Annotated in this window: 40 protein-coding genes and 2 pseudogenes (1 of these 42 running past the window's edge); 16 read left to right on the top strand and 26 right to left on the bottom strand. The window is 70.7% G+C overall.

Features of this window, described 5'->3' with window-relative positions:
* The 6 genes from IEY95_RS46440 to IEY95_RS46415 form a co-directional block, all read left to right on the top strand.
* On the top strand, positions 1 to 540 hold the end of the coding sequence (locus IEY95_RS46440; protein WP_189192375.1) for a ferredoxin reductase family protein. 798 nt of this gene lie to the left of the window's left edge; 540 of the gene's 1338 nt are visible here — the last part of the coding sequence; its start codon lies beyond the left edge, outside the window; it ends in the stop codon at positions 538 to 540.
* 10 nt (positions 541 to 550) lie between these two features.
* Entirely contained in the window at positions 551 to 982 is a 432-nt protein-coding gene (locus IEY95_RS46435) for an FMN-binding protein (protein ID WP_189192374.1), read from the top strand.
* A gap of 1 nt (position 983) precedes the next feature.
* Complete coding sequence (locus IEY95_RS46430) at positions 984 to 1706, top strand: FAD:protein FMN transferase (RefSeq protein ID WP_189192373.1); 723 nt, start codon at positions 984 to 986, stop codon at positions 1704 to 1706.
* Positions 1707 to 1868: 162 nt separating this feature from the next.
* Positions 1869 to 3350, top strand: a complete 1482-nt coding sequence (locus tag IEY95_RS46425; RefSeq protein ID WP_189192372.1) for a family 43 glycosylhydrolase — start codon at positions 1869 to 1871, stop codon at positions 3348 to 3350.
* Positions 3351 to 3369: 19 nt separating this feature from the next.
* A complete protein-coding gene (locus tag IEY95_RS46420) occupies positions 3370 to 4815 on the top strand; it encodes a family 43 glycosylhydrolase (protein WP_189192371.1) in 1446 nt (481 codons plus the stop codon).
* A gap of 57 nt (positions 4816 to 4872) precedes the next feature.
* Entirely contained in the window at positions 4873 to 7677 is a 2805-nt protein-coding gene (locus tag IEY95_RS46415; protein ID WP_189192370.1) for a beta-L-arabinofuranosidase domain-containing protein, read from the top strand.
* 14 nt (positions 7678 to 7691) lie between these two features.
* On the opposite strand, the gene IEY95_RS46410 is transcribed toward IEY95_RS46415, so the two are convergent.
* The 11 genes from IEY95_RS46410 to IEY95_RS46360 form a co-directional block, all read right to left on the bottom strand.
* A complete protein-coding gene (locus IEY95_RS46410) occupies positions 7692 to 8666 on the bottom strand; it encodes a TauD/TfdA dioxygenase family protein (RefSeq protein WP_189192369.1) in 975 nt (324 codons plus the stop codon).
* A 33-nt stretch (positions 8667 to 8699) separates the two neighbouring features.
* Positions 8700 to 9659, bottom strand: a complete 960-nt coding sequence (locus tag IEY95_RS46405; protein ID WP_189192368.1) for an AEC family transporter — start codon at positions 9657 to 9659, stop codon at positions 8700 to 8702.
* The gene (locus tag IEY95_RS46400) at positions 9647 to 10552 is read right to left on the bottom strand and encodes an aminotransferase class IV (protein WP_189192367.1); all 906 of its coding nucleotides are present in this window, start codon (positions 10550 to 10552) and stop codon (positions 9647 to 9649) included. Before IEY95_RS46400 ends, IEY95_RS46405 begins: the two co-directional genes overlap by 13 nt.
* A 10-nt stretch (positions 10553 to 10562) precedes the next feature.
* Positions 10563 to 11393: a hypothetical protein gene (locus IEY95_RS46395; RefSeq protein ID WP_189192366.1), complete on the bottom strand. Its 831-nt coding sequence runs from the start codon at positions 11391 to 11393 to the stop codon at positions 10563 to 10565.
* 38 nt (positions 11394 to 11431) lie between these two features.
* Positions 11432 to 13213 (bottom strand): asparagine synthase (glutamine-hydrolyzing), encoded by a 1782-nt coding sequence (asnB, locus tag IEY95_RS46390; RefSeq protein ID WP_189192365.1) that lies wholly within the window; start codon positions 13211 to 13213, stop codon positions 11432 to 11434.
* 15 nt (positions 13214 to 13228) lie between these two features.
* Positions 13229 to 14329: a peptidase gene (locus IEY95_RS46385; protein ID WP_229703826.1), complete on the bottom strand. Its 1101-nt coding sequence runs from the start codon at positions 14327 to 14329 to the stop codon at positions 13229 to 13231.
* 23 nt (positions 14330 to 14352) lie between these two features.
* A complete protein-coding gene (locus IEY95_RS46380) occupies positions 14353 to 15651 on the bottom strand; it encodes an ATP-grasp domain-containing protein (RefSeq protein ID WP_189192364.1) in 1299 nt (432 codons plus the stop codon).
* Complete coding sequence (locus tag IEY95_RS46375) at positions 15648 to 19523, bottom strand: non-ribosomal peptide synthetase (protein WP_189192411.1); 3876 nt, start codon at positions 19521 to 19523, stop codon at positions 15648 to 15650. The genes IEY95_RS46380 and IEY95_RS46375 overlap by 4 nt, the downstream gene beginning before the upstream one ends.
* A 249-nt stretch (positions 19524 to 19772) precedes the next feature.
* Positions 19773 to 20993, bottom strand: a complete 1221-nt coding sequence (locus IEY95_RS46370; protein WP_189192363.1) for an MFS transporter — start codon at positions 20991 to 20993, stop codon at positions 19773 to 19775.
* Positions 20994 to 21238: 245 nt separating this feature from the next.
* On the bottom strand, positions 21239 to 22915 hold the full coding sequence (locus IEY95_RS46365; RefSeq protein ID WP_189192362.1) for an NAD(P)/FAD-dependent oxidoreductase: 1677 nt from the start codon (positions 22913 to 22915) through the stop codon (positions 21239 to 21241).
* A 171-nt stretch (positions 22916 to 23086) separates the two neighbouring features.
* On the bottom strand, positions 23087 to 24763 hold the full coding sequence (locus IEY95_RS46360) for an NAD(P)/FAD-dependent oxidoreductase (RefSeq protein WP_229703825.1): 1677 nt from the start codon (positions 24761 to 24763) through the stop codon (positions 23087 to 23089).
* 271 nt (positions 24764 to 25034) lie between these two features.
* Here IEY95_RS46360 and IEY95_RS46355 point away from each other — a divergent pair.
* Positions 25035 to 25802 (top strand): annotated as a pseudogene (locus IEY95_RS46355) (polysaccharide deacetylase family protein).
* A 34-nt stretch (positions 25803 to 25836) separates the two neighbouring features.
* Here IEY95_RS46355 and IEY95_RS46350 read toward each other — a convergent pair.
* The 3 genes and pseudogenes from IEY95_RS46350 to IEY95_RS46340 all read right to left on the bottom strand — a co-directional run bounded on the left by IEY95_RS46350 (position 25837) and on the right by IEY95_RS46340 (position 29451).
* A pseudogene (locus IEY95_RS46350) lies at positions 25837 to 27093 on the bottom strand (cytochrome P450 family protein).
* A 23-nt stretch (positions 27094 to 27116) separates the two neighbouring features.
* Positions 27117 to 28334 (bottom strand): cytochrome P450, encoded by a 1218-nt coding sequence (locus IEY95_RS46345; protein ID WP_189192361.1) that lies wholly within the window; start codon positions 28332 to 28334, stop codon positions 27117 to 27119.
* Positions 28335 to 28443: 109 nt separating this feature from the next.
* Positions 28444 to 29451: a DUF2278 family protein gene (locus IEY95_RS46340; protein WP_189192360.1), complete on the bottom strand. Its 1008-nt coding sequence runs from the start codon at positions 29449 to 29451 to the stop codon at positions 28444 to 28446.
* A 126-nt stretch (positions 29452 to 29577) separates the two neighbouring features.
* On the opposite strand from IEY95_RS46340, the gene IEY95_RS46335 reads away from it, so the two are divergent.
* Positions 29578 to 30015: an SRPBCC family protein gene (locus IEY95_RS46335; protein WP_189192359.1), complete on the top strand. Its 438-nt coding sequence runs from the start codon at positions 29578 to 29580 to the stop codon at positions 30013 to 30015.
* 18 nt (positions 30016 to 30033) lie between these two features.
* Here the strand turns inward: IEY95_RS46335 and IEY95_RS46330 are convergent, their stop codons facing one another.
* From IEY95_RS46330 to IEY95_RS46305, 6 genes are all read right to left on the bottom strand, one after another.
* Positions 30034 to 31206 carry a glycoside hydrolase family 6 protein gene (locus IEY95_RS46330; protein WP_189192358.1) on the bottom strand — a complete coding sequence of 391 codons (1173 nt, stop codon included), beginning with the start codon at positions 31204 to 31206 and terminating at the stop codon, positions 30034 to 30036.
* 147 nt (positions 31207 to 31353) lie between these two features.
* Positions 31354 to 32505 carry an XdhC family protein gene (locus IEY95_RS46325; RefSeq protein ID WP_189192357.1) on the bottom strand — a complete coding sequence of 384 codons (1152 nt, stop codon included), beginning with the start codon at positions 32503 to 32505 and terminating at the stop codon, positions 31354 to 31356.
* 95 nt (positions 32506 to 32600) lie between these two features.
* Entirely contained in the window at positions 32601 to 34058 is a 1458-nt protein-coding gene (locus IEY95_RS46320; protein WP_189192356.1) for an NCS2 family permease, read from the bottom strand.
* Between the two features lie 256 nt (positions 34059 to 34314).
* Positions 34315 to 36702 carry a xanthine dehydrogenase family protein molybdopterin-binding subunit gene (locus IEY95_RS46315; protein WP_189192355.1) on the bottom strand — a complete coding sequence of 796 codons (2388 nt, stop codon included), beginning with the start codon at positions 36700 to 36702 and terminating at the stop codon, positions 34315 to 34317.
* Between the two features lie 2 nt (positions 36703 to 36704).
* A complete protein-coding gene (locus IEY95_RS46310; RefSeq protein WP_189192354.1) occupies positions 36705 to 37307 on the bottom strand; it encodes a (2Fe-2S)-binding protein in 603 nt (200 codons plus the stop codon).
* Positions 37307 to 38197, bottom strand: coding sequence for an FAD binding domain-containing protein (locus IEY95_RS46305; protein WP_189192353.1), 891 nt, complete (start codon positions 38195 to 38197; stop codon positions 37307 to 37309). The genes IEY95_RS46310 and IEY95_RS46305 overlap by 1 nt, the downstream gene beginning before the upstream one ends.
* 435 nt (positions 38198 to 38632) lie before the next feature.
* Between IEY95_RS46305 and IEY95_RS46300 the strand changes: the two genes are divergently transcribed.
* Together IEY95_RS46300 and IEY95_RS46295 are read left to right on the top strand one after the other, a co-directional pair.
* On the top strand, positions 38633 to 40306 hold the full coding sequence (locus IEY95_RS46300; protein ID WP_189192352.1) for a PucR family transcriptional regulator: 1674 nt from the start codon (positions 38633 to 38635) through the stop codon (positions 40304 to 40306).
* 150 nt (positions 40307 to 40456) lie between these two features.
* Complete coding sequence (locus tag IEY95_RS46295) at positions 40457 to 41230, top strand: hypothetical protein (protein ID WP_189192351.1); 774 nt, start codon at positions 40457 to 40459, stop codon at positions 41228 to 41230.
* Between the two features lie 215 nt (positions 41231 to 41445).
* On the opposite strand, the gene IEY95_RS46290 is transcribed toward IEY95_RS46295, so the two are convergent.
* Both IEY95_RS46290 and IEY95_RS46285 read right to left on the bottom strand, forming a co-directional pair.
* Positions 41446 to 41754, bottom strand: coding sequence for a hypothetical protein (locus tag IEY95_RS46290; protein WP_189192350.1), 309 nt, complete (start codon positions 41752 to 41754; stop codon positions 41446 to 41448).
* A gap of 146 nt (positions 41755 to 41900) precedes the next feature.
* Positions 41901 to 42740 carry a GntR family transcriptional regulator gene (locus tag IEY95_RS46285; protein WP_189192349.1) on the bottom strand — a complete coding sequence of 280 codons (840 nt, stop codon included), beginning with the start codon at positions 42738 to 42740 and terminating at the stop codon, positions 41901 to 41903.
* A gap of 157 nt (positions 42741 to 42897) precedes the next feature.
* On the opposite strand from IEY95_RS46285, the gene IEY95_RS46280 reads away from it, so the two are divergent.
* Together IEY95_RS46280 and IEY95_RS46275 are read left to right on the top strand one after the other, a co-directional pair.
* The gene (locus IEY95_RS46280; RefSeq protein WP_189192348.1) at positions 42898 to 43776 is read left to right on the top strand and encodes a (2Fe-2S)-binding protein; all 879 of its coding nucleotides are present in this window, start codon (positions 42898 to 42900) and stop codon (positions 43774 to 43776) included.
* A gap of 325 nt (positions 43777 to 44101) precedes the next feature.
* On the top strand, positions 44102 to 45139 hold the full coding sequence (locus IEY95_RS46275) for a DUF2637 domain-containing protein (RefSeq protein ID WP_189192347.1): 1038 nt from the start codon (positions 44102 to 44104) through the stop codon (positions 45137 to 45139).
* Positions 45140 to 45228: 89 nt separating this feature from the next.
* Here IEY95_RS46275 and IEY95_RS46270 read toward each other — a convergent pair whose 3' ends face one another.
* Positions 45229 to 45681, bottom strand: a complete 453-nt coding sequence (locus IEY95_RS46270; protein ID WP_229703824.1) for an ATP-binding protein — start codon at positions 45679 to 45681, stop codon at positions 45229 to 45231.
* A 215-nt stretch (positions 45682 to 45896) separates the two neighbouring features.
* Here IEY95_RS46270 and IEY95_RS46265 point away from each other — a divergent pair, with 215 nt between their 5' ends.
* A complete protein-coding gene (locus IEY95_RS46265; protein WP_189192346.1) occupies positions 45897 to 48905 on the top strand; it encodes an alpha-mannosidase in 3009 nt (1002 codons plus the stop codon).
* A 206-nt stretch (positions 48906 to 49111) separates the two neighbouring features.
* Here the strand turns inward: IEY95_RS46265 and IEY95_RS46260 are convergent, their stop codons facing one another.
* From IEY95_RS46260 to IEY95_RS46250, 3 genes are all read right to left on the bottom strand, one after another.
* A complete protein-coding gene (locus IEY95_RS46260; RefSeq protein ID WP_189192345.1) occupies positions 49112 to 50854 on the bottom strand; it encodes a pyruvate dehydrogenase in 1743 nt (580 codons plus the stop codon).
* 110 nt (positions 50855 to 50964) lie between these two features.
* Positions 50965 to 52830, bottom strand: coding sequence for a PP2C family serine/threonine-protein phosphatase (locus IEY95_RS46255; RefSeq protein WP_189192344.1), 1866 nt, complete (start codon positions 52828 to 52830; stop codon positions 50965 to 50967).
* Positions 52827 to 53201, bottom strand: coding sequence for a hypothetical protein (locus IEY95_RS46250; protein WP_189192343.1), 375 nt, complete (start codon positions 53199 to 53201; stop codon positions 52827 to 52829). The genes IEY95_RS46255 and IEY95_RS46250 overlap by 4 nt, the downstream gene beginning before the upstream one ends.
* Positions 53202 to 53393: 192 nt before the next feature.
* On the opposite strand from IEY95_RS46250, the gene IEY95_RS46245 reads away from it, so the two are divergent.
* From IEY95_RS46245 to IEY95_RS46235, 3 genes are all read left to right on the top strand, one after another.
* Complete coding sequence (locus IEY95_RS46245; RefSeq protein ID WP_189192342.1) at positions 53394 to 54374, top strand: helix-turn-helix transcriptional regulator; 981 nt, start codon at positions 53394 to 53396, stop codon at positions 54372 to 54374.
* Between the two features lie 234 nt (positions 54375 to 54608).
* Complete coding sequence (locus IEY95_RS46240) at positions 54609 to 55091, top strand: DUF456 domain-containing protein (RefSeq protein WP_189192341.1); 483 nt, start codon at positions 54609 to 54611, stop codon at positions 55089 to 55091.
* Positions 55092 to 55266: 175 nt separating this feature from the next.
* Entirely contained in the window at positions 55267 to 57579 is a 2313-nt protein-coding gene (locus IEY95_RS46235; protein WP_189192340.1) for a glycosyl hydrolase family 95 catalytic domain-containing protein, read from the top strand.
* Positions 57580 to 57671: the final 92 nt, after the last annotated feature.

Raw genomic sequence — 57671 nt, 5'->3', positions numbered from 1 at the left:
CAGGACCGCTGGTGGCAGGCCAATCCGTTCTCCCTGTCGGCCGCGCCGGACGGCCGCACGCTGCGGCTGACCGCGAAGACGGCCGGGGACGGCACCGCGGCGCTGCGCCATCTCCGGGTGGGCACACGGGTGTTCGCCGAGGGACCGTACGGCGCGTTCACCACCTTGCACCGGACGCGCCCGGACACCCTGCTTGTCGCCGGCGGTGTGGGCATCACCCCGATCCGGGCCCTGTTGGAGGAGCTGTACGGCCATGGGGTCCTCATCTACCGGGTGGCGACGGACCGCGACGCCGTGCTCCTGGACGAGCTGCGGGAACTCGCGGCTGCCAGGGGCGCCGAGCTGCATGTCATCACCGGTCCCGCCACGCCCGACAAGCTGGCGCCCCAGGAGCTCGCCCGTCTCGTACCCGACGTGGCAGACCGGGACGTCTTCGTCTGCGGGCCGCCCGGCATGACCGGAGCCGTCCTGCGCACCCTGCGCGACCTGGGCGTGCCCAAGCAGCAGATACACGCCGAGCGCTTCAGCCTGGCCGGATGAGGGGGACGTCATGAAGCGAGCCATATCCGTGGTGGTGCTGACCGCGGCGGGACTGATCCCGCTCTGGCGGTACGAGCCGTCGAGCGCGACGACGACCACCGAGGTCGCCGCACCGACCCCGGCTCCCTCGTCGACCGCATCGTCCTCGGCCTCGTCCTCGCCGTCCACGTCGGCCGCCGCCTCACAGGTCGTTCAGGGCTCCACCGTCACCACCTCGAAGGGCGCCGTGCAGGTGGAGGTGACCTTCGAGGGTGACAGGATCAGCTCCGTGCGGATGCTCCAGCAGCCGAACCATCCGCAGACCACGGCCGCCGTGCCGGTGCTGATCAAGGAAACTCTGCGGGCGCAGAGCGCCGACATCGACACGGTGTCCGGCGCCACGATCACCAGCGAGGGATACGCCCGGTCGCTCCAGGCCGCCCTCGACACAAAGGGTTCGTGAGGTGCGCCGCGTCGAACACGTCATGGGGTTCCCGGTCTCCCTCCGGATCGACGACGCGTACGCCGACGAGGAGACCGCGGACCCGGTGTTCGCGTGGCTGCGCGAAGTCGACGCACGGTTCAGTCCCTTCCTCGCGGACAGCGAGGTGTCCCGCCTCGACCGGGGCGAGCTGCGGCCCGATGAGATCAGCCGTGATCTGGTCGAAGTCCTCGGCCTCTGCGAGGAGTACCGGGTCGCGAGCCGTGGTGCCTTCGACGCACGGCTGCCCGGCCGCGGCCTCGACCCGTGCGCGGTGGTGAAGGGCTGGTCGGTGCAGCGGGCCACGGAATTGCTGGTGGCGCGCGGGGTTGGGCGGTTCTGTCTCAACGCCGGTGGTGATGTGGTGACGTACGGCGGTCCCTGGCGGGTGGGCGTACGGCACCCCGAGGTGGCGGACGAGCTCTGCGCCGTGCTGGAGATCACCGACGGCGCGGTGGCGACCTCCGCGCGCTACGAACGGGGCGACCACATCTTCGACGGGCGCACCGGCCGTCCGGCGACCGGGCTGCTCAGCGTCACGGTCGTGGCGCCGTCACCGACCGAGGCGGACGCGACGGCGACGGCGGCGTTCGCCATGGGTGCGGAGGGCGTCGAGTGGGCCGCCGCGCGGGAGGGCTGCGAAGTGTTCGCCGTCGACGCCGAGCGCAGGGTGCTGCGCACCGCGGGGTTCCCTGTCGCCGGTTGACCGGCCGGCCCTCCCCCCCCGGCGCGCAAGTGCCTTGCGTCGAACCGGAATCGAAACCTGCCGGAAGCGTTGACGTGCCCCTGCCGGAAACCTATCTTCTGGTCGAAGCTCCGTACAGCGAACGAGATTTCGAACACTCTGGGCCGTCAAAGGGGACTCGTCGTGTTCCGCACCCGCCACTGGTTCGTCCTGGGGGCAGCGCTGCTGGCGCTGCTCACCTCGTTCGTCACCCAGCCCGCCGTCGCGGCCGACGGACGGCCGTACATCAACCCGATCAAGTCCCAGAAGGGCGCCGACCCCTGGCTGGAGTACTACAACGGCACCTACTACCTGGTGACGACCTCGTTCACCAACGAGCTGACCATGCGCAAGTCGCCGACGCTCGCGGGGCTTTCGACCGCCCCGAGCGTGCAGATCTGGACGGACACCACCTCCGGCCGCAACGCGAACTTCTGGGCACCGGAGATCCACTTCTTCAACGGCCACTGGTACCTCTACTACTCCGGGGCACAGAGCGGGGCGGCCTGCTGCGACACCCAGCGCACGCACGTCCTGGAGAGCGCGGGCTCCGACCCGATGGGGCCGTACACGTACAAGAACGGCCTGACCGGTTCCAACCTCGATCCCGGCGGCTGGCTCATCGACGCCTCCGTCCTGCAGTACAACAGCAAGCTCTACCTGGTGGGCAGCGGCTCCGTGGGCGGCAGCAAGCAGAGCCTCGTCATCGCGCCGCTGAGCAACCCGTACACGCTGAGCAGTTCCGCCTTCACCGTCATCTCCAGCCCCACGCTGAGCTGGGAGACCTCCGGCGCCCCGGTCAACGAGGGTCCCGAGCCGCTGTATCACGGTGGCAGGACGTTCCTGACGTACTCCGCGAGCTACTGCCAGACCGCGGACTACAAGCTCGGCCGGCTGGAGTTGACCGGCAGCGACCCGCTGTCCGCCGCGTCCTGGACGAAGAAGCAGACCCCGGTCTTCCAGCGCAATGACGCCGCCGGGGTCTACGGGCCGGGCCACAACGGCTTCTTCACCTCGCCGGACGGCACCGAGAACTGGATCGTCTACCACGCCAACAGCTCCTCGACCGGCGGGTGCGGCAACGGTCGTACGACCCGGGCGCAGAAGTTCACGTGGAACGCGGACGGCACACCGAACTTCGGCACCCCGGTCGCCACCGGAACCACCCTCGCGGGCCCGTCCGGAGAGACCGCGGCGACCCCCACGGCGTACACCGTGGTCAACCGCGACAGCGGCAAGTGCCTGGACGTCGAGGGCGGCAACACCGCGGACGGCACCAACATCTTCCAGTGGACCTGCACCGGCGGGGCCAACCAGAAGTGGCGGATCGAGGACCAGGGCAACGACACCAGCCGCCTGGTCAATGTGGCCACCGGCAAGGTCATGGACACCGCCGACTGCTCCACCGCCGACGGGGCGGACCTGCGGCAGTGGTCGTGGCTGAACAACAACTGCCAGAAGTTCCGGCTCATCCACACCGGCGGCGACTACGTCCGGATCGTGAACGCGAACAGCGGCAAGGTCGCCGACGTCGCCAACTGCGCCACGGCCGACGGCACCGACGTACGCCAGTGGACCTGGCTCGACAACACCTGCCAGCAGTGGCAGCTCAAGCCGACCGTCTGACACCCGGAGACCCAGGATCATGAGACGTCTCATCGGCCGCCTGCTGACCGCGGTCCTCGCCACGCCGGCCCTGCTGACCACCGGTACACCCGCCCACGCCGCCGCCCCGGCCTCGCCCGCCGTGACCTTCACCAATCCGATCGCCGAGAAGCGCGCCGACCCGCACATCTTCAAGCACACCGACGGCTACTACTACTTCACCGCGACCGTGCCGGAGTACGACCGCATCGTGCTGCGCCGGGCCACCACGCTCCAGGGCCTGTCCACGGCCCCGGAAACCACCATCTGGACCAAGCACGCCGGCGGTGTGATGGGGGCCCACATCTGGGCCCCGGAGATCCACTTCATCGACGGCAAGTGGTACGTGTACTTCGCGGCCGGGTCGACCAGTGATGTGTGGGCGATCCGGATGTACGTCCTGGAGAGCGGCGCCGCCAACCCGTTGACCGGCACCTGGACCGAGAAGGGCCAGATCGCCACACCGGTGTCCTCCTTCTCGCTCGACGCCACCACGTTCGTCGTCAGCGGCGTCCGCTATCTCGCCTGGGCCCAGCGCAATCCCGCCGAGGACAACAACACCAGCCTGTTCATCGCCAGGATGGCCAATCCCTGGACCATCAGTGGCACGCCGGTCGAGATCTCCCAACCCACGCTGTCCTGGGAGACCGTCGGCTACAAGGTCAACGAGGGCCCGGCGGTCGTCCAGCACGGCGGCAGGGTCTTCCTGACCTATTCGGCCAGCGCCACCGACGCCAACTACTGCCTGGGCATGCTGACCGCGTCCGCCTCCGCGGATCTGCTGAACGCCGCCTCCTGGGCCAAGAGCCAGCAGCCGGTCTTCAGGACCAACGCCGCGACCTCTCAGTACGGACCCGGCCACAACTCGTTCACCGTGTCCGAGGACGGCACGTCGGACGTCCTCGTCTACCACGACCGCAACTACAAGGACATCACCGGCGACCCGCTCAACGACCCGAACCGCCGCACCCGCCTTCAGAAGATCTACTGGAACGCCGACGGCACCCCCAACTTCGGCATCCCGGTCGCCGACGGCGTCAGCCCGGTCCGCTTCTCCTCGTACAACTACCCGGACCGCTACATCCGCCACTGGGACTTCCGAGCCAAGATCGAACCGAACGTCACTCATCTCGCCGACTCGCAGTTCCGTGTGGTGAGCGGTCTCGCGGGCACGGGAACCGTCTCCCTGGAGTCGACGAACTACCCCGGCTACTACCTCCATCAGAAGAACTACGAGGTGTGGGTGGAGAAGGACGACGGGACCGCCGCGTTCAAGAGCGACGCCAGCTTCTACCGGCGGGCGGGGCTCGCCGACACGGCCTCCGGTGTCTCCTTCGAGTCGTACAGCTCCCCCGGCCGCTACATCCGGCACTACAACTACCTGCTCTACGCGCAGCCGGCCGACACGACGACCGCCAAGGCGGACGCGACGTTCTTCGCCGAGTAGTTCGCCGCCGAGCAGCTCGCCCCTCCCCCACGCGACCCGAGACGAGGAACGCTCACCATGACACCGCCCCTGTCCAGACGTGCCGTGCTGCAGACCGCGATACTCGCCGCCGCGGCACCGGGAGCCGCGTACGCCGCCGGTGGCCGGGCCGCCGCGGCCACGCTCCCGGCGCCGTCCGCCTGGACGCTCCGGCCCTTCCAGCTCGGCGAAGTGGCCCTCGGCGAGGGCCTGTTCGCCGCGAAGCGTGCGCTGATGCTCGACCACGGCCGCGGCTACGACGTGAACCGGTTGCTCCAAGTCTTCCGTACGAACGCCGGGCTCTCCACGCTCGGCGCGGTCGCCCCAGGCGGCTGGGAGGGCCTCGACGGCGAGGCGAACGGCAACCTCCGCGGGCACTACACCGGTCACTTCCTGACGATGCTCGCGCAGGCGTACGGCAGCACGGGCGAGCAGGCATACGCCGACAGGATCGGCTCCATGGTCGGGGCGCTGACCGAGGTGCGCGAGGCGCTGCGGCACGATCCGGCCGTGCTCGCCGTCGCGGGCAGATTCGGGACGGCACCGGAGAACGTCCGGGGCTCCTACCAGTACGTCGACCTGCCGGCCGACGTGCTCGGCGGTGCCTCGGCGATCACCCTGTCGGCCTGGGTGAAGCCGACCCATGACGCCAACTGGGGGCGGGTTTTCGACTTCGGCAACGACACCACCCGCTACCTCTATCTCGCCGCCCGCAACGCGAGCGGAGTCCCACGCTTCGCCATCACGACCGGTGGTCCGGGTGGCGAGCAGGGGCTCGACGGCGCCGCCGCGCTGCCGTCGAACGTGTGGAGCCATCTGGCGGTGACGATCGCGGGCGGCACCGGCACGCTCTACGTCAACGGCGCTGCGGTGGCCCGCAACACGGCGATGCCCCTGACTCCGGCGGCCCTGGGCACCCTGAAGAACAACTGGCTCGGCCGCTCGAACTACGCGACCGACCCGGTGTTCGCCGGGGCCTTCGACGAGTTCAACGTCTGGTCGCGGGCGCTGACCGCCGACGAGATCACGGCGTTGCAGAACAGCCGGGCCGCCGACTCCTTCGCGGGCCGGGGCGACCTGGCCTCGTACGCCTTCGACGAGACGACAGGCGGCACCTTCGCGGACGCCTCCGGGCGCGGCCTGGACGCCACCCTGCGCCGCACCTGGGGCGGGCCGAGCCATCCGGGATTCCTCGCGGCGTACCCGGAGACGCAGTTCATCCTGCTGGAGTCGATGACGAGCGGCGACTACACCAAGGTGTGGGCGCCGTACTACACCGCTCACAAGATCCTGCGCGGACTGCTGGACGCGTTCCTGTACACCGACGACGCGCGGGCACTCGACCTCGCGTCCGGGATGTGCGACTGGATGTACTCGCGGCTGTCCCCGCTGCCCGACGCCACCCTGCAGCGGATGTGGGGGATCTTCTCCAGCGGCGAGTTCGGCGGCATCGTCGAGGCGATCTGCGATCTGCACGCCCTCACCGGCAAGGCCGAACACCTCGCGCTGGCCCGGCTGTTCGACCTGGACAAGCTCATCGACGCGTGCGCCGCGGGCGACGACACCCTCGACGGGCTGCACGCCAACCAGCACATCCCCATCTTCACCGGGCTGCTGCGCCTCTACGACGCGACGGGCGAGCAGCGGTACCTGAACGCCGCGCGGAATTTCTGGGACATGGTCGTGCCGGTGCGGATGTACGGGATCGGCGGGACCAGCACCGGCGAGTTCTGGAAGGCCCGTGGTGTCATCGCCGGGACGATCGGCGCCACCGACGCCGAGACCTGCTGCGCGTACAACATGCTCAAGCTCAGCCGGATGCTCTTCTTCCACACGCGGGACCCGAAGTACATGGACTACTACGAGCGGGCCCTCTACAACCAGGTGCTCGGCTCGAAGCAGGACAAGGCCGACGCGGAGAAGCCGCTCGTCACCTACTTCATCGGCCTGACGCCCGGCCATGTCCGTGACTACACGCCCAAGCAGGGGACCACCTGCTGCGAGGGCACGGGCATGGAGAGCGCCACCAAGTACCAGGACTCGGTGTACTTCAAGGCGGCGGACGGCAGCGCACTGTACGTCAATCTGTACAGCCCGACCACGCTGACCTGGGCCGAGAAGGGCGTCACCGTCACCCAGACAACGGACTACCCCAGGGAGCAGGGCTCCACGCTCACCGTCGGGGGCGGCAGCGCGGCCTTCGAGCTGCGGCTTCGGGTGCCGTCATGGGCGACCGGCGGCTTCCGGGTGACGGTCAACGGCAGAGCGGTGAGCGGGACTCCGGTCCCCGGCAGCTACTTCACCGTCTCCCGGACCTGGCGACGTGGTGACGTCGTCCGGGTCGCCGTGCCCTTCCGGCTGCGGGTGGAGAAGGCCCTCGACGACCCGTCCGTACAGACCCTGTTCCACGGTCCGGTCAACCTGGTCGCCCGGAAAACAAGCACGAGCTATCTGCCGTTCGGGCTCTACCGCGACGCGGCCCTCTCCGGCGACCTGCTGCCCACGTTCACGCCCGTGACCGGCAAACCGCTCCACTACACCCTCGACGGAACGGAGTTCGCCCCCTTCTTCGAGGGAACCGAGGACCCCACGCACGCCTACTTCCGGCGCGCCGAGCCCAAGGTCGCCTTCGGGAACACCGACTCCGGCGTCGCCAATCCGGCCAAGGACGACGGCACCACGCTCCTCGACGACATCTGGGCCGGGGCTCCGTTCAGCGGCAAGGGCGCGCTGGTCTCGCGGGTGCGGGCCACGGTGGACGCCTGGGTGGCAGCGGGGCTGCTCGGCGAGGCCGACGGAGAGAAGGTGGTGGAGACGGCACGGAACGCCTCGTACGCGTCCTGACGCCGGCTGTCGGATCACCAGGCCCGCAGGGGTTCCCCCGTCACCTGCCGGGAGGTGAAGCCGTCGGGGCCCACGGGGGTGTCGCCGAGGAGGGTGACGCGGTGCATGACGCGGTCCACGTGGAGCTGGGCGAAGTCCGTCGGGGCGAGGTGGCATGTGGTGCGGTTGTCCCAGAAGGCGATGGAGCCCGGCTCCCAGCGGAAGCGGACCGTGTACTCGGCGCTGGTCAGGTGCTCGAAGAGGAGGTCGAGGAGGCGGCGGCTCTCCAGTTCGGTGAAGCCGACGATCCGGGTGGTGGAGCCGGGGCTCACGAACAGGGCCTTCTCCCCCGTCTCGGGGTGGACACGGACGACGGGGTGGACGGCGACCTGCGGATCCTCGCAGTAGAGCTTCAGGATCTCGCGGTCGCGTTCGTCGGAGTGGCGCAGATGGACGCCGGTGAAGAAGGCGTGCTCCGCCTGGAGCGAGTCGAGCAGGTCGCGCAGGGGCCGCGACAGGCCCTCGTACGCGGCCACGGTGTTCGTCCACTGGGTGTCTCCGCCGAACAGGGGCGTCGTCTCCGCCCGCAGGATCGACGCGCTGGGCGGGTTCACGGCCTGAGTGAGGTCGCTGTGCCAACCGGCGAGCGGGGAGACCCATTTGCGGCGGTAGTGCTCCTCGAAGTCATCGCCGTAGCGCTCGACGTCCGCCTTCGGGTCCACGGTGAGGATCTCCGGGAAGCCGTCCGGAGCGACCCCGTGCTTCTTGCCGGGCCGCCGGGTCGGCTCGCCGAAACGCCGGCCGAACGCGACATGCCGGGCGTGGCCGATGTCCGGGCCCCGGAAGAAGACGACCCGGTGGGTGAGGACGGCCTGCCGGATCCCGGCCACCGTGGCGTCGTCGAGGTCCTTGCCGAGGTCGACTCCGGTTATCTCGGCGCCGATGTGCCCGGCGACCCGCCGGATGCCGATGCCGGTCGTACGTGTGCTCGCTTCCATGGTCGTGGTCATGCTTCCGCCTCCGTGGGAGAGTTGGGGTGCTGCTCAGCCGACGTGCACCGCCCACTGCATCCACAGCGGGAGCAGGAACAGGGCGGCGACCGAGCTCTTGATCACGAGTGACGCCGACATGTCGACGCCGACGTCGTAGCGCTGGGCGAAGATGAACAGGTTCTGCGGGGCCGGCATCGCGGCGATGAGCACGAGGTACTTCAGCCAGTCGCCGTCGACGCCGAAGACGGTGGCGCAGACCGCCCAGGTCATCAGGGGGAAGACCAGGCACTTGAAGGCGATCAGACCGATCTCCTCCCGGGTGGTGCCCCGGACGGTGAGTCCGCTGCCGCCCAGGTGCAGTCCGAGGGCGAACAGCGCCACGGGGGACGCGCTGTCGCCGACGAACGAGAAGCCGTCCAGGACCGCCTTCGGGACGTGCAGCGACAGCAGATTGAGCAGAATGCCGGCGTTGCAGGCGAGGACGACAGGGGTGACGAGGGAGGCCCCCACGGCGCGCAGCAGCAGCCGGGGCCCCGCCCCCGCGGTGGCGTCGCGCTCCGGCCGCCCCAGCTCCATGATCGAGATGATGACGAGGGTCAGGACGCAGACCTGGAAGAGGAGGACCGGGAAGATCGGGGCCGCGTTCCCGAAGAGCGTGATGAACACCGGTACGGCGAAGTAGGCCGTGTTCACCTGGACCCCGGCCATGATGCGCAGCGCGACGCCCCGGGGATCGCGTACGCCGCCCAGGCCCGCGAGGACGCCGACCGTCAGCACCGCGAGTGCCGCCGTGGTCGCGTACGCCAGGATGGCGCGCCAGTCGAACAGGGCGCCCAGATCGCTGCTGTAGATATTGCCGAAGAGATAGCAGGGGACCGCGAAGAGGAACGCGTAGTCGGCGAACGCCCGTGAGCTGTCCGCGGGCACGACCTTGCGGCGCGCGAGCAGGACTCCGCAGCCGAAGGCCAGCACCACCGGTACGAGTTTCTCCAGCGCGGTCAGTGCCCCCATGGACGTACGGCCTCCCCTGCGTAGGTGAGGGCACGGTATCCGGTGATCAGCTTCCGGATCACGGTGTTCCCGCCCGCCGCGTACGAGTGGTCGTCGATCCGGGAGACCGGCAGCAGCTCGCACGCCGTACCGCAGATGAACGCGCCGTCCGCCTCCCTGACGAAGGCGGGGCTCAGATACTCCACCGAGCACGGGATGTTCTCGCGGCGAGCCAGTTCCAGCACCTGGGCGCGGGTGATGCCGTCGATGGTGCAGCGGGTGGTGGGCGTGTGCAGGACGCCCGCCCGGGTGAAGAAGACATGGGCGCCGGTGGCCTCGGCGATCAGGCCCGCGTCGTCCAGCATCAGCGCGTCGTCGTAGCCGGCCCGCAGCGCCTGGTTCTTGCTGACCGTGCCGATCATGTAGTTGCCCGCCGCCTTGCTCTTGACCGGCGCGAACTGCGGCGAGGGCCTGCGGTACTCGGCGGTCCGCAGGCTGATGCCCCGGTCGAGGGCGTCGGCGGCCGCGTAGTAGCCGTCCGGGATCTCCCAGGCGGCGACCGAGGTGTGCACGGAGGTGTGCAGCGCCGCGGTCTGGATGACCTCCGAGCCGCGCCAGGCGTTCATGCGCACGTACCCGTCGCGGATGCCCGCCGCGGCGACCACGTCGAGGGTCGCGGCGTGGAGTACCTCGTCGTCGTACTCCAGGTCGAAGTCGAGGAGGCGTGCGGAGGAACGCAGCCGGGCGATGTGCTCGCGCAGCAGGAACGGGGCGCCGCCGTAGACGCGTACGCCCTCGAACACGCTGCTGGCGTAGTGCAGTCCGTGGCTCAGGACGTGCAGGCGCGCCTCGGCCCACCGGACGAGGGAGCCGTCGAGCCAGATCTCACCGGTGCGCCGGTCGAAGGGAAGCACCTGGACCACCTCAGAGCGCGAGGTCGAAGAGCGGGTGCTGGAGATCGCCGACGAGGGCGACGAAGCGGCGCTCGTGCGGGGTGACGCTGCGCACCGAAACGCCGTGCAGGGCGAGGGGGTTGATCGGATACATCACCAGCACATTGCTGTCGTAGGTGATGGTGCCGACCTCCTCGACGTACTTCGGGTCGATGTCGAAGCGGTTGTCGCCGTACTCGGAGGCGCTCGTGGTGAACCGGTGGGCGCCGTCGCGGTACTTGTAGAGCTCCAGGTGGCCGCCCGTGGCGTCGTCCTCGGGCAGCTTCATGTAGAAGAGACCGCCGAAGAGCTTGTACGGCTTGTCGACGTGTGGGCCGCGGTAGGACGAAGGGCGGCCGGTGACCGCCGAGTTGATGACGGCCGTGCAGTCCATCAGGATGTCGTGGGTGGCGAACGTGTCGTGGCCCCGGCGGCCGACGCGCAGCGAGTGCAGGGGGCCGCACTGCGCCTCGGCGTCCGGGAGGGCGGCGATCAGGTCGTCGTGGAAGAGGTCGAGGAACTCGCGGTAGAACGCGGGCGAGGAGTGGTAGGTCACGAAGTCCTTCCACACCTGAGCCGTCTCCCCGTCGGCCAGGATGTGCCGGGACATGTAGTTGTACCGCTCGTTCGAGGTGATCGGCTTGCCGATGCGGGTGCCGATGTACTCGGCGGTCGGCATGGTCGTGGCGAGAGCCTGGTAGAGGTCCGGGCTCAGCGGGTTGTGCAGCACGATGTGCGGGAACGGGTCGCGGCGTATGTCGGCCCCGGTCGCCTTGGCGAGGATGGACTCGACGGCGACGGTGGCCGGTCGGGCGTACGGCATGTCGGCTCCTTCGAACACTGCGGTTGTGCCGCGTCGGGCTACGGACGGAGATTCCTGGTGGCGAACCAGGTTTCGAGGATCAGTAGCGACCAGAGGACTTCGGCCGCGTGCGCGTCGGGCCGCTCGGTCTGCATCCGGAACAGTTCGCGTACGGTGTCGCGGCGGATGTAGGCCCCGCAGCGGGTGCGGGGGCCGAGCAGGGTGTCGCCGATGAGGTCGTACAGTGCCTCGCCCGGCTTGATCATCGCCGTGACGGGCAGGGTGAACGGCTGCTTGGGCCGGTCGAGGATGCTGCGGGGCAGCCGGCGGCGGGCGGCCTCGGCGACCGGAGCCTTGACGGTCTCGCCGACGACCTTGAGCGCGGGCGGCACGGCGTGCGCGAGGCGCATCACGGACGGCTGCAGGAACGGGATCCGCGCCTCCACCGCGTGGGCCATGCCGAGGTGGTCGACACGGCGCAAGATGTAGGAGGGGAACCGCTCCGTCTGGTCGTAGCGCAGCAGTGTCTCCAGCTTCCCGTGCCGGCCGCCGCGCACCCGCCGCTGGATCTCGTCGCCGCAGGCATCCCCGAAGTGGCCCCCGGTGGTGCGGAGTTGGGCGAGGTACTCCGGGGTGTAGAGCCGGGCCAGGGTCGCGGTGCCCGCCGCCGCCATCGTGTCCTGGTAGGCGCGATGCCAGTTCGCCCCGTCGTCGCGGGCCGCCTTGACGAAGCGTGCGTAGCCGCCGAACAGCTCGTCGGCGCCGTCACCGGTGACGGCGACCTTGAAGCCGGCGTCGTGCACGGCCTCGAACAGGGCGAAGGTGCTCAGGCCGTGGGGGGCGTTGTTCGGCTGGTCGAGATGGCGGACGAAACGGTCGATCAGATCGGGGAAGTCGGCCGGGTCGAGGACCACTTCGTGGTGGCGGGTGCCGCAGTGCGCGGCGACCTCGCGGGCGAAGTGCCGTTCGTCGCCGGGCCAGTCGCCGCGGTAGGCGATGGTGAAGGAGTGCGGTTCGGGGACGGTGGCGGCCGCCAGGGCGGTGAGATAGCTGGAGTCGAGGCCGCCGCTGGTGATGACACAGACCGGTACGTCGGCGTCGAGCATACGGGCGAGTTCGTGGCGCAGGGTGCGGTCCAGGAGATCCCCGACCGAGGTGCTCCCGTCGAGGACCAGCGCGTCCAACTGTCGCTGCTCAACGCTGAGTCGGTTCCCGTCGAAACGCAGGGCGCTCCCCGGTGGCAAGGTCCGTACGCCCGTGTACACCGTGCCCGGCCCCCAGATCGCCCTGCCGCCGAAGTACCGGTCGACGGCCGACGGGTCGATGGCGTCCGGGAAGTCGGGGAAGCGCGCCAGAGCCTGCAGCTCGGAGGCGAAACAGAGCCGGCGTCCGTCGGCGGAGACGTAGTAGTAGAGGGACTTCATCCCGGCGTGGTCGCTGAACAGCTTCAGGCAGGGCTCGTCCCGCAGGTCCACGATCGCGAGGGCGAACATGCCCTCCAGCCGCCGGACGAAGGCGTCGCCGTACCGCTCGTACAGCGGCAGCAGGACGTCACCGTCGCAGTCGCCCTGGAACTCATGGCCCTGGGCGGCGAGTTCGGCGCGCAGCTGCCGGTGGTTGTAGATCTCGCCGTTGAAGACACAGGTCAGGTCGCCCAGGACGTACGGCTGTTGGCCATGGGCGATCCCCTGGACGGCGAGGCGGTTGTTGCCGAGCGCCCAGCCGTCGCCGGTCCGCAGAGTCCGGGCGTCGGGGCCGCCGTGGCGCTGGGCCTCGCCGACCGTGTGCAGGACGTGGGGGGCGATGGGCTCCCCACCGAAGCTGCCGTGGATGCGGCACATGCGTGATCCCCCTGGTCACCCGACGACGGGCGCGTGACGGCGCCCGGCCGGGCTCTGGCGGACGGCGGGTGCCTCGCGGACAGTCGGTGCCTCGCGGACAGTCGGTGCCTCGCGGACGGCTGGTGCCTCGCGGACAGTCGGTGCCTCGCGGACGGCTGGTGCCTCGCGGACAGTCGGTGCCTCGCGGACGGCTGGTGCCTCGCGGACGGTCGGTGCCGGGCATGTCGTCGGTGACTGGCGGGCCGTCGGCAGATGACGCTCCAGGAACTCGGTGACGATCTCGACCTGGCGCAGGATGTCCTCCAGCTGACACGGCGTCGGGCTCACCCCGTGGCCCTCCAGCGCGCTGTTCCCGGTCTTGAGGTAGACGGGGGCGGCCGCGCGGACGAACTCGGGCGCCTCGTAGGTGCGGACGAAACCGCCGGACAGCCGCGGATTGTCGACGTGGCAGTCCAGCGGGATCGACACCGCCTCGCGGATGGCCGCGATCATCGGCAGCGGCAGATCGCGCACCGGATTGAAACTGTTGGCGCCGAGCATCTCCAGCATCTGCGCGGAGCTGGGGTTGCCGTGCCCGCAATGGGCGGAGACCTTCAGATGGATGTCCGCGGGCAGTTCGCCCGCGGTGCGCAGCCGGTGCAGGACCCACAGCAGGCCCTCGTCGTAGACGACGAAGCCGCGCACCCCGGCCTCGATGCCCCGCTTCACGTCCTCGATCGCCCGGACGATCTGCTCCTGGCCGCGCAGCCGATAACCGATGCGCGCACCCTCGGGGGTCTGGACGCCCGCCCCGATGTCGTACGCGGCGCGCGGGCCGACCGACATCAGGATCTGCGCGCCGTACTCCTCCCCCAGTTCGGCGTAGGCCCGCAGTTCCCGGGCCGTGTGGCGGTACATGCCGCGGGTCTCGGTGACGCGGTTGATGGTGAAGCCCCGGCGGCGGCTCTCCGACAGGAGTGTCTCGGCCGCCTGCGCGGAGTTGACGGTGGGGACCTCGATCCGGAAGTGGCAGCCGTCGTCGAAGGCGCGCGGCGACTCCTCGACGAGCGCCGCGTCCTGTACGGGCAGTCCGAGCCGGCCGAGCTGGGCCCGGGTCTCGTCGAACAGGGGACTCATAGCACTCGTCGCACGCGTCGCACTCACCGCGTCACCTCGATACCGAGCTGTTCGGCCGCTCTCGCGACGATCTCCTCGGCGACGCCGATGGACGTGGCGTGGTCGGGGTGCACGACCTGGACCTCGCCGAAGTTGCCGAGGTTGCCCCGGCAGGGCGCGAGGACGTCGCCGTCGGGGAGGTTCAGGGTCAGCGCGTGCAGGGCGTCGCCGTACTCGTCGGCCCAGTCGAGGCTCGGTGGTCCGGCGGGCCGCGGCACGCGGTCCGCGGCGCCGAACCAGCGGACCGTCGCGTAGCGGTCGAACGCGATCTCGCCCAGCTCCACCTCCTCGTCGAGATGGATGCGCACAAGCAACTCGAACGGGTCGCCGCCGCCGGCGAGTTGGAAGAGATTGGGCAGGCAGGAGCCCATCAGGCGCGGGTTGAGTTCGATGAGGCGGGGGCGGCCGTCGTCGCCCAGCATGATCTCGACGTGGAAGATCCCGAGACGCAGCCCGGCGGCGGACACGGCAGCCTCCGCGAACGCCATGACCCGCTCGTACGCGTCGCCGTCGATGGCCGCCGGGATGGTCGTACCGACCTCCAGCGCCTCGTGCCGCTCCCACGTCTTGCGCTCACTGACGGCGAGCCGCAGGAAGCGCCCGTGGGACAGCCCCAGCTCGGCCGACAGGAATCGCCCGGTCAGGTACTGCTCGACCAGAACGCCGTCCTGGTAGGGGGCGCGGCCGGGCTTCACGTGCCGCCACAGGTCCCACAGCCGGGCCCGGTCGGGGACGATGTGCGCGCCCTCGCTCGCCGAACCCCTGGCGGGCTTCAGTACGACGGGGTATCCGACGTCGGCGGCGAACGCGGCGGCCTCGACGTAGCCTCCGACGACGGCATACCGGGTGTCGTCGACGCCGGCCGCCGCGAGGACCTCGCGGCAGCGGTGCTTGAGCTTGGCCGTCGCGGCGCCGTGCGCGCTGGTGAACGGGATGCCGAGCTCCTCCGCGATACGGGCCACCGGTACGACCAGGGCGTCCACGGTGGCCACGAAGCCGTCGATCGCCCGCTCCTTGTGGAGGGCGAGGAGACAGGCGCGCAGCGCCACGGCGTCGGTCGCGTCGTCGAGCACATGCACCGTGTCGACGTACTCCTGGTACGGCGAGGTGGTGAAGTCGATGTGCTGGGCGCGCTCCATGCGCAGCGACCGGATGAGCGTCACCTCGTGGCCGAGCCGCTTGGCCGCCCGGAACGCCGGGGCGTTGCCGGTCTTCCAGGTCACGAACACCACATGTCGGCGTCCGCTCGGCACGTGTGGGCGCCCCATGGCTGGGTCTGTCATCGGACCTTCCTTGTGAATCGCTGGCCTATGCGGACGAAGCCCGGGGTGTTCGTTCCGGGCGTGGGGATGAAGGAGATGGATCCGGCGAGGATGTTGCGCTCCGACATGGAGGTGAAGCCGCCGGCTCCGGAGGAGACCAGGTCGCCCTCGTCGAGGAGCAGCCAGTCGCCGTCGCGCCGCCGCTCGGAGTAGGCGTATCGGAGCCGTTCGGGCCCCGGCAGGACGTCCAGCCGGTAGCCGTCGGAGGCGTAGCGGCCCACGCAGTCGTCGAGCTCCATGCCGAAGGCGCGCCCGGTGCGGATGAGTCCTTCACCGGTGAAGGCGCGCAGCAGGTCCTCGTAGAGGCCGAAGGCGGGGTAGGCGTTGGTGAGCAGAAGGAGGAAGGAACGCTGCTCGGGGAAGATCTGGATGAAGTTGTGGTGGCCGCTGCCGTTGGAGTTGAAGCCGAAGGCGGTGGGCCCGAACATCAGCCAGCCAAGTCCCCATGCGTGCATGAAGTGGTGGCCGGGGACGTCGATCTGCGGAGTGCGCATCTGGGCGGCCAGTTCGGCGGACAGCAGGCGCTCGCCGCTCGCGGTGACACCGTCGTCGAGGGCGAGCTGGGCGATGCGCGCGAGCTCGGGGAGGGTGAGGCAGATCGAGAACGATCCGGCGGCGTCGTCGGCGATGGACTGCGGCCCGGTTTCGTGCCGTACATATCCCCTGTCCGCCTCGCTCCACAGATATCCGGTGGCTACGGCGCCGTAGTGGTCCTCCGCCGTCCCGCTCTCCGGGACGGGTGCGATGCCCAGCGGTGTCAGCATCAGCTCGTTGAGGGCGCGCCGCCAGGGCATGCCGAGGAGCTTCTCGATGAGACCGGCGACGATCGAGGTGCCGCACGCGGAGTACGCGAAGACCTCGCCGGGTTCGAAGAGCTGCCCGTAGCCCCGGAACGAGGCGAGGTAGTGGTCGAGGTCCGGGTGGTCGGTGTCGTGCCAGACCTCGTAGGAGTCGTCGATTCCGCTGGTGTGGGAGAGGAGTTGTCGCAGGGTCACGGACCGGGTCCGGCCGTCTCGTCGTACGACGGCGTGCGGCAGACGGCCGTCGAGGGGCTCGTCGAGCCCGACGAGCCCCCGGTCGACCAGACGCAGCGCGACGAAGGCGAGGAGCGCCTTGGTGACACAGGTGACGCGCTGCCGGGAGGCGGCCGTGCGGGCGGGGCCGGTCTCCGTGTCGTCCACGCCGTCGTACGTGAACTGCAGTGCGCCGTCGGCGTACACGGCGGCCGCGGCGGCGGGAACCCCGTGCCCGCGCGCGGACTCGTGCAGGGTCCGGGCGACCGCCCGCAGCCGCTCGACGGTGCCGGTGGCGGTCGTCGGGGCGGGCGTCCACCCGCGGGCTCGGCGCAGCAGTGCGGCCTGGGCGCCGAGGGTGCGGTTCTCGTGGATGTCGGCGACGCGAACGGTGGCCGCGCTCTCCTCGCTCAGGCGGGCGGCGAGCAGCGTGGCGAGGAGGGAGTGACCGCCGACGGAGAAGAAGTCGAGATCCGGGGAGAGCCGGGAGAGCCCCAGCAGGTCGCTCCACACCCGGGCGACGGCGGCCTCGTCCGCGTCGTCCCCGAGGTGCCCCGGGTCGTCCTCGGCCGGTCCCCAGTCGACCGCACGGGCGGCCAGGGCCTTGCGGTCGACCTTGCCGTTGGGCAGCCGGGGCAGCCGGTCCTCGACCACGATCTTCGCGGGCTGCATGTAGTGCGGCAGCTTCCGGCGCAGCCGCTCGCTCATCGTGTCGACGGTGACGGGGTCGCCCTCCAGGCCGACGTAACAGACCAGCAGGGTGTCGTCCGCCCGCTCGACCGCGAGGGCAGCCACATCGCGCAGGCCGACGGTCTCCCGCAGCACGGCCTCGATCTCGCCGAGCTCGATGCGGAAGCCGCGGACCTTGACCTGGGTGTCCTCGCGGCCCATGAAGCGCAATTCGCCGGACTCTGTCCACTGAACCAAGTCACCTGTGCGGTAAAGGGTGTCGACCGGCGCGCCGGTGAGGTGGCCCGGGGTCGGCAGGAAGGCCGCGGCGGTGCGTTCCGGGTCGTTGAGGTATCCGGAGGACAGCCCCGCACCGCCCAGGTGCAGTTCGCCGATCGCGCCCCGGGGCACCAGGCGCCCCTCCGGGTCCAGCACGTACGCGACGGTGTTGGGGAGCGGCACGCCGATGGTGGGCTGTTCGGCGACCGGACCGGTGAAGCCCTTGCACGTCGAGTACGTGGTGTCCTCCGAGGGCCCGTAGAGGTTGAGGACGCGTCGCACGGAGGTCTTCTCGAAGGCGGCGTTGACGAGCTCCTTGGCGAGCGGTTCGCCCGCGACGTTCAGGACGACGGTGGACGGCGGCACGGCGTCGCGCTGGAGGAGCACGTTCAGCGCGCTGGGCACGGTGTTGACGAGGGAGGGCCGCAGCCCGGGGCCGGACGCGGCGGACCCCGGCGCCTCCTCCGTCAGCGCGAGCACGTTGTCGACGACCACGACACAGCCGCCCATCGTCAGCGGGCACCACAGCTCGAACACCGACAGATCGAAGTTGAGCGAGGTCGCGAACAGGACGCGGGAGACGTCCTGTCGGGAGTACGTGTCCCACGCCCAGGCCAGCAGGGCCACCACGTTGCGATGGCTGATCACCACGCCTTTGGGCCGGCCGGTCGACCCGGAGGTGTAGATCAGATGCGTGGCGTCCGAGGAACTCACCGCGACGTCGACGGGGTCGGGCCGCTCGCGCCGGGCCGTCTCCCACAGCTCGCTCCACGGCAGCGCGGTCACGGCGGCAGCGCCCAGCCGGTCCCCGACGCCCGGGTCGTCGAAGACCACGGCGGTCATCTCGGCCGTGGCGGCGATGGCGGTCAGCCGGTCGGCGGGGTAGGCCGGGTCCAACGGCACATACGCGCAGCCCGCCTTGTGCAGGGCCAGCAGCAGGCAGACGGTGTGATGGCTGCGGGCCGTCGAGACCCCGACCCGCGCGCCGGGGGCGACGCCGTGGGCCAGGAGCGCGCGGGCGATGCGACGGGCCCTCGCCTCGAGTTCGCGGTACGTGAGGACGGTGCCCCGCCATTCCACGGCGGGCGCGTCGGGGGTACGGGCGGCCTGGGCCTCGACGAGTGCGTGCAACGAGGAGCCGTCCGGGAAGGGGCGAGCGGCGGAGTTGACCTCGTCCAGCAGGTAACGCGTCTCCCGCTCGGACAGCTTCAGCTCGTGCACCGGCGTGTGGGGGCGTCGGGCGCCGTCCAGCAGGAGGGCCTCATGGTTGGCAGCCATGCGGGAGACGACCTCGCGCGGGAAGAGCCCGGTGTCGTAGTGCAGGGTGCGCAGGGCATCCGCTCCGACTTCGAGCAGCAGATCGAAGTCCCTTGAGAATGCGGGTAGTTGACCGACCCCATCCGAACCGCTCTCCGAACCGCTCTCCGAATCGGCCTCCGAATCGGCCTCCGCGCCGGCCTCCGCACCGAAGAGGACACCGACGCGCAGTCCGGTGCCGAGGCCGGCGGCCGCACCCGGTCCCGGGGCCCGGTGCTGCTCCGCGAGCGAGGCGGCCAGGTCGGCGAAGGCGGTGTCCCCTTCGGCCCGGGAACGGAGCGCCATCACCCCGTCCGGTCCGCAGACCCGGCCCAGCACGATGTCGCCCTGCCCGCTGTAGCGGTGGATCAGCACGGCGAACGCGGCCAGGGACAGCTCGGCGGCCCCCGGGCCGGCCTTCGAGGACCAGGAGTGCGCGGCATGGGGGTCACCGGTGCCGAGGTCGCCCCGGGCGACGGGCAGCCGGAGCGCGGGCGCCGCGCAACCGGCGGAAGGCTCCTGCCGCCGATCCGCGCACACCTCGACCGGCGGCCGCGATCCCCCGACGGCGAGCATGTCATCCACGGGCTGAACTCCCTTTTCCTGTACGGGGTTTGCGCCGCGGTTCGGTGCACCGCGTGCTGGACTTGTGGTGCGTAGGGAAGTCGTGTCGTGTGCGCGACTGCACAGGAGGGCGAACCGACGCCTCGCCACATGGGCCCCGACCGCTCCCGGCGGTGCGCCGTGCGACCTGAGTCGACGACCTCCGCGTACGGCCGGCCCACGCACCTGCCGACAGCCCCGCACACACGGAGGGCCCGGCCCTCATACCGTTACCGGTACCGGACTCTCCTTGCCGCGCCGCCGGGCGAGAGCCACCACCGCGGGCATGGCGGAGCCGAGCGCCGCGAACCCCGCGGCCATCACCACCCAGCCCACCGTGCCGTGCTCGATCGCCAGCCAGGTCAGCAGGGCGGGCGCGGCCATCTTGCCGATGTCGGCGCCCATCGCGTACGTGCCCTGGTACTGCCCCTGAGCGGCTTCCGGGGCGAGCCCGAAGGAGATGCCCCAGCTCCCCGCCGACTGCCTGACCTCACCGAGGACATGGGCGAGCGCGCCCAGGACGAGCAGCGCCGAGGCCACCGGTGCCGGGGCGCCCGCACTGAGCGCGAAGATCAGACAGGCGGCGCCCAGGCACCAGGATCCGGCGCGGGAGGCGCGCGCGGCGCCCGCCGGTTCGTCCGTGCCGCGGGCGGCCCTGACCTGGAGCAGCACCACGGACACCGTGTTGGTCAGCAGAACGACGGCGATCATCCAGCGCGGGGCGTGCGTGTGGTGCAGGACCCAGAGCGGGAGGACGACGTCCAGGAGGAGGTTGTGCATGGACAGCAGTCCGTCGAGGACGACGAACGTGAGGAAGGAGCGGTCGCGCAGGACGACGAGCGCGGGTCCCGGCCGGGCGGGCTGCGGCGGCACGGACGGCAGCAGCAGGGTGAGCAGGCCTGTGGTCAGATAGGTGAGCGCGTTGAAGACCACGGCCGCGCGGTACGCCGCCGGGGTGCCCACGGCGAGCACGGCGCCCGCGATCCCCGCACCCACCGAGACACTGATGTTGGCGGCGGCGCGCAGCTGGGCGCGCAGGGTCACCCGCTCCGCGGCCGGCACCACTCCGGCGATCATGGCCATCCGCGCGCTGCGACTGGCGCTGTAGGCCACCGCCTGCACGGACATCACGGCCACGTACGCACCGAACCCGTCGACGAGAAGGAGCGCGGCGGTCAGTGGTCCGAGAGCCACGAAGGACCAGATCTGTACGGCGCGGGGGCCGACCCGGTCGGCGAGGTACCCGGAGGGGGTGCTCAGCGCCAGGGCCACCGCGGCGGCGGCCCCGGCGCCGAGCCCGAACTGGCCGGGCGACAGCCGGAGTACGGCTGTCGCGTAGACGGCGTTGAGCGCCATCCACAGACCCTGGCCCATGGTGTGCACCAAGGTGATTCCGGTGAGGGTACGGGCCGGACCGCGCGGCGGAAGGATCCTGCTCAGCACGGCCGCACCGCCTCGCACCGTCCGCGCCACGTCAGGGTCTCCGACATCACCGCGCACCTCTCGTTCAGCGCCATTGCCAACGATGGGTTCCGGAACCGTTCCCGGTGGGGACCATAATTCCGTACGCATTGAATTCTACACACGTTGACTTCGGCGGTAAACCCTCGCGATGCAGAGGCGATTGACGCACCCTCGAAGTCGGGGGACCTCGACGATCCCTCGGAGCGGCGGGTCTTGACTCTTCGTCAGAACAGCTTGCTGCCCTTCAGCCTCGCCTTGATGGCCTCGCGCCCGTTGCCGAGCACAAGTCGGCGTACGACCGGATCGGCCTCGGTGGCGGCCCAACGCAGCATCTTCAGCAGGGTCTTGGGCTGCGGGTTCAGGAAGCGCACCTCGCGTTCGGCGTACCCGAAGTGCTTGGGCACGAAGTCCGCCGTCAGCAGTCGCTCGTACAGGAGGTCCGCCGCGTCCCGGGCGGGCACGGCGCCTGCCTCGACCGCCTCGCACTGCTTCACCATCGTCTCGTAGAGCTCGGCGAAGCCGTCGTGGTCGGGCCAGTACAGGCCCGGATACGGGACATCCTCCAGGTCCACGAAGTGGCGATCGCGGCCGTCCTTGCGGAACTTGGTGAGTGCGGTCTGCATCCGGTACACACCGGCATTGGCTCCCCACGCCCAGATCCTGAAGACCGCGCTCCACAGGTCGTAGTCGCACCAGGAGATGAAGGCCGAGTTGACCAGCGAGTCGTTGTAGTCGAACAGCGATTGCTGGAGGCGGTCCACCGGGGCGAACCGCTCCCCCGAGAGGTCGTCGTCCTGGACCGCGCGCAGCAGCCGCCAGGCCAGCACGTTCAGGGCCTCGGTCGTGTTGGAGAGCCCGCGCGAGAAGAGCGGGTCCAGGAAGCCGGCCGCGTGCGAGAGCAGGAACCAGCGGTCACCGGCGGTCTGCTTCGAGGAGTACTGGAGGCGCCCCGTCGAGGTCCACTCCCGTACCGCCTTCATGCCCTCGAACTGCCGGACGATGTCCGGGAAGGGCGCGGCGAGCCGGGCGAAGTCCTCCTCGGCACTCACCCCCTCCGGCTTGGGGAAGCGCCGCGGGTCGACGGTCATGCCGACGCTGCACAGCGGGTTCTTCGACCACTTGTTGTTGTTGAAGCCGATCACCCAGGCCCAGCCGCGGTCGAACATGTGGTGGACGGTGCCCTCGTACCAGGGCACCGGCGGCCGCTGGCTGTCCGGAAGGTGGTCGAAGAGCCGGTCGGTCGGGGTCAGGTCGACGACGTGGTTCCAGATCGACCGTGAGTGGTGCTTGAACCGGCAGGGGTCCTCGCGCAGTCCGAACTTGTCCGCGACCGGGGAACGGAATCCGCTGGCGTCCACCAGATAGCGGGCCCGGTACTCGCCGTCGCGCCCGGCCAGGGTGACACCCGAGCCGTCGAAGTCGATGTCGGTGACGAAGAAGTTCTGGCGGGCCTTGCACCCGTACTTGACCGCCACCTGGAAGAGGTACGAGTCGGTGTCCTGGCGGAACAAGTGAGCTGCCTCGTGCAGCAGTTGGGGCGGTGTGTTGAACTCGTTGACCTCGCGGGGGTTCTGCGGCGCGCCTTCGTGGTGCAGCAGGAATCCGAAGTGCCGTTTGACGCCGAAGCGCGGGCCGATGGTGCGGGTGGTGTCGGTGAACGAGGCGAGCGCGGCGATCTCCGGAACGTCGTAGCGCTCCGCGAGGGTGCGCAGCGACACCAGGGTGTAGGGAATCGTCGACTCGCCGATCGCGAACCGCGGATGCGAACCGGCGTCCAGCAGCAGGACCTTGGTCCCGTGCCGGGCCAGGATCGCGCCGAGGAGTGATCCGGCGACGCCCGATCCGAGGATCGCGACGTCGTACGTCTCCTTCTCGAGCTCAGAGTTGCCCGGTGAGTTCACGTGCTCTCTCCTTGTCGTCGGGTGGGACAGGACGGGGTCGGCACACGGCGACCGGGCGGCTCGGGGTCCGATCCGCCCGACAGGCCCGAGAGGTGCCGGGACAGGCCCGGGAGACGCCACGAGAGGCCTGGGAGGTGCCTTCCGGTCGTGACCCGGAAGGCACCCACCGGGTCACCCGGGACGGCGCACGCCGCGCAGCCGCTCCCGGATCAGCCCGCCCATGGCGCCCTTGAGCAACGCGCCGACCTCGTCGGGAGCGTCGGTACGGACCCAGCGGGCGGCGCGCACGATGCGCGCCGGGGTGTTGTGGAAGAACCGGTCGGCCGGGTCCCCCAGACCGAGGGACGGCGGGAGATAGTCCGCCTCCCGGATGGCGTCGAAGATGCGGTCGGCGGCCGACTTGGGCGTGCGCGTACCGGCCTCGACCTCCTCGCACAGGGTGCGGGTCAGCGGCCCGAGGGCGTTGTAGTGCGCGCTTGTGGGGAACGGCGACCCCGGGTGCCGGGTCTGCTCCAGGTCGCGGAAGACGGAGTCGTCGCCGCTTCTGCCGTACGCGGCACACGCGTTCTCCACGGCGAGCGCGCCGAGCACGGTGCTCACCGTCCAGGTCCGTACGACAGCGTTGAAGAGCTCGAAGTCGCGGAAGGACACGAACGACGCGTACGCCAGATCGTCGTGCGTGTCGAACAGGGCCTGCTGGAGGTCCTCGACGTACTGGAACCGCTCGGTGCACCAGTCGCCCTCGCGCGCCGCGTCGATCAGGCGCCGGCCGAGCGCGTTGACGACCTCCAGACTGTGGGCGAGGCCGCGCGAGTAGAGCGGGTCGACGAATCCGGCGGCGTGGGACGCCAGGCAGTAACGGTCGCCCACGACGCGTTGCGAGGAGTACTGGAGCCGTCCGGTCGCGGTCCAGGGCCGGGCGGGCTCCGCGTGAGCGAACTGCCGTGCCAGATCCGGGAATTGGGCCAGGACTTCGTCGAACTCCCGCTGCGGCGGGGGGCCGCCGGCGGGGTGCTTGCGCGGATCCAGGGTGAGGCCCACACTGCACAGGCTGTTGGTGGAGCGGGGCTGGTTGTCGAAGGGGATCACCCACAGCCAGCCGCCGTCGAAGACATGGTGCAGCGTCCCCTGGTGCCAGGGGCTGGGCCGGTCGTGCAGTCGCCCGGCCGGTGTCTCGTCGTAGGGCATCACGCCCGTCATGTGCGTGAAGAGTGTGCGGGAGTGGTGCCGCGCCCGGGTGGGCTTCTCGCGCAGCGCCAACTCCCGCGGTAACAGCGCGTCATGGCCTCCCGCGTCGACCACGTACTGTGCGGTGAACTCCTCACCGCCCGCGCTGCGCAGGGTCACTCCGGTGCCCGCGTCGATCCGGAGCCCGTCGACGCGTGCGCCGGGTCCGGTGCGCACATCGGCCCCGTACCGCCGCGCGACGCCCAGCAGATGGGCGTCGATGTCCTCCCGGAAGAGATGCGGCACAGGCGGAACGACGGAGGGGTTGACGACCTGGTAGATCTCACCCGGGTGCTGGCGCAGATGTGCGCGGTGGTGGACGAACCCCATGTTGCGCATCACGCCGCAGCGGGAGGAGACCTCACGCTGAACCGCCTTGAGGCTGGTGAGGTGTTCGACCTCGGGCACGCCGTAGCGCCGGGCGACCACGCGGGCGAGTGCCGCGGTGTAGGGCACCATCGACTCCCCCACCGCGAAGCGCGGGGGCTGCTCGCCCTCGACGAGCAGCGTCCGCACCCCGTTCCGCGCCAGGACGGCCGCGAGCAGCGACCCGGCGAAGCCACCGCCGATCACGGCGACCTCGTACATCGTGCGCGGACTGTCCTTGCCGGTCACGTTCACGTGCCTCACCGCCGCTCGGCGCACAGGAATTCTCGGTGTGCAGAATTCTACAGGCGATGACTTATTCGGTAAAGGCCGCTCACAGGAAGCTCGTTCACTACGGAGGCAGTCGGCACGCGAAGTGGGATGTGATCGTCGGCGCGTGCCCGACGAGGCCCGCGGTCATGGCAGGCGGTCGGCCCGGAGCGGGCATTTCACGCAGCACAGGTGGCTATACATCCAGTGTATACACCGCATGTATAGTCTCGGCATGCCTTCACTGACCGGGAAGATGAAAAGACCGCGGACCAGGTTCCGTGCGGCGGCGACTATCTCCGCCGTCATCGCGCTGGCCCTGCCGCTCACGGGGTGTACGACACTCCACACCACCGCGCCGAGCGCCGCCCGCGCGCAGGCCAAGGCCGACGTACAGGCGCGGTTCGGGACCGTGGACTGCCGGAAGGCCAAGTGCATCGCGCTGACCTTCGACGCCGGCCCGAGTGAGCACTCGGCCCGACTGCTCGACATCCTCAAGGAGAAGCAGGTCCCGGCGACCTTCTTCCTGCTCGGCAAGCGGCACATCGAGAAGTACCCCGAGCTGGTGAAGCGCATGGCCGACGAGGGACACGAGGTCGCCAGCCACACCTGGGACCACAAGATCCTCACGCGGATCTCGCCGGAGCAGATACGGGAGGAGCTGCAGTAGCCCGACGACGCGATAGAGCGGCTCACCGGGCACAAGCCGACGCTGATGCGGCCGCCGCAGGGCCGTACCAACGACACGGTGCACAGGATCAGCCGCGAACTGGGGCTCGCGGAGGTGCTGTGGAGCGTGACCGCCAAGGACTACCAGACGAGCGATCCCGAGCTGATACAGAAGCGCGTCCTGCAGCAGTCGTCCCGGGACGGGATCATCCTGCTGCACGACCTCTACCCGGGCACCGTGCCCGCGGTGCCCGGGATCATCGACGCGCTGAAGAAGCGGGGGTACGTGTTCGTGACGGTGCCCCAGCTGCTGGCACCGGGTAAGGCCAAGCCCGGCACGGTGTACCGGCCTTGACGGATCGTTGATCGTCAGGAGTAGCGCGGAGAAATCAGGAGACTCCGCCGAGCCGCACCGGCAGCGTCCGGTAGCCGTGGCCGATGAACGACTCGGCGAGCCGTGCCGGTCCCGCCGACTCGTCGAGGCTCAGCCCCGGGAATCGCTCGAACAGGGCCGGGAGCGCGACGGAGGCCTCCAGCCGGGCCAGCGGGGCGCCGATGCAGTAGTGGACGCCGTGGCCGAAGGCGAGGTGCTCCTTGTCGGCGCGGGCGATGTCGAAGCGGGCCGCACCGTCGCCGTGCCGCAGGGGGTCGCGACCGGCCGCCGCGTACGTCGCGAGGATCGCGTCGCCCTGGGGGATCAGTGTGCCGTCGGGGAGCTTGATGTCCTCGACGGCGTACCGCAGCGGGAGGTTGGCGATCGAGGGGGCCCACCGCAGGGTCTCCTCGATGACATCGCTCCAGGGGATCTCGCCGCCGAGGACGCGGGCGAGCTGGTCGGGGTGGCTCAGCAGGGCGTGCACCGCGTTGCCGATCAGGTTCACCGTCGTCTCGTGGCCCGCGCCGATGACGAGGAGGAGGGTGTCGATCAACTCGGCCTCACTGAGCCGGGAGCCCTCCTCGTCGCGGGCCGCGATCAGGGCGGTCGTCATGTCATCGCCGGGCTGCTCGCGCTTCGACGCGACCAGACCGGCGAGCAGTTCATGGATCTCCTGCCAGGTCGCCATGGCCTGTTCCGGAGTGATGGTGGTGTCCATGTTGGCCTCGATGAGGCGCGCGGTGTCGGCCCGCTTCTCCTCGGGCAGGCCGAACAGCTCGCAGATCACCTGCATCGGGAGCGGGTGGGCATATGCGGACCGCAGGTCGGTCCGTCCCTCGGGCGCCTCGGACATGCGGTCCAGAAGAGTGGCGGTGAGTTCTTCGATACGGGGCTTCAGGGCGTCCGTACGGCGTTTGGTGAACGCGGGCGAGACGAGCTTGCGCAGCCTGCGATGGTTTGCACCGTACGCGGTGAACATGTTGGTCACGCCGACCTAGAGATTGATCCAGCTGTCCCGGTACTTGCCATCGATCCACGCGGGCCAGTGCTGGTTGGGGTCCTTGGAGACCCGGTCGTCGGCGAGGAGTTGCTTGAGGACCTCGTACTGGGTGGGGGCCCAGGCCCGTATCCCGCCCGGGAGTTCGATGGGGGCAACGGCGATGGGGGCACCTCCCGTGCCGTTAAGGCTACGGGGGAGCTCACGCAGCCGGTCTGCCTCCCCGTGGAGGTCGGCGCCTGCGGGATCGATGACGTAGGGCTGGTCCGGCACGTGGGCTCCTGTCGCGGGGCGGGTCACCAGTCGAGGTGCAGTGTTTCGGGCGAGCGGTGGATCATGGTCGGTCGCATGGTGACCGGGTGGTTCGCGTCGAGCCGAAGGTCTGGCAGTCGGCGTGTCAACAGCTCCAGGGAGACGCGGAGTTGCTCGCGCGCGAGCTGTGCTCCGGGGCAGGCATGCACCCCGAACCCGAAGGCCAGATGGCGGCCGGGCTCACGGGTGATGTCGAACTCGTCGGGCCGTTCGTGGCGCGCTCCGTCCCGGTTCGCCGCGCCGAAGGCGACGAACACGCTGGATCCTTCCGGCAGTTCCGTGCCCGCCAGGGTGACCGTGCGGGTGGTGACGCGGCGGAATCCCTGCAGTGCGGTGTCGTAGCGCGCGGCCTCTTCGACGGCTGCCGGAATGCGCTCGGGTTCCGCGCACAGCAGCTCCCACTGGCGTGGATGCCGCAGCAGGTGCAACACCGTGCTGCCGATGAGGGCGGTGGTGGTCAGATGGCCCGCGAGGAGGAGGTTCTGCAGATGCGCCACGAGTTCGTGTCGCTGGTCGAGCGTCAACTCGCCGTCCCCGGGCGCGAGGGAGGCGATGAGTTCGGTGGCGAGATCCTCCCGCGGACGGGCGCGGCGCTCACGTATGAGCCCGTCGAGGATGTGCTGCATCGTCACGACGTCCTGTGCGGCGGCTACTTGTCCGTCCTCGTCCAGGGGGCGGAACAGCAGCTCCTCGGCTCGATGGCCGCCGTGGACGACGGCGGGTACATCCTCGGGGTCCAACCCGACGATCCGCCCGATGACCTCGCCCGGCAGTCGCCGCGCGTACCCGGACATCAGCTCGACATGACCGTCCTTGACGAAGGCGTCGACGAGCGCGGCGGCTCGCTCGGCGGCGTACGGGAGGACGGCCGCGACCCGCGCCGGCGACAGGCCCCGGACGATCGGGGCCCGCAACTCCTGATGCCGGACCCCGTCGGCGGTGACGACGACGGGACGGCCGCCGAATCCGCCGCCCAGCACGGCCAACGCGGCGGGCGACGGCAGTACGTCCGGCCTGAGCGCATTGGCCGACGAGAAGTCCTCCGCCCGCCGCAGCACCTCTCGTACGTCCGCGTCCCGAGTCACCACCCAGGCGTCCAGCTCGGGCACGTGGACAAGCCCGTCGGTGCCCCGCGCCCGCGCGTAGTGCGGATAGGGATCGCGCTGCAACTCATCGAGTCTGCTGTGCAGTTCGGGGTCCATGGGGCGCCCTCCGGACAGCGGTGCGGGGTCGCGCTCATGGTGTCGCAGGGAAGGCTGGGCTGGTAGGTGGCCTTGGGACAAGGGCGGCGAAAAGGACGGCACAGGGGCGTCAGAACACCACGGTCCAGCCCTCGCGTGCGGCCTGCTGGGCGGTGTACGAGACGCCGTGCGCCTTCAGGCCGTCGGCGCCGAGGAGGGTGATCTGACCGCCGTTGTTGCCCAGTTGGACTCCGTCCGTGAGGGGGACCACCAGGGCGGCACCGGCGGCGAGTGGCCCTGGGGGCACCGCGCAGCTGTGGCCGAGCCGGTCGGCGACGCGCCAGCCGGTGAGGTCGACCGGGTCGGGCGAGGCGTTGATGAGCGTGACGTTCTCGGATTCGGGCGCCGGGCCGCGGGGATTGACGAGGGCCGCCACGATGCGCACCGGTTGACCGCCCGGCTCGGGGCGGGGGCCGGGCGGGACGATCGCGTGACCGGTGATGTCGTCCGTGTGCCAGGCCTGACTCTGGAAGGCGAGGAAGACGCCCACCCAGCGCGACTGGGCCGGGAAGTGGATCAGCAGCCCGCCGTCCTGCCAGACCCCGTCGTCGTCCTGGAAGCGGGCGCTGTTGCCCTGGTTCATGTGAATGTCGTGCACGCCGTTTCCGGGCAGGAACCCGAAGACCTTGTCCCGGACGGTCGGCTCGGGGCCGAAGCGCTCGCCGAAGACGTACATCCGGGCGGCCGGGTCGTCCACCGCGCGCCGTACGTAGTGGTCGAGCAGGTCGGCCAGGTCATTGTCGGGACCCGCCACGTCCGGTGGCAGGGGGCGCATCTTCGCCGGGTCGAAGAGGTTGCCCCGTACGAAGTCGAGGTTCGGGCCGCCGGGGCCCGGCGGCAATGTGTTCCAGCCGGAGGCCAGGCCTTCCAGGTGCGTGGTGACCGGGTGCTGGAAGTCGTCGTCGACGAGATAGAGCAGCTCGGAGGGCCGCTCCTGGGACATCACGTTCACCGCCGCGCGGTAGTGCGTCCCTTGATCGTCCGTCAGATGGATCTGGTAGTGCGGAGTGTCGACGGATTCCTCTCGGCGGGTGTCGACCGCCCGTGTGATCAGTACGCCGTACGCCTTCAGCGGCATGGTGACCAACTCCCCCTGGGGGGCGGCGCCATTGCTCGCCCCATGAGGGAATGGTAGGGCGATGGCGCCCGATTTCAGGTGGTTGCGCGAGAATTCATCGCCCGTTCGGCTGCCTACGATCACCCAGTGGTCCTCTTCCTGCTGGAACGCGTATCCCCGCACCCGGTCGACTCGAGCTGGCGGCGCCTGACCGACTGGCCCCGGCACGCGGACGTCGTACCGCTGACCCGGGTCACCGTCCTCACTCCGCCGCCGATGCGGGAGGGCACGGTGTTCGTGGCGCGGTCGGGGGCGGGGCCCCTGGCCTTCGACGACCCCATGGAGGTCGTGACGTGGCAGCCACCGCGGGAGGGGGGCCCGGGGATGTGCCGGTTGGTCAAGCGCGGCACCTTCGTCACGGGATGGGCCGAGATCGAGGTGCGCCCGGTGGGTGACGGGGGCTCACGGGTGCTCTGGCGGGAGGATCTGAGGGTGCGGTGGCTGCCCCGGGCCGCCGACCGGCCGCTGAGGTGGGCGGCGCGGTGGATGTTCGGGCGGGCCGTGGACGGGCTGCTGCGGGGCTGAGCGACACGAGTGCCGCTCTCACGGCCCGTCGAAGATCGGCGGGTCGGCGAACCGTACGAGCTCCAGGGCCTGTTCGGGGAACCAGTCCCCCGCGTCGGGGTCGACCATCCCGCGTTCCGGGTCCTCGGGTCCCGCCGTACCGCGCAGACACAGCCCGTCCGACTCGCCCGGCGTCTTGATCCACACCCTGGCGTCCTGCAAGGGGTCACCGGTGCGCAGGGTCGGGCGGGCACCGAGGCCCCTGTCCGGCGGATTGCACCAGTCCTGCGCGTCGGTGTATTTCCCGGCGGGCGGAGTCCAGGGCCCCTGTCCGTTGCGGCTGGAGTCGGTGACGAAGTGCTTCATCCGGGACGGGGGTGTGTGCACATGCGCGTCGAGCCAGGCCTGCGCGTCGGCCCGCGGCCACCACTGGTGGGGACAGGCGGCGACATCGCCGCCTCCGTCGACGTACGCCAGACACGACGAGATCAGCTTGCCGTACCAGGAGTTGGCGTCGTCGGTGTGGTAGTTCGAGGCGTTGGTGTAGAAGCCGGAGGCGTGTGCGATGCCGCCCCTGATGAGGCGCGGCACGATCGAGTTGACGGTGTGCCAGCCCGGGTGCCCGGAGTCGAGATAGACCCGGGTGCCGGCCAGTGGCTCCAGCTTGTCCACCGCGTAGTTGACCTCCCCATACCGCGCGGCGGTCTTCGTGCCCTGCGCGTCGTCCTGCCCGCAGTCGGAGGGCAGCAGGGCGAGCGCGTCGGGTTCGAGGGTGACGATCGCGTCGCGGCTTCCGACTCCTCGCGCCACCGCGTCGATCCACTCCTTGTACTCCGCCGTGTTGGCGGCCCCGCCCGCGGAGTAGTTGGAGCAGTCCCGGCCGGGGATGTTGTACAGCGCGAACACGGGGATCGCGTCGGAGCGGTCCGCGTCCCGCGCGACCGCGCGGATCAGCCGCTCCACCTGATCCGGGGACTGGTCGCCGTACCAGACGGCCTGCGGGGTGTTCACCATGGTCAGGACGCCTGCCGCGTCGAGGAATTGGCCCGCGCGGGCGAGGTCGAGGGCCTGCCGGTACGCCGCTGGATTGGCGTCGGGAACGTACAGCGAAGGTCCGTGCTCCACCGACTCCGCGGCTTGCGCCGATGGTCCCACGAAGAGGGCGGCCAGCCCGACCGACAAGGCGGCGAGCCACGTTGAGGCACGTCTCATCCGGGTTCACTCCTGTTCGCAACGGTCACGGGGGACTTGCGGGAGCGCTCCCACAGGAGCGTCGTCGAGGGGCATGCTCGCGTCAATACGCGAGGCACGAGAAAGGGCCCGCCACATTCCGTGGCGGGCCCCTTCCTCGTACGTCGGTCAGGCCACCGACCCGATCCGAGCCGCAGGGCCCGACGCCCCCTCGTGATGAATCGGCGTGTGCGCCCCCGTCAGCGAAACCCCACTCCCCCCACGCCGACCGGCCACGATCTCCGACGCGATCGACAGCGCCGTCTCCTCGGGCGTACGCGCCCCGAGGTCGAGACCGATCGGCGACCGGAGCCGTGCCAACTCCAGCTCGCTCACGCCGACTTCTCTCAACCGCTCGTTCCGGTCGAGGTGCGTCCGTCGCGACCCCATCGCACCGACGTACCCGACAGGCAGCCGCAGCGCGAGCTGGAGCAGCGGTACGTCGAACTTGGCGTCGTGGGTCAGGACGCAGAGCACCGTGCGGGAGTCGACCTCGGTGCGCTCCAGGTACGTGTGGGGCCACTCGACGACGATCTCGTCGGCTTCGGGGAAACGGGTGGCGGTGGCGAAGACCGGGCGGGCGTCGCACACCGTCACGTGGTAGTTCAGGAACTTGCCCACGCGGACCAGTGCCGACGCGAAGTCGATCGCACCGAAGACGATCATGCGCGGGGGCGGCACCGAGGACTCGACCAGTACCGTGAGCGGTGCTCCGCAGCGAGAGCCCTGCTCTCCGATCTCCACGGTGCCGGTGCGGCCCGCGTCCAGGAGGGCGGCCGCCTCGCCCACGACGGTGCTGTCCAGTTCGGGGTGACCGCCGAAGCCGCCCTCGTACGAGCCGTCGGGGCGTACGACGAGGGCGCGTCCCATCAACTCCTCGGGCCCGGACACGATCCGTGCGACCGCCGCCGCCTCCTTGGCCGCCGCCGCGGCCAGCGCGGTCGCGAGCACCGGTCGGGCGAGGTCGTCGGCACGGACCGGCGTGACCAGGATGTCGATGATGCCGCCGCAGGTCAGGCCTACGGCGAAGGCGTCGTCGTCGCTGTAGCCGAAGCGCTCGAGGACGGTTTCCCCGTCCTTGAGCGCCTGTTGGCACAGTTCATAGACCGCGCCCTCCACACAACCGCCGGAGACCGAGCCGATCGCTGTGCCGTCGGAGTCGACGGCGAGTGCGGCGCCCGGCTGGCGGGGTGCGCTGCCGCCGACGGCCACCACGGTGGCGACGGCGAAGTCGCGTCCCTGCTCGACCCACCGGTGCAGCTCTTCGGCGATGTCCAGCATCTCTCGGTCTCCTTGGACGACGTAACGGCGGTTGTGTGGAAGGCGGGTCCTGTCGCCGCGAGGCAGGCGCCGGTTCGACGACAGGACCCTGGGCGTCAGTGCACGCCCATCCAGCTCTCGATGGGGTTGAGGGCGAAGTAGACCAGGAAGATCGCCGTCAGGCCCCACATGAACGCCCCGATCTCCCGGGCCTTGCCCTGGGCGATCTTGATGGCGACGTAACTGATGACTCCGGCCGCGACGCCCGCGGTGATGGAGTACGTGAACGGCATGATCACCACGGTCAGGAAGACCGGGATCGCGGTGGCCCGGTCGGCCCAGTCCACATGGCGGGCGTTCATCATCATCATCGCGCCGATGACGACCAGCGCCGCTGCCGCCACCTCGCCGGGGACGATCGCCGTCAGCGGCGTGAAGAACAGGCAGGCCGCGAAGAACAAGCCGGTGACGACCGCGGAGAGGCCCGTGCGGGCGCCCTCGCCGACGCCGGTCGCCGATTCGACGAAGACCGTCTGCCCGGACGCGCCGGCGACGCCGCCGACCGCTCCGCCGGCGCCGTCGATGAACAGCGCCTTGGACAGGCCGGGCATCCGGCCCTTGTCGTCGGCGAGGTTGGCCTCGGTGCCGACGCCGATGATCGTCGCCATCGCGTCGAAGAATCCGGCGAGCACGAGGGTGAAGACGATCATGCCGACCGTCATCGCGCCGACCTCGCCCCAGCCACCGAACTCGACATGGCCGAAGAGCGAGAAGTCCGGCATCGAGACCGCGCTGCCGTGCAGTTCGGGAGCGCCGCTGGCCCACTGCTTGGGGTCGATGACGCCGAGTCCGTTGAGGACGACGGCCACGAGCGTGCCGGAGACGATGCCGATGAGGATCGCACCGGGAACGCCCCGCGCCTGGAGCATGAAGATCAGCAGCAGGGTCGCCGCGAAGAGCAGGACCGGCCAGCCGGCGAGTTCACCGGTCGGGCCGAGCGTGACCGGGGTCGCCTTGCCCTGGTGGACGAAGCCGGCCTTGACCAGACCGATCAGTGCGATGAACAGGCCGATGCCCATGGTGATCGCGTGCTTGAGCGCCAGCGGAATCGCGTTCATGATCATCTCACGCAGGCCGGTGACGACCAGGAGCATGATCACGGCGCCGTACATCACGCACATGCCCATGGCCTGCGGCCAGGTCATCTGCGGGGCCACCTGGGAGGAGAGCACACCCGAGACGGAGAGTCCGGCGGCGAGGGCGAGCGGCACCTTGCCGACGAAGCCCATGAGAAGCGTGGTGAAGGCCGCCGCGAACGCGGTCGCGGTGATCAGGGCCTTCTGGCCGAGCGTGTCCCCCGCCGCGTCCTTGCCGGACAGGATGAGGGGGTTGAGCAGCAGGATGTACGCCATCGCCATGAAGGTGGTGACGCCACCGCGCACCTCACGCGCGATCGAGCTTCCCCGCTGGGATATGTGAAAGTACCGGTCGAGCCAAGACCGTCCGGCCGGGACACGGCTACCCGTGCCCGCGTCCTCCGCGGCGGTCTTCGGCTCCAGTGACTGCTGGGTCATGTGGGCCTACTCCCAAGGTTCAAAGGGGCACCCGCATCAGCCGCCCTGACGGCTGGTCAACCACGAGTGTGGCCGCGGGATTTGGGAAGGTGCTTCGGCCGCACGACCCGGGGGACGGCCCGAGACGAACGAAAGGGACTGGTGCTGGTACTGACTTGAGTCCAAGTTCCGCGAGCGGTGCGGTACTTGAGTACTCCGGGCGGCGCGACGAAGTGTGACGTTCCCTGCGCCGCCCGGAGAGTCCTGCCCGGTGCCTTTACGCGGTGCCCGTGAGGTGCTCGGGGCGTACCGGCGTCCGGTTGAGCTCCAGACCCGTCGCGTTCCGGATCGCCGCGAGGACGGCCGGAGTCGAGGAGAGGGTCGGGGCCTCGCCGATGCCACGGAGCCCGTACGGGGCGTGGTCGTCGGCGAGTTCGAGCACGTCGACGGGGATGGTCGGCGTGTCGAGGATGGTGGGGATCAGATAGTCCGTGAAGGAAGGGTTGCGCACCTTCGCGGTCTTGGGGTCGACGATGATCTCCTCCATGACCGCCACGCCCAGGCCCTGGGTGGTACCACCCTGGATCTGACCGATGACGGACAGCGGGTTGAGCGCCTTGCCGACATCCTGGGCGCAGGCCAGCTCGATGACCTTGACCAGGCCCAGCTCGGTGTCCACCTCGACCACCGCGCGGTGGGCGGCGAAGGTGTACTGGACGTGGCCGAAGCCCTGCCCTGTGCGCAGGTCGAAGGGCTCCGTCGGACGGTGCCTCCACTCGGCCTCGACCTCGACGGCCTCGCCTTCGAGCACATCGGCCAGGTCGGCGAGGACCTCGCCGCCGTCGGTGACGACCTTGCCGCCCTCCAGGAGCAGCTCGGCCGTCGCCCAAGCGGGGTGGTACGTACCGAACTTGCGGCGGCCGAGCTCCAGGACCTTCTCACGGACGAGCTCGCAGGAGTTCTTGACGGCGCCACCGGTGACGTACGTCTGACGCGAGGCCGAGGTCGAGCCCGCCGACCCCACCTGCGTGTCGGCCGGGTGGATGGTCACGTGGGTGACGCCCAGCTCGGTGCGGGCGATCTGCGCGTGGACGGTGACGCCGCCCTGGCCGACCTCCGCCATGGCCGTGTGGACGGTCGCTACGGGCTCGCCGCCCACGACCTCCATGCGGACCTTGGCGGTCGAGTAGTCGTCGAAGCCCTCGGAGAAGCCGACGTTCTTGATGCCCACCGCGTAGCCGACTCCACGTACGACGCCTTCGCCGTGTGTGGTGTTGGAGAGGCCGCCCGGCAACTGGCGTACGTCGGCGGCCTCGCCGGCCGCGAGCCACTGCTGCTCCGGCGGCAGCGGCATCGCCTTGACGCGGCGCAGGAGTTCGGCGACCGGGGCGGGCGAGTCGACGGCCTGCCCGGTCGGCATGATCGTCCCCTGCTCCATCGCGTTGAGCTGACGGAAGGCGACCCGGTCCATGCCCACCGCGTCCGCGAGCTTGTCCATCTGCGCCTCGTAGGCGAAGCACGCCTGGACCGCGCCGAAGCCGCGCATGGCTCCGCAGGGCGGGTTGTTGGTGTAGAGGGCGATGGCCTCGATGTCGACGTTGTCGACGACGTACGGTCCGGCGCCCAGCGAGGAGGCGTTGCCGACGACCGCCGGGGAGGCCGACGCGTAGGCGCCACCGTCGAGGACGATCCGGGCCTTCAGGTGGGTGAGTTTGCCGTCCTTCGTCGCGCCGTGCTCGTAGGAGAGCTTCGCGGGGTGACGGTGGACGTGCCCGAAGAAGGACTCGAAGCGGTTGTAGACGATCTTGACCGGCTTGCCGGTGCGGAGCGCCAGCAGACAGGCGTGGATCTGCATCGACAGGTCCTCACGGCCGCCGAAGGCACCGCCGACACCGGAGAGCGTCATACGGACCTTGTCCTCGGGCAGGCCGAGCACGGGCGCGATCTGCTTGAGGTCCGAGTGCAGCCACTGGGTGGCGATGTAGAGCTCGACGCCGCCGTCCTCGGACGGGACGGCGAGTCCGGACTCGGGGCCGAGGAAGGCCTGGTCCTGCATGCCGAAGGTGTACTCGCCCTTGACGATGAAGTCGGCCTTCTTGGCGGCCTCTTCGACGTTGCCGCGGATGATCGGCTGGCGGTGCACGATGTTCGGGTGCGGGACGTGGCCGATGTGGTGGTCGTCGCGGCCCTCGTGGATCAGGATCGCGTCGGGGGCGGTCGCGGACGCCTCGTCCGTGATGACCGGGAGTTCCTTGTACTCGACCTTGATCTTGGCGGCGGCGCGGCGCGCGGTCTCCGGATGGTCGGCGGCGACGATGGCGACCGGCTCGCCGTGGTGGCGTACCTTGCCGTGCGCGAGGACCGGGGTGTCCTGGATCTCCAGGCCGTAGTTCTTCACCTCGGTGGGCAGGTCGTCGTACGTCATGACGGCGTAGACGCCGGGCTGCGCGAGGGCCTCGGAGGTGTCGATCGACACGATCTCGGCGTGGGCGACGGTGGAGCGAAGGATCTGGCCCCACAGCATGTCCTCGTGCCACATGTCGGACGAGTACGCGAACTCGCCGGTGACCTTGAGGGTGCCGTCCGGGCGCAGCGTGGACTCGCCGATGCCGCCCTTGGTCTTGGAGCCCTGTGTGATGTTGGTGGGCGTACCAGTCGTACCCATCGTCAGACCGCCTCAGACTGCCGGGCGGCCGCGAGGCGGACCGCGTCCATGATCTTCTCGTAGCCGGTGCAGCGGCACAGGTTGCCCGAGAGCGCCTCGCGGATGTCCGCGTCGGTCGGGTTCGGGGTGCGCTCCAGCATCTCGTCCGCCGCGACCAGCAGACCCGGGGTGCAGAAGCCGCACTGGACGGCACCGGCGTCGATGAACGCCTGCTGGATGGACGAGAGTTCGCCGCCCTCGCCGGTCTGCGAGTCGTGGCCCTTCGCCGCCCACTGTTTGGCCTCGTCGAGCGACGTGCCCGACCCGCCGGGGGTGCCGCAGGCGCCGGTGGCGCAACCGCCGTGCTCCGCACGCTGCTTGGCGAAGTCCGCGAGACCCTCGACCGTGACGACCTCGCGGCCCTCGACCTGACCGGCCGCGACCAGACACGAACAGACCGGCACACCGTCGAGGCGGACCGTGCAGGAACCGCACTCGCCCTGCTCACAGGCGTTCTTCGAACCCGGCAGGCCAAGGCGCTCCCGCAGCACGTACAGAAGGGACTCGCCCTCCCACACGTCGTCGGCTTCCTGCTGACGGCCGTTGACCGTGAAATTGACGCGCATTACGCGACTCCCTCCGTGCTGGCGGCGGTGCCGCGGTACGACTCCCAGGTCCAGGTCAGGGTGCGGCGGGCCATGATGCCGACCGCGTGGCGGCGGTAGCTCGCGGTGCCCCGGACGTCGTCGATCGGATTGCAGGCGGCGGAGCACAGGTCCGCGAACTGCTTGGCGACCGACGGGGTGATGATCTTGCCGTTGTCCCAGAAGCCGCCCTCTTCGAGCGCCGCGCTCAGGAACTCCTCGGCGGCCTTGGCACGGACCGGGGTCGGCGCGGCCGAGCCGATGCCGGTGCGGACCGTGCGGGTCTCGGGGTGCAGAGCCAGGCCGAAGGCGCACACCGCGATCACCATCGCGTTGCGGGTGCCGACCTTCGAGTACTGCTGGGGGCCGTCCGCCTTCTTGATGTGCACGGCCCTGATCAGCTCGTCCGCCGCGAGCGCGTTGCGCTTCACTCCGGTGTAGAACTCGTCGATCGGAATCAGCCGCGAGCCGCGTACGGACTCGACCTCGACCTCGGCGCCCGCCGCGAGGAGCGCGGGGTGGGCGTCACCGGCCGGGGAGGCGGTGCCGAGGTTGCCGCCCACGCCGCCGCGGTTACGGATCTGCGGAGAGGCCACGGTGTGCGAGGCCAGGGCCAGGCCGGGAAGCTCGCCGCGCAGATTCTCCATGATCCGGGTGTACGGAACGGAGGCGCCCAGGCGCACGCTCTCCTCGCCGACCTCCCACTCGCTCAGCTCGCCGATGCGGTTCAGGTCAAGGAGGTACTCGGGCCGGCGGTGGTCGAAGTTGATCTCGACCATCACATCGGTGCCACCCGCAATCGGCACAGCGGTGGGGTGCTCAGCCTTGGCGGCGAGCGCCTCCTCCCAGCTGGCGGGGCGAAGGAAGTCCATGAGTGGCTCTCTTCTTCGTATCGTGGGTCGTTCTGTTTGAGCCAAAGATCGTGTGCGGCGGCCCGGGCTCGTTCATGAGTTGTTAACGCGGATCGGGGTCAGTACACCGCGCCGTCGAACACCGGGGTCAGTCACCGAAACCATGAAGGAGTTGGCTGGCCAGGGCGCGCATCTTGTAGATTCGTATGAATGGAGGTCACCAGTAACCTCCTTGTTTTCCTCTGGAAACGTCAGACTCAGCCCTCTGGAAACTTCAAGCACGGCCCGGGACGGAGCGAGCACAGCTCACAAAAGCCCAGGACACAGCCTCGGAGGGGCAGGGACCACCGTCCTGAGGGCCCTTTGGGGCCGCTCTCCGGAGCCCGAGAATCCGCTCACGGGGTCCTCACCACAGATCCATCGTAGATTTCGAGACAAAGAACGGCGGCGACGAGAATGCGGCTGCGCGCACTGCTGGACACCGACGCGCTGGGCCTGCGGCTGCTCGGCGGCGAGGACGAGCTGGACCGCACCGTCCGCGGTGTGATGACCACGGACCTCAAGGACCCCAGCCGCTATCTCTCCGGCGGCGAGCTGGTTCTCACCGGCCTCGCCTGGCGGCACGACGCCGACGATTCGGAGCCCTTCGTACGCATCCTCGCGAGCGCCGGGGTCGCTGCACTGGCCGCCGGTGAGGCGGAGCTCGGCGACATCCCCGACGACCTCGTCGTGGCCTGTGCCCGGCACCGGCTGCCGCTGTTCGCGGTGAACGAGTCGGTGGCCTTCGCGACGATCACCGAGCACGTCGTACGGCAGGTCTCGGGCGAGCGCGCCGGGGACCTGGCCGCGGTGGTGGACCGGCACCGGCGGATGATGACGTCGGGCCCGGCCGGCGGCGGTCCCGACGTGGTCCTCGACCTGCTCGGCACCGATCTGGATCTGCGGGCCTGGGTCCTCTCGCCCACCGGGCGGCCCATCGCGGGCTCCAAGCTCTCGGGCCCCGGACTGCCCGCCGACGTGTGCGCCAAGCTGGCCGCCGAGCATCTGGCGGCGGCGCGCACCGGACGCCGTGGACCGCACCGCGTGACGGTCGGCACGACGACGTACTCGCTCTTCCCGATTCGCCCGTCCGGGCGCTCCACGGGCGCCTCCCGGGACGTGCGCGAGACCGTGCTGTCCGACTGGCTGCTCGCCGTCGAGGCGGACGCCGGGGACTGGCCCGAGGAACGGCTCGACCTGCTCCAGGGCGTCACCCAGCTGATCGCGGTGGAACGGGACCGGCGGGACGCGGCGCGCACGGTGCGCCGACGGCTCGCGCAGGAGGTCCTGGAGCTGGTGCAGACGGGCGCCGCGCCCGCCGAGATCGCGGCGCGGCTGCGGGTGGCCGCGCCGGTGCTGCTGCCCGGGCTCGGGGCGGCCCCGCACTGGCAGGTGGTCGTGGCCCGCGTCGAGTGGGACGGTGGGGAGATCGACGGCGGTCCGGTCGCCCAGTCGCTCCTGGAGGAGATCCTCGTCGACCCGCTCTCGACGGGTCCCGAGCACTCCGACCGCATCGCCGTGGCCCACACGGGTGACGAGGCGATCGCGCTCGTCCCCCTTCCGGCGGTGTCGACGGAACACGACGGCTCCGAGTCGGGGCTGCTCGCCGACACGCTCCTTGAGGCCGTACGGGACCCGCTGTCGGCCGGTCTGAACGACGACGGGCGGGTCACGCTCGGTGTCAGCGCCGCCGTGCACTCGGCGGAGGGGCTGCGCGGGGCGCTGGAGGAGGCCCGGCACGCGCGCCGGGTCGCCGCGGCGCGGACCGGGCGGGTGTGCGCGGCCGGGCACCAGGAGCTGGCGTCGCACGTGCTGCTGCTGCCGTTCGTGCCCGACGACGTGCGCCGCGCCTTCACCGCACGGCTCCTCGACCCGCTGCGCGACTACGACCGCCGCCACCGCGCCGAGCTGATCCCCACGCTGGAGGCGTTCCTCGACTGCGACGGCTCGTGGACGCGCTGCGCCACGCGTCTGCACCTGCACGTCAACACGCTGCGGTACCGGGTGGGCCGTATCGAGCAGTTGACGAGTCGGGACCTGTCGCGGCTGGAGGACAAGCTCGACTTCTTCTTGGCATTGCGCATGAGTTGAGGTCGCGGGCTCGTGGGCCCCACGCTCCCCAAGCGCCGCCGGTGTCCCACGACTTTGTGAAATCCTTCACCCACCCCCTTGGCCGGGCCCCGTGATCCGTGCTGAGATGCCACCACTCAACAGCTCAATGGTGTGCTCGGGGAGGGCAACGTGGCGCATACCGCCATGTCTGGTTCCGGAACGACTGCAGGGGACGATCCACTCCAGACCGCGGTATGGCGGCTGCGCTCACGCGCCTGCTGGGTCGACGCGGCCGCGCTGCTCAAACCGCACACCGCGGGGGCGGCGCTGCAAAGAGCCTCGCTCCTCGTCGAGCGGTGCCTGTACACCGAACAGGGTTGGGCCGAGGCCGAGGACGCGCTGCGCACAGCCGAGGCCGTGGCGCAGAGCGACGACGAGCGGGGCGCGGCGGCCTGCGAGCGCGGGCAGCTCGCGTACGCCGCCACACTGCTCGGCGTACGGGACCGGGCGGACGAGGCGCGCGCGGCGCTCGGCCGGGCGGCGGCCCTGATCGCGCCGGGCGCCGCCGGGCGGGCGCTGCTCGACTTCCGGCGCGGGCTGCTGGCCGAGAACCTCGCGCGCTCGCCGCAGGCCGCGCGGGCCGCGTACCGGCGTGCCCACGCGGGGGCGGTCGCCCATGGCGACCCGCTGCTGCTGTCGTTCACCTGGCGGCATCTCGCCGGACTCGCCCTGCGGGAAGGGGAGTTGGCGGAGGCGCGACATGGCTTCGCCGAGTCTCTGCGGATCCGTGAGGAGTTGGGGTATCTCGTGGGTACGGCTCCCGCGTTGGCGTCGCTGGCCGACGCGGAGGCCGAGCCCGAGGCGTCTCGGCTGCGCGCAGAGGCGGGGCGGCTGTTTCGGTTGCTCGGGGGCGTGCCCACCTGGCTGGCACAACAGCTGACTCCGCCTGCGGCGACGGCCTGAGCCCCGCCGGAAGCGGTTCGCCGACGCCGCCTACAGCCACGACCTGAACCCCGCCGGAAGCGGTTCGCCGACGCCGCCTACAGCCACGACCTGAACCCCGCCGGAAGCGGTTCGCCGACGCCGCCTACAGCCACGACCTGAGCGCCGCCGGAGGCGGTTCGTCGCCTGCGGGTGCGTCGTGGCTGGTCGCGCGGTTGCCCGCGCCCCGACAGGCCCTAGTTGCTCTGGACGTGTGCCAGCAGGTCTCGGGCGAACGTCGCCACGCTGGTGCGCAGTTCGGGGTCGTGGGCCACGTAGACCACTACGGCCACGATCACCAGGAACGTCAGGAAGCCGCGCAGTCCGCCGCCGCGGCCGCCGTAGGACAGGGGGCGATGCATGTGAGGCGCGCCCGAGTGAGGGCCGTGGGCGCGGGCCATGTCGTGCATCTGGCGGTGGTGGCGTACATGGTTCTGGTGGATCTGCTGGGCCTGCTGTGCGGCCTGTTGTGCCTGTTGCTGGGCCATCCAGGACGGGTCGGGCATCGGTCTCTCCCCCGGTTTCGGTCCGGCTCTCGCCGTGTACGCGAAGGCACGCGTGCGGGGCGGTCCGGGTTCCCGGCCAAGGGGCGTGTTGCGCGGACCGTACGGATCCGTGACACGGGTGGGCGGAAGGGCACGTACCCGCGGCTTCAGGACGCTCCGGCGAAGTGCTCCCGCACCAGGGACTGCGCGGCCGCCAGATCCTCGGCGACCAGCGCGTCCAGAAGGGCGCTGTGTTCGGCGGCGTCGGCCACGAGGTCCGCACGGCCGCGGGCGACGGGGCCGCCGGCCAGGGGCCACTGGGCGCGGCGATGCAGGTCGTCCGCGATCTGCACCAGCTGGACATTGCCGGCGAGGGCGAGGACCCCGCGGTGGAAGGCGCGGTCGGACTCGGCGTAGGTCGCGCGGCAGCCCGAGGAGGCGGCCCGTACCGTCGCATCGGCGAGCGGGCGCAGCTCCGCCCAGCGGGCCGAGGGCACGCTGCGCGCGAGCCGCAGCAGCACCGGGACTTCGATCAGGGCCCGGATCTCGGCGAGTTCGGCCAGCTCCCGCGTTCCGCGCTCGACAACCCGGAAGCCCCTGTTGGGCACGACCTCGACGGCGCCCTCCAGCGCGAGCTGCTGCATCGCCTCTCGTACCGGCGTGGCGGACACCCCGAAACGATCGCCGAGCGCGGGCGCCGAGTACACCTCTCCGGGGGCGAGCTCGCCGGCGACGAGCGCGGTGCGCAGGGCGTCGAGGATCTGCCCGCGTACGGAGGAGCGCTGGACGACGGGACGCGCGCCCTCGGCGCGCGGGCGCGGGATGGGCGCCTCGCTGTGCGTGTGCTCACCGCGCGCGCCGGCACCGGCGTCATCGGCGGCGACACCCCGCTTGCGGTCCACGTCCGCGGCCTGCGGCTGTGCGGGTACCCGAACGACGCCCGTACGGATGTCCGGGACCCTCGCACGGGCGGAGCCGTGCGCATCGCGCGGGCCGGCCTGCTCCACGGCGTCCTCCTCCGGGCTTGGTGGTACTTGGGGGTCATTGCGGCGGTTGTTACCCGTCCGTCAAGCACCATAGGCGCACATGGCCTCAGTTCAAACATCATCTACACGAGGTAAGGTAAGCCTTACCTGCAAACGATCGTGAAGCGGTGGTCCCCGCATGCCCGCCCGCACCCTCCCTTCCGGCACCCCGGCCGACACCGACGCGCGCCCGGCCTCCTCCCCCGTCGCGGACGCGTACGCCCGGCTGACCGCGGTCTTCCCCGGCCTGAGCATCACGGAGCCGGCACGCGAGGAAGCAGCCCCACGGGGCGGCGGCTGGGTCTGCGCCGCCCGGCTCGCGGAGGGCGGGGCCGCCCTGGACGCGTTCCTGGCGTGGGACGAAACACAGGTCATCCAGGACTACGGACAGCGGGCGCGGCCGGATGTCGTGGCGAGCTTCGGGCTGCACCGGTACGCCTGGCCCGCCTGTCTGCTGATCACCGTCCCGTGGTTCCTGCAGCGCCGCGTGCCCCGCTTTCCTGTGGAGCACGTCACATACGAGCGCACGCTCGGCCGCATGGCCGTCCGCGTCACCACCTTCGCCTGCCTGCCCGACGATCCGGCGGCCGGCCTGCCCGGCGCCCGGGTCGTACCGCACGAGGAGGCACTGCGGGCGGAGGTGCGGGCCGCTGTGGCCGAGCACCTGGGACCGGTCCTCGCCGGCTTCGGTCCGCGCATGCGGCGGCGCGGCCGGGCCCTGTGGGGCATGGCGACCGACGAGATCGTCGAGGGCCTCTGGTACATCGCCCATCTGCTCGGCGAGGAGCGGCGCGCGATGCGCGAGCTGGAGCTGCCGCTGCCGGGGGCGACACAGCCGTACGCCGGTTCCGCCGGGTTCCGTGAACTGACGGGTCCGAACGGGGAGTCGCTGCCCACCCGCGACCGGGCGAGCTGCTGCCTCTTCTACACCCTGCGCCCCGAGGACACCTGCGCCACCTGCCCACGCACCTGCGACGCGGATCGGGTGACCAAGTTGACGGCCGCCGCCGCCAGTTGAGGCACCCGCCGCAGTCAGCTGAGGCACCCTCAGGACGAGGCGCGGCCCCGGGTCCCGTAAGATCATCCGTGACCCGGACACCCGCGCGATGACAGGCGATTCACAACTTCCTCACTTGCCTCAGGAACTTTCCGTGGAACCATCCGTACGGGTAATCTTATTCGCACTTAACTCCCGTCCCTCGCGCGGAAGTTCGAGCAGAATGTCGCCCTGCGCATCCCCTTGCACTCCCTTGGCGGCCTCTTGCCCCGAAACCCCCTGAGGGCCAACGGGATTGGGCCACTATGGCGGGCGTTACGCCCTATCCCAATGCAAGGGACCCCAGATGAGACTGACCGACATATCGCTGAACTGGCTGCTTCCGGGCGCCGTTTTGCTCCTGGGACTGCTGGCGGCGGTGGCGGTGCTCGCGCGCGGCAAGCGGTCCGGGGAGAACGCGAGCAGCGACGACTCGTGGGAGCGCAGCGAGGAGCGCCGCAGGCGTAAGGAGGCCGTCTACGGCACGGCTTCCTACGTGCTGTTGTTCTGCTGTGCGGCGGTCGCCGCGGCGCTCTCCTTCCACGGCCTGGTCGGTTTCGGCCAGCAGAACCTCGGCCTCTCCGACGGCTGGGAGTACCTCGTCCCGTTCGGCCTGGACGGCGCGGCCATGTTCTGCTCCGTCCTCGCGGTCCGCGAGGCCAGCCACGGTGACGCGGCGCTCGGCTCCCGGATACTCGTATGGACGTTCGCAGGCGCCGCGGCCTGGTTCAACTGGGTGCACGCACCCCGGGGCATCGACCACGCGGGCGCCCCGCAGTTCTTCGCGGGCATGTCATTGTCGGCCGCCGTACTGTTCGACCGCGCGCTGAAGCAGACCCGCCGTGCCGCACTGCGTGAGCAGGGCCTGGTCCCGCGCCCGCTGCCGCAGATCCGCATCGTCCGCTGGCTGCGCGCGCCCCGTGAGACGTACGGCGCCTGGTCGCTGATGCTCCTGGAGAACGTCCGCTCACTGGACGAGGCCGTCGACGAGGTGCGCGAGGACCGGCGCCAGAAGGAGCAGAACCGACTGCGCCGCCGCAACGAGGAGCGGGTCGAGCGGGCGCACCTCAAGGCGCTCAGCCGCGGCCACCGGGGCCTGCCGGGCCGCGGCGGCGCTCGGCAGCAGCTGGAGACCACCGTGGAGCGAGCTCCCGCCCAGGCCACCGCGGAGCCTGCCATATCGCCGGAGCAGCTGCCCGTACGCTCGCGGCCCTCCCTTACGCCCGTCCGCAAGAGCACTGAGCCGATCACCGTCGACCTCACCGCCGAGGACGACACGATGGGCCTGCCGCGACTGGACTCCCTGGAGCGCAAGCTCAAGGACCTCGAGCAGCAGTTCGGCTGAGGTCGGGGCGCACACCCGATCCCGAGCCCGGACGGTCCGGCCACGCGGCGGCCGGACCCCGGACAGGACGACAACGGCGGCGCGGTGTCCTACACCGCGCCGCCGTCCAGTTCGAACCACACCGCCTTGCCCACGCCGTGGGACCGTACGCCCCACGCGTCCGCGAGGGACTGGACGAGAACGAGGCCTCTGCCGTGCGTACCGTCGTCGGCGTTCGGTACCCGCAGTCTGGGCCTGCGTCCCACGAAGTCCCTCACCTCCACACGGAGTCCATGAGGTCCGACGGTGGCCGTCAGGACCGCGTCGTGGTCGGTGTGGATGAGTGCGTTGGTGACGAGCTCGCTGGTCAGCAGCTCGGCTATCTCGGACCTCCCCGGCTTCCCCCAGTGCCGTAACAGTTCCCTCAGTGCCTTCCGGGCCTCCGGCACGGCCCGCAGGTCCGCCCTTCCCAGCCTGCGCCTGAGCTGCGCGTCACCCGGCTGGTCGGTCGCCTTGCCGGCCGCTTCCTCCACTGCCTTCGCGGAGGAGGCCCCGACGGCCATGGGACCACCCCCTCGTGCCTGCCTCTTCATGACCCCCGCCTGCACGCCGATGTCGGTTCCCTCCCGCTCGAACACCTTCACGGGGATCCATGCCCCGTCGGCAACGCGACAGTCATGTCGAATCGTCAACCACCCGCCGTGCGCCCGTGGATGCGCGGCATCTCGGCGGGGAAGTGACACTGTGGACAGAGCCGTCCGAGCGCCGAGGAGCCGCCGTGCACGACGACCGTTCGCTGGTGGAGGGGCGCCTGGAGCGCGCGCTGCGGCAGTTCCTGCGCCCCGCGCAGTACACGGATCGGGCACCGATGGTGCTGTCCGTGTGGCATGTGCCCGGTGAGCCGGTGCCCGTCGACCAGGCACTGCAGGCCGCGTACGAGCCGTTCATGCCCGGCGCGGTCTGGGGAAAGCCCTGGTCGACGAGTTGGTTCCGGATCGAGGGCCGGGTGCCCGAGGAGTGGGCGGGCCGCCCTGTGGAGGTGGTGATCGACCCCGGGTTCACGGGCGACGGACCCGGTTTCCAGGCGGAGGGGCTCCTGTACGACGCTGCCGGCGTCCTGCTCAAGGGGATTCATCCGCGCAACCGGCACTTCACGGTCGCCGCGCCGGCGCGGGGAGGCGAGGCGGTGCATCTGCTGCTGGAGGCCGCGGCCAACCCGGCGGTGCTGCACGGCTTCGAGCCGACGTCACTCGGGGACGTGCTGACCGCGGGCGATCGGCCCATCTACCGATTCGCGGCTGCCGATCTCGCCGTACTCGACGAGGACGTGTGGCAGCTGGTCCTCGACATCGAAGTGCTCTCGGAGCTGATGCACGAGCTGCCCACGGACCGGCCGCGGCGGCACGAGATCCTGCGCGCGCTCGAGGACATGCTGGACGCACTCGACCTGCACGACGTGTCCGGCACGGCCGCCGCCGCCCGGGCCGAGCTGACGGACGCGCTGTCCCGGCCCGCCTCGGCCAGCGCGCACCGGATCTCGGCGGCCGGGCACGCCCACATCGACTCGGCGTGGCTGTGGCCCTTGCGCGAGACGGTCCGCAAGGCCTCGCGCACCTTCGCCAACGTCACCGCGCTCGCCCAGGACTACCCGGAGCTGGTCTTCGCCTGTTCGCAGGCCCAGCAGTACGCCTGGGTCAAGGAGCACCAGCCGCGCATCTGGGAGCGCATCAAGAAGGCCGTGGAGGAAGGGAATTGGGTCCCGGTGGGCTCGATGTGGGTCGAGTCGGACGCCAACATGCCGGGCGGTGAGGCGCTGGCCCGCCAGATCATCCACGGCAAGCGCTTCTTCGCACAGGAGCTGGGTGTCGAGACCGAGGAGATCTGGCTGCCCGACTCCTTCGGCTACACGGCCGCCTTCCCCCAACTGGCGAAGCTCGCGGGCGTCCGCTGGTTCCTCACACAGAAGCTGAGCTGGAACCAGTCCAACAAGATGCCCCACCACACCTTCTGGTGGGAGGGCATCGACGGCACCCGCGTCTTCACCCACTTCCCGCCCGTGGACACGTACAACTCCCAGTTCCACGGCCGCGAACTCGCCCACGCCGAACGGAACTTCGCCGACAAGGGGCGGGCCACCCGCTCGCTCGTCCCGTTCGGCTGGGGCGACGGCGGGGGCGGCCCGACCCGCGAAATGCTGGAGAAGGCTCGGCGGTTGCGTTCCCTGGAGGGCTCGCCGCGCGTCGAGATCGAGAGGCCTTCGGCCTTCTTCGAGGCCGCCGAGGAGGAGTACGGGGCCCACGCGCCGGTGTGGTCCGGCGAGCTGTACCTGGAACTGCACCGGGCCACCTACACCACTCAGGCGAAGACGAAGCAGGGCAACCGCAGATCGGAACACGCCCTGCGCGAGGCCGAGTTGTGGTGCACTGCCGCAGCCGTACGCGATCCCTCGTACGCCTACCCCTACGACGCGTTCGACCGGCTCTGGAAGACGGTGCTGCTGCACCAGTTCCACGACATCCTGCCGGGGTCGTCGATCGCGTGGGTGCACCGCGAGGCACGGGAGACCTACGCACGGGTGCTCGCGGAGCTGGAGGAGATCACGGCGGAGGCGGTACGGGCGCTGGGGCCGGGCGCGCCCGCGGTGCTGAACGCCTCACCGTACGAGCGCACGGAGGTGGTCGGGGACGCACTGGTGACGGTGCCGGGGCTCGGGAGCGCGGCCGTGTCGACCGCCGTCGGGGAGGACGTCCGGGCCGAACAGAGCGGGGACATCATCCTGTTGGAGAACCAGTGGCTGCGGGTGACGGTCGACCGTGACGGGCTGCTCTCCTCCGTACGGGATCGCGTGGCCGACCGCGAAGTGCTCGGCGCCCCCGGCAACCTCCTCCAGCTGCACCCGGACCACCCCAACGCGTGGGACGCCTGGGACATCGACCGGCACTACCGGCGCAAGCACACGGACCTGACGGCCGCCGAGTCGGTGGAGCTCGTCGAGAGCGGGCCGCTGCGGGCGACGGTCCGCGTCGTCCGCGTCTTCGGCACGTCCCGCGTCACCCAGGAGATCCGGCTGACGGCCGCGAGCCGCCGCCTGGACATCGTGGCGGAGATCGACTGGCAGGAGTCGGAGAAGGTGCTCAAGGCCGCCTTCCCGCTCGATGTGCACGCCGAACGCTCCGCCGCCGAGATCCAGTTCGGCCATGTGCACCGTCCCACCCACACCAACACCGGCTGGGACGCCGCCCGTTTCGAGATCTGCGCGCACCGCTGGCTGCGGGTCGCGGAGGACGGATACGGCGTGGCGGTCCTCAACGACTCGACGTACGGCCATGACGTGACCCGCACACCGCATGAGAACGGGCTGGGCACGACCGTACGGCTGACGCTGCTGCGTGCCCCGCACAGCCCGGACCCGGAGACGGATCTGGGCACGCACCGGTTCACGTACGCGCTGTTGCCGGGCGCGGGTGTGGGGGACGCCGTCGCGGAGGGGCTCGCGCTGAACCTGCCGCTGCGGCCGGCCGCGGCGCCGTCGCTCGAACCACTGGTGAGCGTCGACAACCCGGCCGTCACCGTCGAGTCGGTCAAGCTCGCCGAGGACCGCGGCGGCGATGTGGTGGTCCGGCTGTACGAGTCCCGGGGCGGGCGCGCGCGGGCCACGCTGAGCACGGGCTTCCCGGTGGCCCGGGCCGACGTGACCGACCTGCTGGAACGGCCGCTGCACGAAGCCCCGTCGGAGTTCGAGCTGCGGCCGTTCCAGATCCTCACGCTGCGGCTGCGACCGGCGTAGGCCGCGACCGGTCCTCCCAGGGACACAGCGGCACTGTCCGCATCTGCATCGACGACCACGGCCGCCCTCCCCCAAGCTCTCGGCTTCGCTCGAACAGGGGGTGCCTTCATCGCACCAGCGGCATCACGGGCCTGCCTCATTACTGGTACGCCGGCCGCTGCTGGACGCCACTGGTACGCCAGCCGCTGCTGGACGCCCCTGACCGACTAGGGTCGCGGCACGTTCCGCAGGTTCGAGCGGGCCATCTGCACCATGCGGCCCACTCCCCCGTCCAGCACCATCTTCGACGCCGACAGCGCGAACCCCGTCACCATCTCCGCGCTGATCTTCGGCGGGATGGAGAGTGCGTTGGGGTCGGTGACGATGTCGACGAGTGCCGGGCCCTTGTGCTTGAAGGCGTCCTTGAGGGCGCCTTCAAGCTGCTTGGGCTTCTCGACCCGGACACCGTAGGCACCGCAGGCGCGGGCGACGGCCGCGAAGTCGGGGTTCTTGTTCGTGGTGCCGTACGAGGGCAGGCCGGCCACCAGCATCTCCAACTCGACCATGCTCAGGGAGGAGTTGTTGAAGAGCACGACCTTCACCGGCAGGTCGTACTGGACGAGGGTGAGGAAGTCGCCCATCAGCATGGAGAATCCGCCGTCGCCGGACATCGAGACGACCTGCCGGTTCCGGTCGGTGAACTGGGCGCCGATCGCCATCGGCAGGGCGTTCGCCATCGAGCCGTGCGAGAACGAACCGATGACGCGGCGGCTGCCGTTGGGCGAGATGTAGCGGGCCGCCCAGACATTGCACATCCCGGTGTCGACCGTGAACACCGCGTCCTCGGCGGCGAGTTCGTCGAGCACGGCGGCCACGTATTCGGGATGGATCGGGATGTGCTTCTCGACCTTCCTGGTGTACGCCTTGACGACGCCTTCGAGCGCGTCGGCGTGCTTCTTCAGCATCTTGTCGAGGAAGCGCCGGTTCTCCTTGGGCTTCACGCGCGGGGTGAGGCAGCGCAGGGTCTCCTTCACATCGCCCCAGACCGCCAGGTCCAGCTTCGAGCGGCGGCCCAAGTGCTCGGGACGCACGTCGACCTGGGCGATCTTGACGTCGTCGGGGAGGAAGGCGTTGTACGGGAAGTCGGTGCCGAGCAGGATCAGCAGATCGCACTCGTGGGTGGCCTCGTAGGCCGCGCCGTAGCCGAGGAGTCCGCTCATGCCGACGTCGAAGGGGTTGTCGTACTGGATCCACTCCTTGCCCCGCAGGGCGTGCCCGACCGGGGACTTGATCTTCCCGGCGAACTCCATGACCTCGGCGTGCGCGCCCGCCGTGCCACTGCCGCAGAAGAGCGTGACCCTGTCGGCCTCGTCGATCAGCGCCACGAGCTTGTCGATCTCGGTGTCGCCGGGTCGGACCGTGGGCCGGGCGGTGACGAGGGCGGTCTCCAGGGGCTTGTCCGGCGCGGGCTCGGCGGCGATGTCGCCGGGGAGGGAGACCACGCTGACGCCGGACTGGCCCACCGCGTGCTGGATCGCGGTCTGCAGCAGCCTCGGCATCTGCTTCGGGTTGGAGATCAGCTCGCTGTAGTGGCTGCACTCGCGGAAGAGCTGGTCGGGGTGGGTCTCCTGGAAGTAGCCGAGGCCGATCTCGCTGGAGGGGATCTGCGAGGCGAGGGCGAGGACCGGGGCCATGGAGCGGTGGGCGTCGTACAGGCCGTTGATGAGGTGGAGATTGCCGGGGCCGCAGGAGCCGGCGCAGGCGGTGAGCTTGCCGGTGATCTGCGCCTCCGCGCCCGCGGCGAAGGCGGCGGTCTCCTCGTGCCGGACGTGGATCCAGTCGATGGCCGAGTTGCGCCGAATGGCGTCGACGACAGGGTTGAGGCTGTCGCCGACGACCCCGTACAGCCGCTTGACGCCCGCGCGGGCGAGGATGTCGACGAACTGTTCGGCGACGTTCTGCTTGGCCATGCTTCACGCACCTCTTCGCGATCCTTGGATCCTTTGGATCCCTGGGGTCATTCGGGTCCCCGGGGCCTCTCGGTCCATCCCTTGGGTCCATGAATTCACAGAGCGTGCGGTTACGCCTCCCAAACGGCCGCGGCCGTGCGATCGTCGGCGTACCCCTTGACCCTCACCGAGGTGTCCGCGAGGAAAGCGGCGAGGCCGGGCGGTTCCGCCGCCGACCACCGCCGCGTCAAGTGCTCGGCCAGTTCGGGTTCGCCGCGCAGCGGCTCCGCCAGGCCGCCGGTGCACAGCAGGAGCGTGTCACCCGGGCGGGCGACGGAGGCGCGGAAACGGAAGGGGTCGCGCGGCGGTGCGGGGGCGGGTTCGTACGGGCTCGGGGGCGTGGTGATGCCCAGGTCCATGGTGAGCCGGTCGCCCTCGGGGGTCTCGTGGGGCAGCGATCCGAAACCGACCACGGCCTCGCCGGTGGCCTCCGAGACCCGCGGCTCGATGTCCTGCCATTCGCCGTCCCGTAACCGGAACAGGCCACCCTCGCCGACGCCGAAGAAGACGCGCGTACGGCACCCCGGGTCGGCCGGCAGCAGCAGGCAGCGCAGGCCGGCGGTGTACTCCTCCGGTTCGATGCCCTGCTCGGCCGCGCTCGCGCGCAGTTTGCCCAGGCTGCGGTCGGTGAGCCGGTGCAGCCCCGACTTGAGGTCGCCGCGCCGGGCGGCCCGGATGTCCTCGGTCAGCCGTGCGTGGCTGCGGCCCACGGCGCGCCCGATCCACTGGCACACCTCGGCCGCCGCCCGGTGCGCGCCCGGAGTGGCCCGCGCGCCGGTGGCCATCGCGACGAGCACCAGCGCCTGTTCCCCCGTCCCGAACCGGGCGGTGAGCAGCGAGTCCCTGCGCGGCTCACCCCGGTAGCGAGCGGAGTCCCCGCGTACGGACACGGCCCGCAGCGTGCTCGTCCCGTAGCGCGCCCCGTCCAGCACGGTGTCGGCGACCAGGTCGTCGAGGTCGTCCGGGTCGGCGGGCGGCAGCGCGGTGGGTTCGGCGTCGTAGGTGGGTGGGCCCGAACCCAGGTAGTCGACGGCGGGCGGCTGATGGGGGACGGAGAGGGCGGGTTCCCCGGGCGGGGCGTCCTCGGGGGCGGAGGTGGGCTGCGGGGGCCGGGCGTCGGACGGGCTGATCGGCAAGGTGTCGCCCGGCTGCACGGCAGGCGGTGACGTGGGGGCCGGTGGCACGTCCACGGGTGCCCTCGACGCGGGCACCGCGCCGCCGGGCGACTCGGTGGACGGACGGCTCCCGGGCTCCTGCGGGGGGAACCCGGGCGGTGGCGGCCCCGGCGGGAAGGTCGCGGGAGCCGGTGGTTCGGGGGGCGGGGGCTCCCAGGGGGCAGGTTGCCGGGTGAGGCCACTGCGCTGGATCGGCCCGGAGTCGGGACCCGGCCCGGGTGCGTCGCCGCGATCCCACCGGCCGGAGTCGGGACCCGGCCCGGGTGCGTCACCGCGCTCCCACCGGCCGGGGTCGGGACCCGGCCCGGGTACGTCACCGCGCTCCCACCGGCCGGGGTCGGGACCCGGCCCGGGTACGTCACCGCGCTCCCACCGGCCGGGGTCGGGACTCGGCCCGGGTACGTCACCGCGATCCCACCGGCCGGGGCCCGGCGTCGGCCCCTCACCGCGCGGCGTCGCTCCGGGCCAGGCCACGGAGGCGGACGCACCACCACGCTGCTTCGGTACGGCCGGGGGCTGCTCCGGCTCGGCGGGAGACGAATCCGGCACCGCGGGAGGCCTCTCCGGCCGGGACGGGACATCGGGTTCGGGCGCGTCCGGTCGCCGGGCGGACCCCAGTCCCATCGTCCCCGCGGCCGACGCGAACCGATCGTCCAGCGAATCAGCCGCCGCCGCGGGCCCCGTGTCCTCGGTGGAGTCGTCGTACAACTGCCCCCACCAGTCGTCCTCATGACCGGTGGGCTTCTCCCCCTGCTCGCTCATGCCCCTAATTGTCCACTGCGGGAGCCGGATGAAAACGGGGCATCCGGAAAAACCGGCCAGTGGGTTGGATGCCGCACGGTGATACGAAACCGCCGGGCGGTCCCACCCCCCACGGGAGAACCGCCCGGCGGCACCTGACCGACCGGGGCCCAGCGCACGTCGTAGGCCCGGGTCACGGTCTGCACGACGGAGTTGCCGATCGTCTCGTCGCCGCGCTTCAGGACCATGTTGCCGATGTCCCCGAAACTTCCCTGGACGCCCTGGTGTTGGGCATCGCCCCGGAACCCGGGCGCCACACCGATCGGATTGCCCTGCCGCTCGGCGGCGAGTGCCTCCTCGCCCGAGGAGTCCCACCCCCCGAGGTCGTTCACCCGCGTCCGCGCAGGCCGAACAGGCTCAAGCAGGGCATTGCGGGCGGTGGTTGGTGCTGCGGTGGCGCGAGCTTGGCAGAGTGGCGGGTGGTGCGGGGATGATGTGCCGAGGCGGGTTTGCGCTGTGGCTGTTTCCCGCCACGGACACCCGCCGACCGGCCGGAACGGATCCTTGGGGAGGGACATCGCCGCATGCTGGGAGCGATAGGTCTGGACGAGACGCACGAGTCGGCGTACCGGGCGCTGGTGTCCGTGGGCGCCGCCGATGTGCCCGATCTCGCGCGGCGGCTCACGCTCGGCGAGTACGACACCGAGCGCGCCCTGCGCCGGCTGGAGCGGCACGGTCTCGCCGCCCAGTCGTCGGCCCGGCCCGGACGCTGGGTCGCGGCGCCGCCCGGGGTCGCTCTCGGCGCGCTGCTCACCCAGCAGCGGCACGAGCTGGAGAAGGCGGAGCTGGCGGCCGCGCTGCTCGCGGAGGAGTACCGGGCCTCGGCCGCCGAACCGGCGGTGCACGACCTGGTCGAGGTGGTGATCGGCGCGGCGGCGGTCGCACAGCGGTTCCTGCAGCTCCAGCTCGGCGCCGCCGAGGAGGTGTGCGCGCTGGTCACCGGGAATCCGGTCGTGGTCTCCGGGATGGACAACGACGCGGAGGAACAGGCCGCGGGCCGGGGCGTCGGCTATCGCGTGGTGCTCGAACGGGCCGTCCTCGACCAGCCCACCGGCATCACCGAGCTGTCCGCCGCGCTCGGCCGCGACGAGCAGGTGCGGGTCGTGGACAAGGTGCCGACCAAGCTGGTGATCGCCGACCGGACGCTCGCGATGGTCCCGCTCACCTCGCACACCGCGGAGCCCGCGGCGCTCGTGGTGCACGCGAGCGGGCTTCTTGAGCTGTTGTCGGGGCTCTTCGAGTCGGTGTGGCGGGACGCGCTGCCGCTGCGGCTCGGCAGCAGGGGCGTGAGCGAGGAGGAGCCGGACGGCCCCGACAGCACCGACCTGGAAATCCTGTCTCTGCTGCTGGCCGGGCTGACCGACGCGAGCGTCGCCAAACAGCTCGATCTGGGCCTGCGGACCGTGCAGCGCCGGGTGAAGCGGCTCATGGAGCTGACGGGCGTGACGACACGCCTCCAGCTGGGCTGGCACGCGTACGAGCGGGGCTGGGTGGCGCGGGACTGACATCAGCGTGAGGACCGCCGCCGGCGGGGCCGGTCGGCACGGGATGGACACCGGCGCGGCCGACAGTCGCGGCATCAGCACCAGCACCGGCACCGGCACCGGCACCGGCACGGCCGACGGACGCGGTACTCGCACTCGCACGGACACGGCCGGTTGGCGCGGCACAGGCACCGACGCGGCCGGATGGCGCGGTACTGACCTGCGGTCCCACGCCGGCTCAGTCACCCTGGGCAGATGGGAGTGTGGGAACTCCTGCTGGTCGGCGTGGTGATCCTGCTCGGCCTTGCCGGAGTACTGGTGCCCGGTGTACCGGGATCGTGGCTCGTCTGGGCCGCGGTCCTGTGGTGGGCGTTGAGCGACCCGCGGGCGCTCTCCTGGGCCGTGCTCGTGAGCGCGACCGTGGTCCTGCTGCTGGCCCAGGCGATCCGCTGGGTGCTGCCACCACGGCGGCTGCGCGCGAGCGGGGCCACCAGCCGGATGGCGGCCTACGCCGGGACAGGGGCGCTGCTCGGCTTCTTCCTGCTGCCGGTGATCGGCGCGGTACCCGGCTTCATCGGCGGGATCTACCTCTCGGAGCGGCTGCGGCTGGGCGGGCACGGGCAGGCGCGGTCGGCGGTGCGGACCGCGATGCGATCGGGCGGGTGGAGTGTGCTGACGGAGCTGTTCGCCTGCCTGCTGATCATGGGGGCGTGGCTGGCGGCGGCGATCTGGGGCTGAGGCCTGACGTCCGCGCACACGGCCACAGTTCAGGTACACACCTACACATCGGATCTCTCCCCAGGCATTGACGGCTCATCGCACCATCTCTACGTTTCGGTCTGAGATAGCTCCGATGAATCACCGTGCGTACGTTGCCGAATGAGCCGTCACGACTGAGCCGCCAGGAGACGCGATGCCCAGCCCGTCCAGACGTACCGTGCTCGCCACCGGATCCGCCCTCGGCGGGACGCTCCTCGCCGGGGGCCTGCCGGCGCAGGCGAGGGCAGCAGCCCCCGAACACGCCGCCGACCCCTGGCGCACCGTCCTCGACGACGCCGACCTCGTCTGGCAGCGGATGCCGAAGACCTGGTACGAGGGGCCGTATCTCGGCAACGGCTTCCTCGGCTCCGGGATCTACGCCGAGCCGGGCGCGCAGGCCGATTCCTTCTCGGCCGTGCGCTTCAATGTGCAGCACTCCGAGGTGCAGGACCACCGCCCGGAGTTCGGCTCCCTCTTCGGGCTCGCCCGGCTGCCCATCGGCAACTTCACGCTGGAGCCGGTCGGCACCATCACGGGCCTGGACTGGCGACTCGGGCTGCGCGACGCCGAGCTGACCGGCACGCTCACCACGGACCGGGGCACGCTGACGCTCCGCGCGCTGGTGCACAACTCCCGCTCGGTCCTCGCCGTCGAGGTGACACCGAGCGAGGGCGAGCGCGACTTCCGGTGGGTGTTCCATCCGGCGGACGCGATCAGCCCGCGCGCCGCCTTCAAACCGCTGCCGGACGGCTACCAGGGCAACCCGCCCGCCGAGGTCGCCGAGCACGACGGCGCCTGGGCCGCCGTACAGCCCCTGCTGTCGGGCGGACAGCACGCGACGGCATGGCGGGAGCGCACTCGGGGCATGACGCGGACGCTGTACGTCCATGTCGCGCACTCGTACCCGAAGTCCACGGCACTGGACCGGGCGCTCGCCGCCGTGCGCGGGGCTTCGGCGTTGCCGTACGACCGGCTGGCGCAAGCACATCGCGCCTGGTGGAACGCCTACTACCGCAAGAGCTTCCTCTCCCTCCCCGACGCGCGCATCCAGCGCTTCTACTGGATCCAGCTGTACAAGACGGCGTCCGCCGCCCGCCGGGACGCGCCCGTGATGGCCACCAGTGGGCCCTGGCTGGAGTCCACGCCCTGGCCCAACACCTGGTGGAACCTGAACGTGCAGTTGGAATACTGGCTGATCCACGGCTCGAACCATCTCGAACTCGACGCCGTGACAAGGGCGTTGAGCGAGTTCCGGGACAACCTGTCCAAGGAGGTCGCGGAACGGTACCGCGGTGACTCGCTCGGCATCCCGCGCACCACGGACCCCCACCTCGTCAACGGCGCGGCGGGCACCCTCACCGGCTACGGCGTCGGCATCCCCGGCCAGGATCCGCCCACTCCCGAGGTCGGCAACCTCACCTGGGCCCTGCACAACGTCTGGCTCAGCTACCGCCACACCATGGACGAGTCGATTCTCCGCGATGTCCTGTTCCCTCTGCTGCGGAAGGCGATCAACTACTATCTGCACTTCCTGGAGCCGGGCGCGGACGGCAAGCTGCACCTCCCGGCCACCTTCTCCCCCGAGTACGGCGGCAACACACGCGACTGCAACTACGACCTGATGCTGCTGACCTGGGGCTGCCGGACCCTGCTGGAGTCGGCCGAACTCCTCGGCATCGACGACGAGTTGGCGCCGCGCTGGCGTGAGGTGCTGGCCAAGCGGGTGGCGTACCCCACCGACGCCAACGGGTTCATGATCGGCGCGGACATCCCCTTCGCGAAGTCGCACCGCCACTACTCGCATCTGCTCGCGGTGTACCCGCTGTACGAGCTGACCGGCCGCACACCCGACGAACGCGCCCTGATCGAGAAGTCGCTGGCGCACTGGGTCGGCTTCGAGGGCGCGCTCCAGGGCTACACCTTCACCGGCGCTGCCTCGATGTCCGCCCTGCTCGGCAAGGGCGAGGACGCGCTCAGGTACCTGGGTGAGCTGATGACCCGCTTCATCCAGGCCAACACCATGTACAAGGAGTCGGGCCCGGTCATCGAGACCCCCCTCTCGGCCGCCCAGTCCCTGCACGACATGGTCTGCCAGTCGTGGGGCGGCGTCGTCCGCGTCTTCCCCGCACTGCCCGCCGCCTGGTCGGACCTGACGGTCCACGACTTCCGCACGCAGGGCGCCTTCCTGCTCTCGGCGGTGCGCGAGGGCGGGGCGACCCGCTGGGTCCGGCTGGTCAGCGAGGCGGGTGCCCCCTGCGTCGTACGGCATGGCATCTCGGGTCCTGTCGAGGTGCGGGACGCACACGGGCGAGCCCTGCGGTACTCCGACGCGGGCGACGGCGCGATCCGCATCGCCCTGCGGAAGGGCGAGTCGGCACTGATCACGGCGAAGGACGACCGGCCGGACCTGACGATCGCGCCGGTCGAGCCGAACGAAGCGGCACCCCAGTGGGGACTGCCTGTTTGACGACTGGCCTAGGTCCTGTCGTCACATCCCGTCGTCCGCCCGGAGGGCGGGCCCTGCGGCGTCAGGTGCGTGCTCTCGGCGTGCCGGGCACA

It is taken from the genome of Streptomyces albiflavescens (genome assembly GCF_014645835.1).
GTDB classification, from domain to species: Bacteria; Actinomycetota; Actinomycetes; order Streptomycetales; family Streptomycetaceae; genus Streptomyces; species Streptomyces albiflavescens.
Note: the sequence above shows the minus strand (reverse complement) of the source record. Positions and strands in the feature narration are given on the sequence as shown.

Coding starts and splice junctions, on each gene's coding strand:
- IEY95_RS46435 (WP_189192374.1), top strand. CDS start 551: ATGAAGCGAGCCATATCCGTGGTGGTGCTGACCGCGGCGGGACTGATC.
- IEY95_RS46420 (WP_189192371.1), top strand. CDS start 3,370: ATGAGACGTCTCATCGGCCGCCTGCTGACCGCGGTCCTCGCCACGCCG.
- IEY95_RS46415 (WP_189192370.1), top strand. CDS start 4,873: ATGACACCGCCCCTGTCCAGACGTGCCGTGCTGCAGACCGCGATACTC.
- IEY95_RS46410 (WP_189192369.1), bottom strand. CDS start 8,666: ATGACCACGACCATGGAAGCGAGCACACGTACGACCGGCATCGGCATC.
- IEY95_RS46405 (WP_189192368.1), bottom strand. CDS start 9,659: ATGGGGGCACTGACCGCGCTGGAGAAACTCGTACCGGTGGTGCTGGCC.
- IEY95_RS46395 (WP_189192366.1), bottom strand. CDS start 11,393: ATGCCGTACGCCCGACCGGCCACCGTCGCCGTCGAGTCCATCCTCGCC.
- asnB (WP_189192365.1), bottom strand. CDS start 13,213: ATGTGCCGCATCCACGGCAGCTTCGGTGGGGAGCCCATCGCCCCCCAC.
- IEY95_RS46385 (WP_229703826.1), bottom strand. CDS start 14,329: ATGAGTCCCCTGTTCGACGAGACCCGGGCCCAGCTCGGCCGGCTCGGA.
- IEY95_RS46380 (WP_189192364.1), bottom strand. CDS start 15,651: ATGACAGACCCAGCCATGGGGCGCCCACACGTGCCGAGCGGACGCCGA.
- IEY95_RS46375 (WP_189192411.1), bottom strand. CDS start 19,523: ATGCTCGCCGTCGGGGGATCGCGGCCGCCGGTCGAGGTGTGCGCGGAT.
- IEY95_RS46345 (WP_189192361.1), bottom strand. CDS start 28,334: ATGGACCCCGAACTGCACAGCAGACTCGATGAGTTGCAGCGCGATCCC.
- IEY95_RS46340 (WP_189192360.1), bottom strand. CDS start 29,451: ATGCCGCTGAAGGCGTACGGCGTACTGATCACACGGGCGGTCGACACC.
- IEY95_RS46330 (WP_189192358.1), bottom strand. CDS start 31,206: ATGAGACGTGCCTCAACGTGGCTCGCCGCCTTGTCGGTCGGGCTGGCC.
- IEY95_RS46325 (WP_189192357.1), bottom strand. CDS start 32,505: ATGCTGGACATCGCCGAAGAGCTGCACCGGTGGGTCGAGCAGGGACGC.
- IEY95_RS46320 (WP_189192356.1), bottom strand. CDS start 34,058: ATGACCCAGCAGTCACTGGAGCCGAAGACCGCCGCGGAGGACGCGGGC.
- IEY95_RS46315 (WP_189192355.1), bottom strand. CDS start 36,702: ATGGGTACGACTGGTACGCCCACCAACATCACACAGGGCTCCAAGACC.
- IEY95_RS46310 (WP_189192354.1), bottom strand. CDS start 37,307: ATGCGCGTCAATTTCACGGTCAACGGCCGTCAGCAGGAAGCCGACGAC.
- IEY95_RS46305 (WP_189192353.1), bottom strand. CDS start 38,197: ATGGACTTCCTTCGCCCCGCCAGCTGGGAGGAGGCGCTCGCCGCCAAG.
- IEY95_RS46300 (WP_189192352.1), top strand. CDS start 38,633: ATGCGGCTGCGCGCACTGCTGGACACCGACGCGCTGGGCCTGCGGCTG.
- IEY95_RS46290 (WP_189192350.1), bottom strand. CDS start 41,754: ATGCCCGACCCGTCCTGGATGGCCCAGCAACAGGCACAACAGGCCGCA.
- IEY95_RS46280 (WP_189192348.1), top strand. CDS start 42,898: ATGCCCGCCCGCACCCTCCCTTCCGGCACCCCGGCCGACACCGACGCG.
- IEY95_RS46275 (WP_189192347.1), top strand. CDS start 44,102: ATGAGACTGACCGACATATCGCTGAACTGGCTGCTTCCGGGCGCCGTT.
- IEY95_RS46270 (WP_229703824.1), bottom strand. CDS start 45,681: ATGGCCGTCGGGGCCTCCTCCGCGAAGGCAGTGGAGGAAGCGGCCGGC.
- IEY95_RS46260 (WP_189192345.1), bottom strand. CDS start 50,854: ATGGCCAAGCAGAACGTCGCCGAACAGTTCGTCGACATCCTCGCCCGC.
- IEY95_RS46255 (WP_189192344.1), bottom strand. CDS start 52,830: ATGAGCGAGCAGGGGGAGAAGCCCACCGGTCATGAGGACGACTGGTGG.
- IEY95_RS46245 (WP_189192342.1), top strand. CDS start 53,394: ATGCTGGGAGCGATAGGTCTGGACGAGACGCACGAGTCGGCGTACCGG.
- IEY95_RS46240 (WP_189192341.1), top strand. CDS start 54,609: ATGGGAGTGTGGGAACTCCTGCTGGTCGGCGTGGTGATCCTGCTCGGC.
- IEY95_RS46235 (WP_189192340.1), top strand. CDS start 55,267: ATGCCCAGCCCGTCCAGACGTACCGTGCTCGCCACCGGATCCGCCCTC.